Source organism: Candidatus Kryptoniota bacterium, from assembly GCA_036567965.1.
Lineage (GTDB): Bacteria > Bacteroidota > Ignavibacteria > Kryptoniales > JAKASW01 > JAKASW01.
This window is the reverse complement of the sequence record DATCTN010000019.1, coordinates 1-57671: the sequence shown is the minus strand read 5'-3', so window position 1 is coordinate 57671 and position 57671 is coordinate 1. Positions and strand designations below refer to the sequence as shown.

The following is a 57671-nucleotide window of genomic DNA, read 5'->3' as shown; positions in this document are numbered from 1 at the left end:
CCGCCGGTTTTCCGCTACCAGTGACAATCGATCCGCCATCGCTTCCAACAAGCTGCTTCACGAGCCAGTAGCTTCCGATGCCGGTGAAATGAAAGGCAACTGCAATCGTCAATCCGATCGCACCGTACCTCGCCGCCGCGTGACGAAGTTCCGAATGCTCCTGTTGAATGCCGATCGCAGTTGCCATGGCGTTACTGATTCTGTTTGAGTTTGAACGTAAACGGTATCACGACCCACACTGATACCGGTCCTTTGTTCATGATCGCGGGAGTAAACCGGTACTGCATTGCAGCGGATTTGGCCGGCTCGTTGAAAATCTCCGCGTCGCTCTTCAACACAACGGCCTGTTTGGGTTTACCGTCCTTGTCGACCCAGATCTTCACTATCACTCTTCCTTCGATCCCTGCTCTCTGTGCAAGCTCAGGATACTTCGGAAGGATTTGTTTTACGATCTGCGGTTCCTTCTCGACGGGGACGAAATCCGGGGGTGGCTCATCATCGCCGACTTTCAAGTCGCCCAGCGCCACGCCGACAGAGTCACCGTTGCCGCCAGTCTGCGTCACCGGTCCCGCTATCTTGCTCAGCTCCTGCTGAGTGGCGATAGTCTGTTCTGGCGAGACCTGGGCGTCCGGTACCGGTACCGGTATACCCACGTTCGGTTTTGCCATCGGAGCGGAAACGGCCACTTGTGGAAGTGATTGCTGGTTCATGATTGATGGCGGCGGCCCCAGTTCCTGGTATTTCAAGACTCTTACCATGGGGACGTTTTCGTTTTCGCGTCCAAGTTCCACAGCGGTCCAGTACGCGCCGATACCGAGACCGTGTAGTGTTAGCGCTATTGCCAATCCCCAGCCGGTGTACTTATGTGCCAGCTTCTTCAGAAGCGGTGCGCCATAACTAGTCGGTCCTAACGAGGCTTCCGCAGCTTTAATGTCAGCCATTATAGATCAACCTCCTTTTCATTTACGCGCCAACCTTGGCAAGTATCTTCTGGTCATCATCGGTCATTGGTGCCAAGCTGAAACGAGCGACGTTGTCCACGTTCAGCTCATCGATGATATTTATCATGTCCTGATACTTGGCCTTGCGGTCGACCTTGATTAAGGTGATCAGGCGCTGATTTGCTTTGTTGCCGTTCACGATCAGAGTTCGGAAGTCTTTCCATTCGACTCTCTTCGGAAGATCAGTGCCGATATTCCAGAAGATTCCGCCTGTCGGCGTAATTCTAAGCGTCATCAGGTTCGATGCGGGAACTTCGACACTCTTATCTCCCGGAGGAATGTTTATCTCCATCGCTTGCGGCCGGCTGAAACCTGTCGTGACCATATAGAAAGTCAACAGGACAAACATCAGATCCACCATCGGCGTCATATCGATGCGAATTGCAATCCTTCTTTTTTTCTTGTGTTTACCTTTTTTCCTGCCGCGAGGTTCAGCAGTTTGCACATCAGCCATTATGCACCTCCCTTACTCTGGAGCTGAGTCTGCAGATTGAACCTGGTCACCTGAGCTTTCTGGAGATCGTTCATTACATCCATGACCGGGCCGTAGTCTGCATCCTTGTCCGCCTTTATCACGGTTATCAATCTTATGTTCTGAGTTCGGGCATTAACCACCAGCTGAGCTAGATCCTTTTCCTGCACGCGCACTTCAGCGGCAAGCCATACAGGGATCAGCTTACCGTCCTTTCCCTCTACACCGTTAGGGTAAAGAGGTTCAAGAACATTTTTCCGAATCTGCTGTTGGTCGAAGCCCATCCAGATCTGACCATCCTTATCCACGGCAATTGTCATGACTCCGCTCTCGGGTAATTTTGGACCCTTATCCGACGTCGGCAGCGCTATTGTTACTGCTTCCGGCGGCTTGAAGGATGTCGCCGTCATGAAAAACAGCACCAACAATGTCGCAACGTCGACCATCGGCGTCATGTCAATTTTGATCCCGAGCCGTCTCTTTTTTATCCTCGGCATTTGCGTATACTCCTTAGTCGATTACTTGTCGAACTTGCGGGCGTTAAGAATCGCAATGATACTCGCTGTTGCTTCATCGATCATGTATGTGAAGCTATCTACTTTATTGACAAAGAAATTGTATGCGACGATTCCTGTTATGGCTGCAATCAGTCCACCCGCAGTATTAACGAGAGCCTCGGAAATACCGATCGAAAGCTGGATCGCATCGGGCGCACCAGCGTGCGCTAATGCGTTGAACGCCCGGATCATTCCGATAACCGTTCCCAGCAGACCCACCATCGTAGCAATGGAGGAAATTGTGGACAGAACGATGAGGTTCTTTTCAAGAAGCGGAGTTTCGAGCATAGTCGCTTCTTCGATCGCGCGCTGAACTTCCGCCATGTGTTTTTCCGCTTCGACGTGGCTGTCTTTCAGCACTTCCTGATACCTCTCGAGTCCGCTACGGATCACGTTTGCCATCGAGCCGTGCTGCTTGTTGCAGACATCTATTGCGGAGCTTATGTCGCCGTTGTTAAGATGATCTTCGACATCTTTGAGGAATTTTGTCAACGAACCTTTTCCCTGCGCTTTCCTCAGAGAGAAAATCCGCTCAAAGATGTATGTGAAAACCATTATCGTCAGCATGATCAGCAGTACCACGAGTGGACCGCCCCTCTGGATGTAATCGGGGAGCGTGAATGTGTAGATGACCCATGCAACAGCAAAGGCGACAATTATAAGGACTGTCGCGAATAAGCCTTGTTTCATTTGAATCAAGCCTCCTTTTTAAGGATTTCGTTATTTAATGTTTTCAAGAGAAAACTTATTTCTGCGGTTTCGAAAAGCTCGCGACCGCGTCGATTTGAGTGTCACGAACATCAAACACCATCGTGAGTTTAGTGACCACGAAAATGTTCTTTATGTTCTTGTTCAGATTAGCCAACTTTACCTCGCCGCCGTTCTTTGCATAATGTGTGTGTGCCCAGATCAGGGCGCCGATCGCGGTGCTGTTCAGATAATTTGTCTTGCCCAGATCTATCACGAGTTTCTTGTTCCCTTCGGCGGACAATTTTGCTATCTCCGTCCGGACCTCGTCGGTTTCATCTCCACCGATGAGTTCCCCCTTCGGTTCGACGACCGCGATCTCACCGTCGGCCAGCTTTGATACCTTTAATGCCATTTTGTCCTCTTATTAGTTTAAAGTTTCTTTGATGATGCTCGATATGTCAGAAATGCTGAAAGGCTTTTCCACAAACTTCGAAACAAAGGCTGAAAGTGTTTTGCTCTGCATTTCGCGATCCGATAAACCTACCGCGATCATTGGCATTCCAGGTCTGAGTCTGGCAACCGCTTCTACAAAATTTCCAAGCGCCTTTTCGGGCAGCTCCCCATCGACGATCAGGAGGTCGACGCGGGAGCCGACTACCTTTTCAAGTGCAGCGTCAAGATTGTGTTCACATTGAGCTACGAATCCGGTCTTCAACAAATACTGCTGAATTAGGCCCGCCACTCTTAAGTCTTGAGCCGCAATCAATATATTTCTAGGTTCTTGAGGCGCCTGCACATTCTGTTGATCGTCAAATAGAGTGCCATTTCCGACTTTGCCAGCAGTGCGGGAAAACCAGCATTTTGAACAGAATCCTGAACTTGATCAACACTCAGGCAGCAGAACTGGAATCGCTCCACGTGCAAATTGCAATGGAAAAACCAACTTTGCAAGCCCATTGAGTTATCAACGTGGAGACAATAGAGTTTCAAATCGGGTCGTATTCCGAACTCAAGCTAGGCACAACCCAACTGAATTTTCGTGAATGCTTTTGGCGCATGTATGAATGCGGTGCTGAATCAGAGAAAACGACGTCAGCTTCTCCAGCCATCCGATATATGATCCGGCGGCGTATGCGCAGATGTTTGACTTTCTGTTCCAGCGCAATTAGATTTCATTTAGGGATGAAGGGAGAAAGGCATGATCAGGCATCAGGAGGTTGACCTGCTGTTGAACTACGCTGTAAGGGACGGCGTAGCCATCTCTTTTTTCCTGAATACCGACTGGAGCGAACGGAGCAGAGGTCAATGGGAGATCGAAGCAAAGGACTTGATCAAGACAGCGAGGAAGGAGATCAGTGACCTTCAGCTGAACCGAAGGTTCGTTGAGGCTGCTGAAGATGATCTCCGAAGGATCCAGAGTCTCCTTCTGGTTGAAAATCTCGCCAAGAAACACAAGTCGCTCGCGGTGTTCGCCAATTCGGCCGACCATTTTTACCAGATATACCGCTTACCCGTGCCGATAAAATCCAGGCTGATAGTCGATTCCACTTTTTACGTCCGCCCGCTTCAGGCGCTTCTCGAGGAGAGATGCAGACTTGGAGTTGTTCTAATTGATTCGAGGAACGCGCGTCTCTTCGAAATTTATATGGACGAGGTGCTTGAGCACACTGATTTCACGACGAGGAAAAGAATCCAGAGGAAGCCTCTGCTCGAGACATTCATGAAACGAGAGAAGAGGCTAATGCAGAGAAAGGAAGAAGACACGCGGTTTCATGTCGCCAGTGTTGCCGACCTAGTCCGATCACATTTTTCCAGGAATCACTTCGACAAGCTAATTATAGGAGCTAAGAAACCACTCGGGGATCATCTCGCCCGCCTTCTGACGCGAAAGCTACAGGAGAACCTGATCGGCATATCAGAAATTGATATTCATGAAAGTGAAAACGAAGTTCTCTCGAAAACAAAATCAATCGAGGCTTCATTCGAGCTGGAAAGGGAAAAGAGGCTCGTTAGTAAGATTGAAGAGGAAATAGAGAAGGACGGTAGAGCGGTTAAGGGTTTACGCAATACCGTTGAGATGCTCCACGATTACAACCTGCAGACTCTCATAGTAGGCGATGATTTCTCGGAGCCCGGACTTGTTTGTCCGAAATGTGGGATGCCACACACGGACGGCAAAACGTGCGTATGTTGCGGAGAAGAGCTGACATTCGATAACGACATTGTGTACGATATCACGGAAGAAGCAGCGCATCAAGGGGCTGCGGTCAGGCACATTCACTCGCCTGAATTGATAAGCCCTCTTGGAAATATTGCAGCCATTATTAAATTTAGAAGAGGCGAGCTCATTTTTCCGCAGGAGGCTGTTGAGACGGAGGCCTAGTTGTCATCAGCCTTCAGAATTTGAACTAGTTTCAATCAGCATTTAGCGAAGCACCTCGATCATTTTTTCCTCAGCTTGATTTATAAGAGGAAAGATTATGAGGTTCTTTTGACTGAGTTTCCACTTATATTGTACGCAGAGGATCGGACTGTTCGGGCTCCAACAAGGAAACAATTAAACCATCATTCTCTAATAACTGAGATAGCAGAGTCAAGTTGATTCGAAGGGTTAGAACTAGAGACAGGTCGTTTCGGTATCTGGAACAAAATGTTCAGGCACCGGTGGAAGAGAACATTAAAAGAGATATCGTCAAGACCTACAAACTCGAGTTCGGCAAATCGCCAGACATAGTAGCGAGCGCTCCAGGTCGAATAAACCTCATCGGGGAACATACCGATTACAGCGGCGGGTATGTCCTGCCGGTTGCCATAGATCGGCGCACGTTTACCGCCGCCGGGAAGAGGACCGGTGAACTTTCAATTGCGTTTTCAAAGGAACTTGGAAAGAAGACCTCATTCGACATCGTAACAGGGAAATTTGAACGCGCTAATTTCTGGGTGAACTACATCAAGGGTGCCTGCTCTCTCCTGTCCGAAATGAAACAAATCGGTGGAACAAACTTCGCGATTTCGAGCAATGTCCCGCGCGGAAGCGGCCTCAGCTCCTCGGCCGCGTTTGTAGTCTCGATCATTGAAGCGGTCGCCGGATTATACAGTATACAGCTTAAGGACGTGGAGGTTCCGATACTCGCGCAAAAGATCGAGAACGACTTCATAGGCGTTCAGTCCGGCATAATGGACCCCTTTGTAGCCAAATTCGCGCGTGAGAGGAACGCCATCTTTATTGACACGAGGTCCCTCGAATACAAATATGTGCCGATTCCACAGGATTGCTCGATACTCGTTTGCACAACGGGAGTGAAGAGAGCGCTTGCCACGACTGAGTACAACAAACGCAAGCAACAGTCCCAAGATGCGGCTTCCATGCTTTCGAAGATATGCGGTAGAGAATTCCAGACTCTCCGGGACGTGACGTGCGACGACCTGAGGGGTGCGCAGTCCGAAATGGATCCACTCCTTTACGAGCGCGCCCTCCATGTCGTGACAGAAAACGAGCGGGTGCTTAAAGCAGTATCGGCATTGGAGCACGACGACCGCGAATTAGTCGGCAAGTTGATGCTCGAATCTCATATGAGTTTGAGGACAAATTATGAAGTCAGCTCACCTGAGCTCGACGCGTTTGTGGAAATCTCCGAGCAGCTCGACGGCGTGTATGGGGCCAGGATGACTGGGGCGGGCTTCGGTGGAAGCGCCATATGTTTGGTGAATGCCGAAAACGAAAAAGAGCTGGCGGATGAAATCGCACGAAAGTACAGGGAAAACGGCTACGAGAACGGCGGCGTCTTCATAGCGGGATCAGGCGGCGGCTCTCGTATTGAACGCTCCTGAAGAACTGACCTCAGGTCGAGAGATTACTTTTTCCCCGAGAATTTTAACGAAGCTGAATTAACGCAATACCGGAGTCCCGTCGGCTTCGGTCCATCTTCAAACAAATGTCCGAGATGTGCTCCACACTTTCTGCATTTAACTTCCGTTCTCTTCATTCCGAAACTCAAGTCACTGTCTTCCTCTACTACCTCCTCGGAGGCCGGCTGGAAGAAGCTCGGCCAGCCTGAACCTGAATTGAACTTAGTATCGGAATCAAACAACTCGGTGCCGCAGCATACGCACTTATACATCCCGCGCTCGTGAAAGTCCCAGTACTTCCCGGTGAAAGCACGCTCCGTCCCCTTCTCGCGAGTAACATGGTACTCCTCCGGCGTGAGTTCTTTCTTCCACCTTCCATCATCCTTCAGATTATCATTTTCCATAATTGATCTCCGGAATCTGTTAGCAATTACGTTCTGACATTATGAAAACAACGGCGAGCCGGAAATAATTCTCCCGCGAAATTGGTAATCCTCAGGATTTTATCCTATCAAGGACGGCTGTAAAATCGGCAGGTAGTTCCGAATCAAAATGCATCCTCGATTTGTTGGACGGATGGTAAAAGCCAAGGGTCTTTGCGTGGAGTGCCTGCCTGGTCATGATCTTCAAAAGGTGCGAGATCTCCTGTCTGTACCGAGGTGTTGGCTCGATGAAGTGAATGCGGCGACCAGAATATGTCGGATCGCCAAAAACCGGATGGCCTATGTGAGACAGGTGAACCCGGATTTGATGTGTTCTTCCGGTCCGTAATTTCAACCGGACGAGTGTCAGGAACTCGAATTCATGCAGAATCTCGTATTCGGTCGCGGCGAATTTTCCCTGGTCGACTATGGCGAATTTCTTCCGGTCACTCTTGCTCCTGCCGATGTCCGCCTCGATGACGCCATGCCTGGAGGAAAGCTTACCCCACACCAGCGCCCAGTACTCTCTATCGATAGTCCTGTCGAAAAACTGTCTCGCGAGTGAAGAATGAGTCGCGTCGTCTTTCGCCGCCACTATGAGACCGCTTGTGTCTTTGTCGAGACGGTGGACGATGCCCGGCCTGACGTAAGCGTCGTTCAAAGACGAAAGCGAGTTGCAGTGGTAAAGGAGTCCATTGGCGAGAGTACCGGTCCAGTTGCCGTGTCCCGGATGCGTGACCATTCCTGCGGGCTTGTTCACGACGATCAGATGGTCATCTTCATAAACGATATTCAGCGGAATGTTTTCCGGGACGACTTTGACGGGAGGTGCAGACGTTGGAATGTCGAGAATTATCCGGTCGCCCGGCGCGATCCTATAACTCGCCCGGACAGGTTCGCCGTTTACGAGGACCCTGTGCTCATCGATATACTTCTGAATCTTCGCCCTGCTCGATCCCTCGACCTGAGACGCGAGGAACTTATCTATCCGCTCTTTCTTTTTTTGTCCGGGTGCAACGAGAACCTCAACCCTTCGAAGCGCTTGTGGGTTCACTTCCCTGACCTACCGATCCCGAAGTTGCCGCAGAATTTGCTTGTCCAGCATCTTCAGCGGGAGCCACCTGGATTTCAGATTCGACGGCGGCCCGCCTGTGAAATATTAGGAGCATTACGACGCCGATTGTTACCGCGGCGTCGGCCAGATTAAAAACCGGGAACCGAGAAAAATTATAACCGAACAGACTCACATTAAAAAAATCGAAGTCAATGAAATCCACTACACGACCGTGGAATAGCGATGTGCCTTCGAAAAGCGGTCCATAAAATACCCGGTCGATCAGATTTCCTATCGCACCACCGAGTATCAGAGCAAGTGAGAACCTTACCACGCGGTTTTCCTGTCTCACTTTATATAGATAAAGGAGGATCGCAATGCTTGCCACGATTGAAAACACCGCGAAGAAAGATTTCCATCCGAAATCTATGCCGAATGCCATCCCTGGATTCTCGATGTAAGTCAATCTGAGGAAGTCTCCTATGACCTCTTTGCTTGCATAAAGCGGCATCCCGGGAAGATTGATTCCAAGAAATGGGATTTGCAGCCCTCTCACGATTAGTTTTGTTACCTGGTCTGCTGCTACCACGGAGAGTGTTACATATAGAACTTTCAATTCATTGTCCTCTCTTTAACTTGCACGAGATACAGAGCTGAGCGTGAGGAACCGCCTCGAGTCGTGCCTTGTCTATCAGCTTCCCGCAGTCCTGGCAGAATCCGTATACTCGCCTGTCGATCCGTTTGATTGCGTCATCGAGATACTCGAGGAATTTTCTCTGCCTTGCGGCAAGAAGATAATTCTTCTCCTTTTCCATTGTGTCCGTGCCCTGCTCCATATGGAGAGAATACGGTGAGTTTTCCTCGAAGTAATCCCCTCCGGAGTTGTCATTGAGAGTCTCGTTCATGAGCTCAATCTCCTCCAGGATTTGCTTCCGCTTCTCCAAAATAATTCCCCGGAAATGTTCGAGCTCGCTCTTATTGAATCCCTTCTTCGGAGGCAATTTCTTCTGGGCAACTTTTGCGACGGCCTTTGGAGGATGTGTTCCCCTTTTTTTCTCAGACGCAACCGCCTTCTTTATTCCCTTCGCTTTCGCAGCCTTAGTTGCCTTCACAACCTTTTTCTTAGCCATGTTCAGACTCCTTTCCCGGAGTCAATTCTCCGGTTGCTTGCCCTACTAACTGAAATTTTAAACTTATGATCTTCTATTTCAACATCCTGAGAGTACTCGCCTGCCCTGTAGCCGGTCGACAGTTCCAACGCGAGTGTTTCCGATCTTATATAATCGGACATTCCCGTCACAGCATTAAATAGTTCCGGAGGACAGTCGATACTGACAGAAATCCTGTCTGTCACCTCAAACCCGGCCTCTTTCCTCATATTTTGAATACGATTCACAAATTCCCTGGCGATTCCTTCCATGATCAGATCGCCGCTGAGTTCTGTATCGAGTGCGACAGTCAGATTGCCGTCCGATTCGACGAGCCAGCCTTTGAGCTCCTGGCTAAATATTTCAACATCGTCGCGGACGACGCGAAAAGCTTTATCCCGAAGGGATCCATTCGGACTCTCGGTCTTCAGATCAGCGAACCCTTCTTTCTCCAACGCCCTGATTTCATTTGTGGACATTGACTTAATCAATTCAGCAACACTCTTCACGTCTTTGCCGAATTTGGGGCCGATGGATTTAAAATTCGGTTTCGCCCCCTTGCTAACGAATTCCGAATCGTCATCGACATACAAAATGGATTTGACGTTGAGTTCGTCGAGTATAACGTTTTCAACCTGAGAAATAGTTTCACGCATATGAGGCGAGGACACCGGGATAATTATGCGTCGCAGCGGCTGGCGTACCCTGAGGCCTGACTTCGCGCGCATCGCGCGGGCGAGATAAACTATTTCTTCGGCGAGAGCCATTTTCTCTTCCAGTTTCGGATCGATCTCGTTCTTCTTCAAGTCAGGATAAGGAGAGAGATGAACCGACGGATGGGATTCGAGTTTGGTCACACCATTCAGGTTCCGGTAGAGTTCTTCGGAAAGGAAAGGGGCGAATGGCGACATAAGCTTTACAACAGTAATGAGGCATTCGTATAGGGTCTGGTAAGCGGACAGCTTATCCTTCGCCATTTCGCCCTTCCAAAATCTCCGCCTGCTTCTGCGGACGTACCAGTTCGAGAGTTGATCGATCGTGAAATCGCTGACTGCTCTCGCGGCGCGCGTCACGTCGTATGCATCCATCCATTTCGCGTAATCGGCGGACAATGAATTCAACACCGAGATGATCCACCGATCGATCTCGAGCCGTTCGTTCACCGGGATGCGCGGCTCGGAATAATCAAACCCATCGATGTTGGCATATAGAGTGAAGAACGCGTATGTGTTGAGGAGCGTGCTGAAGAACTTCCTCTGTACTTCAAGCAGTCCGCTCTCATCAAATAGTTTCGGTTTATAAGGCGGGCTCGAAGCTACAAGGTACCATCGGACGGCATCAGCGCCGAAGTCGGATACGACCTTGAAAGGATCAACCGCGTTCCCTTTTGACTTCGACATTTTCTGTCCGTCCTTGTCGAGCACGAGCTCATGACTGATGACATTTTTATACGCCGGGCTGTCGAAGAGAAAAGTGCCGATGGCATGCATCGAATAGAACCAGCCGCGCGTCTGATCGATCCCTTCGGAAATGAAATCCGCGGGGAATCGGCTCTCGAACCAGTCTCTCTTCTCAAACGGATAATGATACTGTGCGAAGGGCATCGAACCGGAATCGAACCAAACGTCGATGAGCTCAGGCGTTCTCTTCATTTCGCCGCCGCATTTTTCACATTTCAGGATGACAGCATCGACAAACGGTTTATGCAGATCGAGGTCTGCAGGAACATTCTTGCCTTTCTTCCTCAGCTCCTCGAAACTTCCGACGGACACCGTGTGGCCGCACTTTTGATCCTGGCAAACCCAAATATTCAGCGGGGTTCCCCAGAATCTGTCGCGAGAAAGTGCCCAGTCCTTGTTCTCTTCCAGCCAGTTCCCAAATCTCCCGGTTCCCACCTCCGGCGGAACCCAGTTGATCTGTTTGTTAAGTTCGACCATCCTCGGCGCGTATCTGGTGGTGGCGATGTACCATGATGCACGCGCGTAATACAGGAGGGGGGTCTTGCAGCGCCAGCAGTGCGGATAGCTGTGGACGATCGTTTCCTTTTTGTACAGCAGGCCCCGGTGTTTAAGATTTTCAATGATTTCCGGATCCGCCTCTTTCACGAACTTCCCCGCAAAATCCTTCACTTCCGGAGTCATGTTCCCGCTCTTGTCGACGAGCTGAAGAAAGGGTAAATCGTAGGCCCGGCCGGTTTGATAGTCGTCTTCGCCGAATGCCGGCGCGATGTGAACGATGCCTGTACCGTCTTCCATCGTCACGAAATCGCCGTGGGTCGCATAGAAGCCACGTTTTGTAACGGGGGCGTAATCGAAAAGTCGCTCGTAATCCCGGTTGAGGAGTTCGCTTCCTTTGAATTCCGAAACGATTGCGTATTCACCATCCAGGATGCCGAGTCTCGCTTTGGCGAGAATAAGATATTGTCCCTTGTTCTCGACCTTGACGTAGTCCTCGCTCTTGTTCACAGCGATCGCAACGTTCGACGGAAGCGTCCATGGAGTCGTCGTCCACACGAGAAAGAAAGTATTCTCCTCGCCTTTGACTTTCAATTTAATGAAGATGGTTGTGTCCCTGGTGTCTTCATATCCGAGCGCGACCTCGTGAGATGAAAGAGAAGTCTCGCATCTCGGGCAATACGGTTGGCTTTTATAACCTTTATAGATGAAACCCGCGTCGAAGAATCTCTTCAGCGCCCACCACACCGACTCAATGTAGTAATTCTCGCACGTGATATAGGCATCCTGAAGATCGACCCAGTATCCGATGCGCTCGGTCATCTCTTCCCACTCGTCCTTGTACTCGAAGACAGATTTCTTACAGAGGGCGTTGAACTTCTCGATCCCAAATTCGACGATCTCGTCTTTGTGTTTTATCCCCAGTTTTTTCTCGACTTCAATTTCAACAGGAAGGCCGTGTGTATCCCAGCCCGCTTTCCGGTGGACCTGGTAGCCCCGCATCGTCTTATACCTGCAAACCAGATCTTTCAGTGTCCTGGCGAGTACGTGGTGAATGCCAGGTTTCCCGTTTGCCGTGGGAGGACCTTCATAAAATGTAAAATTCGGTCTGCCCGATCTCTCGCTTACACTTTTTTCAAAAATTCTGTTCTCTTTCCAGAATTCAAGCACCTCATGGTCCAGGTCCGAATACTTAATCTTGTCGGTAATCTCCTTGAATTTGACGACACGATCTTTCTTGCTCAATTCAGTTTACCTTTTTGAAAAGTACGAAATAATGTACATGATAATAGATAAAATCAAACTTAAAACGATGCTCGTCACGATGGGAAAGTATAGCTGGAAGTTTTTCCGTTTTATAAGAATGTCACCCGGAAGCTTTCCTAAAAACGGAAAATTAATTCTCTCTGCGACGATAAGGAGGAGGCCGATAAGCAATATCGCCCCTCCGACGACGATGAGAGTCCTGCCGAAGCCCTGCAGACCGTTTCCGATTGGTTCCATTCAAAACTTTCCACTTAAAGTCTCTCGACGACTGTTTTCATGAGTTTCGTCAGCCGGGGTTCCGTTTCTTTAGCTACCCGGATGATCTCATTCACATCGGCCGGCGCGAGCGAATCAGGGAAACATTCGTCGGTGATTACTGAGAAGCCGCAGACCTTCATCCCCATGTGAACTGCGACGATCACTTCCGGTACTGTCGACATCCCGACCGCGTCAGCGCCGATCATCCGAAGGAACCGGTACTCGGCACGCGTCTCCAGACTCGGACCCGTCATTGAAGCAAAGACACCCCGTTCGACCCTGATCTTCAGATCGAGGGCAGCAACAATAGCAGTCTTGATCAGGCTTTTTGAATAAGGCTCGCTCATGTCAGGAAAGCGCGGGCCCATCTTATCGTCATTCGGACCAATCAGGGGATTCTGGCCGAGAAGGTTTATGTGGTCGACGATGATCATCAGATCGCCGCGGCGAAAATTCGGATTCAATCCTCCGGCGGCATTCGAGACGAGAAGCGTCCTCGCACCGAGAAATCTCATCACTCTTACCGGTAGCGTAATCTGTTCCATCGTGTAACCTTCGTAAAAATGGAACCGGCCCTGCATCGCGACAATATTTTTTCCTCCCAGCTTACCTAGAATCAACTTGCCGTGATGCGATTCCACTGTCGACAGCGGGAAGTGAGGTATGTCTCCGTAATCAATAATTGTCTGCTTCCGGATCTCAGCCGCTAAGCCGCCGAGCCCAGTGCCCAGAATGATTGCTACAGTCGGTTCGTGTTTTGATTTCGTTTTGATGAAATCGACCGACTCCTGAATTTTGGTACGCAGCTCACTCATGCTGGTCTGGTTCCTGCGGAGAAGCTTTGGGGGATTGTTCAATAGATTCGATAATCGATTTTATGTCGAGCACATCCGATGGAGGTTCTTGTTTGAGGAGCTCACTCTCGAGCGAGCTAAGCATGTCGAGCTGGGCGGTGAGGATTGTTCTGATGGTCTTGACAATCGTCTCGCGAAGGTTCTTCACATCCGCCAGCCGGGATTTTGCACGCGTCAATTCTGCGGACGCTTCGTTCAGGAGTTGCTGGGCTCTCACTTCCGCTTCGTGCTGGACAATCTTTCCTGTTTTGCGCAGAGCTTCGGTCGACTCGTTCGCCGCCTTCTCAGCCTGGGTTACGAGAGAGCGGAAGGAATCTTCGAGTTTCTTGTAATTCTGAAGTTCCTCTATAAGCGCCGACTTTTGTGCGCGAAGCTCCATGTTTTCTTTCAGAAGCTCCTCGAAATCTGTCGCGGCAGTCGTCAGGAATGCCTCAACTTCTTCAGGATCCAGTCCACGGACCTTTTTTGAGAATTCCTGTTTTCGAATTTGAAGAGGAGTAAGTCTCATTTCTGCGGCTAATTCGTTGTCTAAGGGACAAATATAAATGTTGTTGGAAGGAAAATCAAAGGATAGGAAAAGGTAACGGAAGGTGATCGTCACATTAAAAGTGACGGTCACATATGGTTTGAGAAAACGCCTCCGCGCATTTACACTTCCTGCAAGTATTTACGTACGAACCGGATAGCCATAGACCCTTCTCCGACAGCAGCAGAAATGCCTGGAGTTGCTCCAACTCGTACATCACCCGACGCGAAAATTCCCGGTACGCTTGTTTCCGGCATGAACGGATCTCTTTTTAGTTTCCAGAACTTATCAAACGACTTGTCCTTCAACAAATCGCCTCCGCAGATTATGAAACCTTTAGCGTCTTTCAGCACAAGACTGCCCAGCCATTCTGTGCTGGGCTTTGCGCCGATGTAAACAAACAGCGCTTTTGCCGGCACGGTCATCTCTTCACCAGTCGTAGCATTTTTGAGCGTGATGTTTTCCAGGAAGGTTGAGCCGGAACAACCGATTACATCTGTATCGGCAACTATTCTTATGTTGGATGTCAGTCTGATATTTTCCACAAGATAGTTCGCGGCCGTCTCTGAGAGTGCGGCACGCCTGATCACGATGTTCACTTCCTTTGCAAACCTGCTCAGGTACATAGCTGCCTGGCAAGCCGAATTCCCACCGCCCACGATGTATACCGTTTCACCGCGGCATGCGTGAGCTTCAACCGAGGCTGCACCATAATAGACACCTGCACCGGCGAAATTTTCCAGTCCCGGGATTTCGAGCTTTCTATAAGCCACACCGGTAGCGATCACGATCGTTTTACTATGGACTTCTGAGCCGTCAACCAGCTTTGTGATCTTGTATCCATCCTGCAAGGTAATATTCTTCACCTCTGTGGGAGTAAGAATCTCTGTTCCAAAACGAAGAGTTTGTGTGATTGCTCTCCTCGTGAGTTCGGCTCCCGAAAGACCGGTTGGGAAACCGAGGTAATTCTCAATGCGAGTACTGCTGCTCGCCTGTCCACCCGGGTTACTCTTTTCAATGAGAAGCGTTTTGAGTCCTTCGCAAGAACCATATACGGATGCGGCAAGCCCGGCTGGCCCTGCACCAATGATGAGTACGTCATACATATCTTTGGTTGCCTTTTGCTGGAGCCCCACTTTAGCAGCAAGATCAGGCAGTGAAGGATCAATCATGAAAGAACTATCTTTAAGTACCACCAACGGAAGGTTTGATCTGGTGACATTCGCACTTGCCAGGTACCTTTCAGCTTCCGGATCGTTTTCAATGTCCATCCAGATGTAGGGAACCAGATTTCCGGAAAGAAATTCCTTCAGACGATGAGTCTTAGGAGACCACTGGAAACCAACGATTCGTGTTGCGTCCGGGTCTGGTTTATAGAGCGCTTGCCATTCGTCAAGCAGGTCATTTGTAACCGGGAAGAGTTTTTCTTCCGGAGGATGCCAGGGCTTCAGTAAGTAATAATCCAGTTTCACATTGTTGATTGCCTTTATCGCTGCTTCAATGTCCGAATACGCGGTGAGGAGGATTTTTTTTGCGGCGGGGAAAATCTCGTTCGCCTTCTCTAGAAAAGTCACCCCGTCCATTTCAGGCATCCGTTGGTCACAAATAAATAACGCCACCGTATCATTTTTCAGCCTCAAATCTTTGATCAGTTCCAGAGCTTCGATTGCCGATTCCGTCGCCGCAATTCGGTATTCATCCCGGTATTCATTCCGGATGTCCCGCTGTATTGCATGCAGCACTTGTACATCGTCGTCAATAATAATGATATAAGGAAGTTTCATCCTTCCTCCTGATTTGGTTCCACTTTGTGTTCGATCGGGATGTGAACTGCAAACTCTGTTTTGCCCGGCTCAGACTTGACCTCTATTCTGCCGTTATGACGCTTCACGACCCTGCTTACTATATCCAGGCCGATTCCTGTTCCCTCACCGACTTTCTTTGTCGTGAAGAACGGATCAAAAATCCGGGAGATGATCTCCTTGGGGATTCCAGAACCGTTATCAGTAATTCTGACGGTGACTTCTTTGTTATCGTGTGTCGTCTCAATTGAGAGCTCGCCGTCATTCCCCATCGCGAAGATGGCATTGTCGATGAGGTTAGTCCAGACCTGGTTCAACTCACCGACGTAGGCGGGGACGGCTGGCATTCCTTCAGAGAACTTCTTCTTGACATAAATATTCTTCTTACGGAGTTTGAACCCCAGGAGTGTGAGCGTGTCATCGATGTCCTTGTGAATATTGGTCGGTTGCAGGTCACTCGTTCTGTCCATATTCACGTGGCTCTTTATTGATCCGACCAACTTAGAAATGCGATTGGAAGCTGCTTTGAGATCCTTGACAATTCTATACGAGCTCAGGAGATTCTCGAGCCACGGGATAACAAGGACGAACGCATCCCGGCCCAAGTCGTTTAGAATGTTCTGTAACTCAGATGCAGAAAATCCAGATTCCGAAAAAGTCTCCGCGGCTTCTCTATCTCTGAAACCGCTCTGCTCCAGCCAGTCGGCAAGCTCGTCTTCGTTTTCCATCAACTCGAGAGTAGTAAGTTTGTTCTTGTTGTCGAGCGAAGCTTCTCTTTTTTCGACAAGTGAGTGGATGGATTTAATTTGTCCCGGTTCGACTCCGCTGCCGAGCAATTCCCTCGTAAGCTCGTAATTGCGGTCCAATCTCTTTTCAAGCTCATCTGAAATCTGGCTGATAGCGGCGGCCGGGTTGTTGAGTTCATGTGCTATACCCGCGGCGAGGTTACCGAGGGCATTTACTTTTTCGTACTGAAGCTGAGTGGTGGCAAATACTCTGGCTCTCTCCGTCATGTAACCGATGAGACGCTGAATGAAATCAGGGTTAAGAGTCTCCAGGTCGTGAAAATATTTTTTATTCAGTTTGAGAACTTTTACGTCTCCTGACGCGTAGGAGTATCCAGGAGAAGTCTTCATTCTTGAGTACGGGAGTAAACCGCCCACGCCACCCGAGAGATTATTGTTTTCGAATGTGAAATAATAGACCTGACGCCCGTTTACATACATGTAAAAAACAACTTTGCCTTCCAGCGTTATCCACATGACATCGGCTTCGTCACCGTATTTTGCAATCAGGTCTCCATCCGCATATTCGCAATATTCCGTATGATCAAGGATCCAGCGCAGATGTTCGTCCGGCAGGTCTCTTAGCGCTATTACTTTTTTCAGATCGCCTACAGTTACGGATTCCATCTGTCAGACAGTGCTAGTGCGGAGGTTCAAGTTGGACCTTCAGGGACACGATTTGCCACAATCATAGCAGGACCCAGTTCACTTCAATAGCAGCATTTTCGATACTCTTACCTGTCCTTCGGCGGAGAGGCGGTAGAAATACACGCCACTCGCAAAACGCGATCCTTCAAATGTGACTTCATGTTTACCCTGATTTTGAAGACCATCGACAAGAGTAGCGACTTCTCTCCCTAACACATCGTACACCTTCAACGTCACGTGACTACCGACTGGAAGTCGGTAGCTTATCACCGTCGTGGGATTGAACGGGTTGGGATAATTCTGGTAAAGCGCAAACGAACTCGGCGCTGTCGATTTGCCTGTCACTTTCGTGGCGGGACTCTTTCCGAGGTAGAACGCGCCTTCGCCGTCCGTGAGGGCGTATGTCGAATCGCCGAACGATAGAAGTGAAGTAGCTATGACACTGTCCAGTCCGTCGTATGACCACGAAGTTCCGTTGTCAGTTGAGAAATAGACTCCGAGTCCCATATAGTTGGCATCTGCAAATCCTGCAAAGAGCACACCGGAGTTGTCAACTGAGAGTGCGGTGACGTATGCAGGCGTGGGTGAAGAAGGGAGAGACAGTGTTGACCAGGTTCCGCCCGATCGACGCATTATTCCCGAACCGGAGGGACCGCCGACAGCAAATACATCTCCATTTGTTCCGGGTACCATCTGTACGAACGAAGGCACGGACGAAGGAACACCGGACGTATCTGCCGCCCAAGTGCCCCCGCCAACGGGTCTTCTCATGACCTTCTTGCCGGAGAGGTTTCCACTGATATAAAGAAAGCCGTTACGGTCAGAAGTCATACACGCGACATAGTTGGTGCTCTGCGTGGGAAAACCTGTCGTGTCGATAGTCCACGAGCCGCTAACTGGTTTGGTCCACAAATCCGGGTTGGTGCCGAAGAATTGGTGACCTCCGCCGTAATGTTGCGCGCCGGTTTCATCAACATAAAACAAACCACCATTTACAGCTGAAAGACCGAGTGTGTCAGGGGACCAAGTGGATCCTGCATCCGTGCTCTTCACGATCGCGATGGCACCGTTGCCGGAATGAAGAAAGATTTCCGGATCGAGCGTGTATATGTTTCCGAGGCCGTCTTTGACAAGAGGAAGTTGACCTTCAAAGCCGTTCTGTGGATAAGTTTTGTCCCACACCGTGTCGGGAGGAGTATTTGAGAATATTCCAAGTGCGGAACTCATGAGGATTTTTCCGGAACCCGTTTTCACCATGCCGGAGAAGTTTTCAGCTTTGATTCCGTTGTTGTTCATCGCCCAGGTTGTTCCTTGATCGGTGCTCACGAACACTCCGAACGAAGTTCCTGCGACAAGGATGCTATCGCCGGACAGCGAATTGATTTGCATGTTTTGGAAACTGGCACTACTTACAATTCGAGTAATAGACGAATCGATTTCCACCCAGGAAGAAGTGCCCCCCATTGATTTGTAGATGTGTGCTCCAAAACTGAAAATCGATGTGCCCGCAGATATGTAGAGATTGTTGTAAGCGTCGTCTGCTATCAAAAGGACTTGATTTGAACCGACCCCGGAAGCGTCGCTGTTCCATGATGCTCCATTATCGGTGCTGATGTACAAGCCGCCGCCGTTTCCGCTGACGAGAATGCGATCTTTCCTGTCGATAAAGACGGAATAGAGATTTGTCGCTTGAGTGAAAAACGTAGCTCTATGCCAGACATTGGAATCCGGATTCTGAATGAAGAGACCGTTGTCAGTTGCGGCATAAACATATTGCAGAGTGTCGAGATTGATGTCTTGTATCTTAGCACCGTTGATGCCGCTCGTGTCAACCTGCCAGGTTTCTACACTGTCTCTTGAAACATATAGTATCGGAGAAGATGAAGACCATGGCGTACCGAGTGCATAAAGGGCGTCGCCCTTGAGTTTTTTCCATCCCGTAGAGTCTTCGGGCGTGGGGACTCTTCTCGAGGAATCGACTTTCATGAGGGGTTCGCCATTCTTATGATCCTTTGTCTGCGAAAGGAAAAGTTCTGCATCCGTCCCGTTGTCCAATAGAACATGTACTATGTCACTAAGTCCCCGGTACGAGAGCAAAATGTTAACGATGTGTGTTCCATATGGTGGTCTATATAACGGAGAGTAATATACACCGGCAGGGGGAGTGTAGACGCCCTGAAAGACCCCATTAGATGTTGAGAGATAGTTCCCATCCGAACCAGTAATTGGGTCGCTGTAGAGGTTTCCCCCAACAGGAGAAGATTGCCCGAATACGGTATTTAGGGAAAACAAAAAAATAACAGATGATCCCAGTAAACTGGTACAGGTGCTTCTTAAGTTGAACATCATAGATTCCCCTTCCGTTATTTGACCAACATTAGCTTCTTCGTCGAAATGAATTTCTTCCCATCATTACCTGTCGCTTCGAGTTTGTAGAAATAAACTCCGCTCGCATATCGCGACGCATTGAAAGTAATCGAATGCTCACCGGAAATTTGAAGTCCGTCCACTAGGGTGGCTACTTCTCTTCCAAGGACATCATATATCTTCAAAGTCACGCGACTGACGACTTGAAGTCGGTAGCTTATCGAGGTCGTCGGATTGAACGGGTTCGGATAGTTCTGGAATAACGCGAAAGAACTCGGCGCGTTTGACATTTGTTTCACGCCGAGTGCGCCGGTTCTTGCCAAGGTATACAAACCGTCATAGTACGTTACCGCGTAGATCGAATCTCCCGAAGGCACGAGTGCTATTACCGCAATGCTGTCAAGTCCGACACTGGTCCAGGATGAGCCACCGTCTGTCGTGAAATAGACTCCGTGCCACACGTAATTAAAATTAGCTCCCTGTGTGGCAAAGCCGGCAAATAGAGCGCCGGACTTGTCCTCCGCGGTTACGAACGCCGAGTTGCCGCCGAGACCGTTAGGCAAAGAAATGGAGGACCATGTAGTTCCAGTCTTCTTATAGATCCCGCTCCCCCAAGTGCCGGCGTATAGATTTCCGGCCTTGTCAGGAGTTATGCTGTAGATTATCGCACCGTTCAATCCTGCGGTGTCGAGAACCCATGTCCCTCCGGAAAGCGGACGACGGAGAAGTAAGCCTGTGTAGGTTACCGTGTTTGTAATCGCCGCGTACAGATTTCCCTCGCCGTCAACTCCGAAAACATTGGGATAATTCTGCGGTAGGATTCCCCATCCGGTCGTATCAGGCAGCCACGGAGAACCGGATGATTTCACGTAACAGTCCGCGGCGGAACCGGAGAACATATAATGCTGGACCCCGTTCTCATCGGCGAAATATTTGGGAACCTGCCCAGTGCCGATCGCTGTCAGACCGGCAGTGTCCGGAAACCAGGTCGTACCATCATCCGTGCTTTTCCAATTTGTCGGCAGACTTCCATAAACGGAATTATCCAGAAGAGGGCCTTGAGTGTAAAGATTCCCATTCAAGTCTGCATAAATCGCCGTGCCGGTCTCGTATCCATTTGAGGGAAAGACTTTCGTCCATACCGTATCATTTTTCTCTTCGTAATACAGGCCGAGGCTTGTCGAAACAAAATTGCGATCAGAAGATTGCGCGAACCCGAAAAGATTTTCCGCACTGATCCCTTCATTTGCTTCCGACCACGATGTACCGCGGTCTGTGCTCATGAAACAGCCGTAATTCGTCGCGAGATACAAATCGGAGTCGCCATTGATGCTATTGAATGGTGAGCTGTACGAATTAATCGGGTCAAGGATCTTTCCAGTTATCGGAGTATCAATTCTCACCCAAGATGTTGTTCCGCTATCGGACCTAAAAACTCCGGCTCCATCGATGGCGTAAATGTTCCTGAAGATATCATCGCCGAATTTGTTTACGTTATAATTTATCAATCCCGTGCCAAGCGAATTCCACGTGTTGCCGTCGTCGGTGCTGTAGTAGACTCCCGAGTAAGTAGACGCATAGATTCTGTCTATGCGGTCAACGAAGATTGCGTTTACACCGCCGCTAACGCCGCTCACCATCCTCCAACCAGTCGAGTCAGGCGCCTGCTTGAACAGGCCATTCGAAGTTGCGAGGAAAGCATTGAGGAGTGTATCGAGCGCGATGTCATTGAGGAACACGCTTCCTAATCCGGCAGTGTCGATGCTCCATAAATTGGTTGTCGAGTCCCTGTTCACGTAAACGCCGCCTGAGGTGATGGCGTAAATTGCGTCTCCTCCGATCTTGCGCGGAAGCCCAGCGTTGGGATCTAACTTGCCCTTCGAGATAAGTCTTCCGCCGGGGAGCACCATGGCATACACTGAGCCGTCGGTCAGCATGATCAACAGTTCATTCTTATACTGGTCGCCGGACTTGTGTCTTGCATCTTTTATTTCCTGCCCCTTCGGGGGAAAGTCGTAAGATTCCTGTGCCCATCTTGACAATTTCCAATTGCCGGAGCTGTCCTGATAGTATATTCGGACCCCTTTCGCTGTGGTGGTTACTCTCAAGAAAAAGCCGGGTTGGGACTGATAAGGCTGGTCGTGAATGATCGTTTCGTCTATGACCTGATCTCCCGCCGGTGTTTCATCCTGTGCAAGTGCGACATAGCTTGATGACAGCGGGAGAAGAAGAGCGAACGTTGCGACTAGAACTTTTTTCATGTTTTTCCTCTTCGGTTACGATGAGTATGCGGCGTTAGCAACTTGTGGTCTCACGTGTTGAGCGCCAGAGCGCGATGAGGATGCAGGCATAAACCTACCCCGCTCATCGCCCGGATATCCGGCATTCTTTGCGCAGAGTCACTTCTGAACGGCTCAATGTCATGATCAGCTGTGCTATTTTATGAGCATCAGTTTCTTCGTCGATATGAATTTCTTCCCGTCATTGCCCGTCGCTTCAAGCTTGTAGAAATAGACACCGCTTGCATAACGTGACGCATCGAAGGTAACTGAGTGTTTGCCGGAAGTTTGAATCCCATCTATGAGTTTGGCCACTTCCCGTCCCAGTACGTCATATATCCTCAAAGTCACGCGGCTGACGACTGGCAGCTGATAGCTGATTGCTGTTGACGGATTGAACGGGTTGGGATAATTCTGAGAGAGCGAAAAGGTGGCAGGCTGCAATGTCTGAGTCTTTACTGCAGTCACAGGTGTCTTACTTACATAATAAGCTCCTGACGTGCGGGTGAGTGCATAAGTGGAATCACCGAATGAGACTAACGAATTGACATTGATGCTGTCGAGCCCGACGCTTATCCATGTTGTGCCGTTGTCCGTCGTGTAGAATACTCCAAGTCCGTTGTCATTGAAATCGATGAACGAAGCAAATATGGCTCCAGTATTGTCGACGGATACGGAATTAATTGATGGAAAGAAAAGTTGTGAGGGGACAGGAACTTTTGTCCATGTCCCTGCCGACCGCCGCATCAAGATCCCGCCGTTGTAACCGACCACTTCACCGTTCGTGCCGGGGACCATATTATAGAAACTCGTGATTGCGCTTCCCAGACCGTTTGTGTCGACGGTCCATGTCCCGCCTCCGATAGGTCGACGGGCAACCTTTTCCCCGCCGAAATACCCGCTCGCATAGAGGTATCCATGATGATCGGAAGTCATCGACGAGAAGTAACTATAATTCAGATTCGGGAGGCCAGCCGTGTCCAGCGCCCACACCCCGGCGGAAGGCTTCGACCAGATTTGCGAATAATGGATCGAACCGTATAACGAGTTGCAGTAATGTTCCGCACCTGTTTCATCCACGTAGAAGACCGTGCCGCCCACGGCGGATAGGCCAGTGGTGTCAGGTACCCACGTGCTTCCATTGTCTGTGCTTTTAACAATCGGTATCGCTCCCAGCGGATTTTGTCCGAGGCCGGGGTCAAGCGTGAACAGATTTCCAGCGCCGTCCGTAAAAATTCTCAGCTGACCCTGAAAACCATTTTGCGGGTATGACTTCGTCCACGAGGTGGTGGGAGGAGTGTTCTTGAAAATTCCAAGATCGCTGCTTAGGAGTATCGTCCCTGATGCCGTCATTCCCATTCCGTAAATGTTTGAGGCGGGTATGCCTTCGTTGTCGACGGCCCAGGTGGATCCCTGGTCCGTGCTTATGAAAATTCCAAAGTTAGTGGCGGCCAAGAGTGCACTGTCACCCCACAAACTGTTTATGCCAAAGCCGCGAACGGAAATGCTCCGTATCGGTCCGTCTATATTCTGCCACGATCCGCTTCCGCCGCTTGATTTGTAAAGATGGAAAACCGATGTGAACGGATTATCAGTGACAGTGTAAAGGTTTCCGTACGCATCGTCGCTCATGAGGCTCGGCCATTCGCTTCCGATGCCTGATGTATCTTCTGACCATGTTGATCCGTTATCCGTGCTCAGCCATAATCCGCCGCCGTTTCCCGCCACGAGAAATCGATTCTTCCTGTCGATGAAAATCTGATATAGGCTCGACGATCCCGTGAACGACGTGACCTTACTCCATGTGTTTGAATTCGGAGACTGAGTAAAGAGTCCGTGGTCTGTCGCCGCGAATACGTTTTGTGTCCGATCCAAAGCGAAACCGTAAATCTGAGCGCCGCTCAATCCCGTGCTGTCCAATTCCCAGGTCTGTAGCGTATTATCCCTGTTCACAAACAATCCCTGGTTCGAGAGTGAATAAATCGCGTCTCCTTTTATGTCGTCCCAACCGACCGATCCGGACGTGCCGATTTCTCCGACATACACCGAGTCCTTTCCTCCTTCGGCAACACCGAATTTTATCAGGATCACTTTTCCGTTCGTAAACTGGATGATAATTCCTGTTGTGGCCGCCATGGTGTCTTGAGTCATGTATGTCACCTTCGGGGCAAAATGGGCGACAGTCCAACCGTTCGGAATATCAACCCAGCTTTGGCTGCTCCATCCCCTATACCCGATGTTGACCAAAAACCCGTTGCCGGTCTCTGTTATTGGATTATTTCCGAACGGATATTCTGGCGATGGATTGCTCGCGCCAGTCACAGTCGTTATGCTCGTGCCATTGAATCCGCCCGAAATGGGAACAATAAATGTGACCGCCTGTTGTCCCTGACCGAGCGCCGAGCCACCACTTATCGCCATCGTCGCCAGGGACAAGACGAGAATTCTGAGACACTTCACGCCGAATATTGTGCTAAACATTTCTTTCTCCTTGCTGTTCATCTCGTCGCCATGTCTATTTGTAGCGCGCGAGTCCCGCAGGTTCTCTTTACTTCATAAGAACCATTTTTTTAATTGAAGTGAAGTGCTGCCCGTCGGTGCCGGAAGCATCTATCTTGAAATAGTACACGCCGCTCGCGTATCGGCTCATGTCAATCTCGCGGGCGTATCTTCCTCCCTCCAGTTGACCCAGATCGTATTCGGAGACCTGTTGCCCGATAGAATTGAAGACGATCAATTTCACTGAAGAAGTTTCCTTCAAATCGAATCTGACGTTCGTAGACGGGTTGAACGGGTTAGGATAATTCTGGTACAGCGCGTATTCCTTGGGGACATCCACGATGACACTAATAGTGTTGAGGTTGTTTACGCTTCCGTCGGTTGACACGCTCAGGAGCTTATATTCATATTTCCCGCCCGACGCGACCTTCGTGTCGCTGTACTGGTACGACCGGCCGGTCGGACTTGTCCCGAGTCCTTTCAATCTATCGTTACTTGTGTATCCTGATATCAACTTGAAAGATGCCGCGCCCGGGTCGAGTCTCATTATATTGAAACCCGCGATGTCGACTTCCGACTGCGTTTTCCAGCTAATCACGACCTGTCCCTCTCCAGTCGAAGCTGAAAAGGAAGTCACCTCCACCGGCAGCGGCGACTCAGGTCTCGCATCCACCCATACAGTGTCCGGATTAGTCGGGCAGTTGCTTGAATAAAGCAAAAGTGCGACGACATGTGTCGTTCCGGATGCTGTCAGCTTTATGGAGTCTGAAACTGATCCGCCTGCGGGAATCGTGACGCTCGTCGGCGTGATTGAGAACTCGGGACTGGTCGAAGTCACGCTGGTAATATTCAAATCTGCAGATCCAATGTTTTCCAGTGTGACGGTGGTGTCTTTGTGCTGGCCGTCCAAGACGTATCCGAATGAAATAGTGTCAGGTACAATTTTCAGCTTCGGACCGACCACGATAGAACTGTCCAAATAGGCTAAGAGATTTGCCTGAGGAAAATAGTTGGCATTTAGAAATTGTCCACCAACCACGAGAGTGTGGTTCCCGAGTGCGAGCGAGTAGACCGTCGCGGTACCTATGTCTTCGTTCATGTGTGAATTGAACCCCTCGACAGATCCCGTGTTAGGGTTCAGGTACGCAAGCGCGGAACGATTCGGGCTGTATGAGCTGGACATCTGTCCACCGATAATCAGGTCCGTGTCAATCGCAGCGATTGCATAAACGCTCAGGGCGAGTGCGAAATTTGAATTGAACCCCGGGAAAAGCGCGCCCGAAGAGGTGTCGACCGCTGCAAGGCTCTTTACAGACGAGTTACCATCGACGCTGAACAACTGTCCTCCGAGATAGACTTTGTTTCCCAACGTTGCAAGCGCGTAACAGAAATTATCGGGTTCCGGATCCCACGAAGTGAGGAGATCATTCGTGGTGTCGAATGCAGCCGCGTACCCTCGAGCTGTTCCGTTAATGTTAGAAAAGAAGCCGCTGACAAAGACCTTCGTACCTGAGGACGCCATGGACCATACTCCGCCATTATCCAGAGTCGGATGCCACGGGTTGAGGATGCCGGTTGTTTTGTCAATTGCTCCGAGATAACTGCGACTGTTCAAGTCGAGTGAGAAGAAATCTCCTCCGACATACAGCCTGTTTCCCATAACGAGGAGAGATCTGACGATTCCTCCCGCTCTTCCCTGCCACGTCGGACTCTGGATCGGATTTCCACTCGTTGTATCAAACGCCGCTAAGTACGGTATGGAAAGATTACTCGCGCCGACATTTGTAAACTCACCGCCGGCGATCAACTTATCACTAGCGATGACGATCGCATGAACCTGTCCGCCGGTCGCGTTCGGGTTCCACGATGTCAGACGCCCGGTTGCGAAGTCGATACAGGCCAGCCCCTTCCGGGTGGTTGAACCTGCCGACTGCATGTATCCTCCGGCGAATATCGATCCAACGCTTGGAAGGATGGTCCATGGATAATTGTCCAACTTGGCATCCCATGTCGTAGCGTTCCCTGTCGACGTGTCTATCGCTGCCAGGTAGCTTATGCTTCTTCCGCCGATCGACGTGAATGGTCCGCCGACATACAGCTTTGATCCGCAGACGGCCAGTGAGGCGACATTGTTGTTGGGATTCGGACTCCAGGCCGAGGCGAGTCCGGTCCCGGTGTCGATGGCCGCGAGGTTTGTAACAGATCTTCCGCCGATTGATGTGAAGGAACCGCCCACGAAGACGTTGCTGCCTGAGACTGCAAGTACTGTCGCGTAATCCCCGCCGCCGCTCAGAGTCGCGCCGGGATTCCAATTCATCACCACATTTCCCGCCTGGTCAAATTTCACGAGGTCGAGTCGGTTTACGCTGTCGATCATGGAGAACAGCCCCGCCGCATAGAGGTAGCCGCCGGTGTAAATAAAGCTCGATATGTATCCCGAGAAAGACGGAACCGTATTGTAGAAAGACCAGTTCGTCGGATTTCCATTAACGGTATCGACCGAACCTATTGCCAGGTGAGTCTGGCTGTGCAAACTATAAAAGTAGCCCCCGATGTAAACGTATTGTCCCATTTCCTGCAATGCGGTCACTACATTATCAGCCTGCGGGTTCCACGGAAGCAATGATCCGTCTGATTTGTTGAACGCAGCCGCATAACCTCGTTGCTGACCCGCTACCGAATCAAACACTCCGCCGATGTAGACCCGGCTTCCGGTGACACATATCGCTTTGACGAAGCTGTTCGGTTCGGGATCCCACGGATCCAATGTGTGATCCGCACGGATGTGCGCGAGATATTTCCTCAGCACACCGTTGATGTACTTGAACTGTCCGCCGACATACCATCCACCTGATCCGTCCGGAGCGGACGTGAAGAGGTATGTGCCGAGCCCCTCCATAGGATCGAACTTCGGAAACGTCCGGTCAGGTAAGGCTGTGGCAGTGTCGAGCAAAGCTCCTGGCCCGGTGGAATATCCGATCTTTGTAAAGCTCCCGCCCATATAAATCTTTGTGCCGTTGACAATCACCGCGTTCACCTGTCCGTCAAGTGGTGAGTCTAGGGTATCAATTAGTGATTGGGAAAATGCCGCCGCTGCAGGAATGAGCAGAAGCAACAGTTGATTCCGTATGAGGTTCATAAATTTCATTAAGTTCCTTCCTGGCGATTTGAATTTTAATTTGGATAAAGAAAAATGCGGATCGCCGCGTTGACCCGCGTAAATCCGAAAATGGTGGAATTAAATGATCAGATCAGTCGGACGAATGAGAGACGGGTTTCGATTGCTGAGGGGCAAGAATATGTGGTGATGAATGTTCCGGTTGAATCGGGTGAGTAATAAGTTCGATGGGATGACGAAATGAAATTTGTAAAATCTACAAAATTTTCTCTCTTGACTCTCGTGAGAGTTACACTTCCGATGGCGAAATCGTAGAAGGGAGCGTCAGCGTCCCGGCGACTGGTGGGTCGTACTCCCAAAGGTCTTGCGGGGTGTTGAATGTCGCGTGCGAAATCTCTTCCGTGCCGCGCGCCGTCACAATTGGGGGCGGCTGCCAAGCGGCACAATTGAAATGACTGACAACTGAGAAGGAGAGCTAGCGCGAGGATAAAAAGACCGGCAATCCGGATCCGGCCATCATGGTAATCAACTTGCAATCTCTTCAGGTCCTCCTGTATGCTCCTTGTATGAATCAGAGAAATGAGTCTGCGATTCAACCAAAACTAAAAGCAGGAAAATCGGGTGACGTTCTGAATCCCGTATTAAATTTTCCGGGAACGGCAGAAATCAATCACAGCCGGCAAACGAGTTAACGCTCAACGATGGTAAGAAGCTGCCAACACTAGTTTTACTTAGGTGCTAACATTCTTTGGTGGAGGTGAGTTCCGTGGGAAATGGGGCAATGGCTTTATCAAATTCGGGCTGCCGCGCGGCAGGTTCCTAAAGGATGTAGAAGTGGGGCGAGCGGGGCCAAAAGGAGGATTTTAACGGTAATCCTGGATCAGGGAGATGTAATGCCCGGCCTGTACTTTTGATTGAGATCACATATAGGAGTCTTGCCGCGGGTCGTGGCAGGCTATCTCACGTCGAACGTCATCCACTTTCCCGCGATTGCTCCCTGGAGTATATCCTGGACCAGAAGATTCCAACCGACAAAGCCGGTGAAGATGTGGTTCGGTGATTCCTCGGCTGTGGGCGCGAGGGGCGCGCCCGTATCCGCATTGTAGCACTCGTGCATCGATCCGCATGTCCTGATGTCGGCAAGAACCATTTTTGCCAATTCCACGGCGACCAATTTCGGCTCTTCGGTAAACCTATAATTCATCAGCGCGATCATATCGAGATAGTTCGCATTGATCCAGATTGGCCCCTGCCAGTTGGAATACGGATCAATCATGATCTCATTATTATATTCCGGATCCTTTTTCGAGAGACACCTGAACCCATATGGTGCCAGCAACTCATCTTTATTTAACAAATACCTCCGAATCATTTCCCTGCCTTCATTCATCGGAAGGATCTTCTCGATCAAAGGTACGAAGTTAGAATAGCTCACTCGTTTTATTGGTTTGCCGCTGTCGCGCCTGACGTTGAAGAACGACGTGTCGCCCGGAAACCAGAGATACTTGATGATCGAGTTCCTCAGCGTCTCCGCTTTCCCTTCAAAGTAGCTAACGTCGGTTTTGTGGCCGAGCTTCTTCGCGATTCCTGCCATAGCCTCGTATTCTCGAAGTTGAAATGTGTTTATGTCGCAGCCCATTACCTGGTCACGGTCCTTCTCGTCATTTCCTACCGCCGGGTTATTATCCGCGCCGGACTGTACCCCGATGTCCCAGAAGAAGAGATTGTATTTCGGATCAAGCTCGGTCGCTTCTCTGTATGCGATCACTTTCTTCAGGTTGTCATAAATCGGGACCAACCACGAAAAATCTCCGGACCTCTTCGCGACAAGGTAAGCGCCCTGGGAGAGGAATGGTTTCATGGCGAACTTCCCGAAAATCGGTCTCGGACCTTTTGTGTTTATGCATCCCGATACGTAGCCGTTTGAATCGATCGAGTTGACGAAATTCAACACCCACCACCTGAGATATTTGGCATTTTCCTTTTTCTGATTCATGAGATGATTGCCGATAAAAAATCCGTCCCAGTCCCACATCTGCTTGTAGAATCCGGCGGGAATCAAGTAGTCATATTTAAGATATCCCTCCGCGGGCATGATGACTTGAGGTTGGAGTCTCGTATAGGCCGTATCGATTTCCCGGAGAACATCTTTCAGTTCCGCTTTGAGTTTCGAGTGATCGACCGTCTGAGCCGACGCAACAGTTAGCATCGAGAACAGAACAAGTATTGAAGTCCGTGTTAAAAGAGAATCTCTGATGGAAAACATTGATATCCTCTCCTGTATTGAACTGGTGGTTTGCAAGCTGAAGACAATTTTTGAATCACTGCTGTAAAAAACAAACGGAATAATTCAGAAACAGGAAGGGGAATTACCAGACACCAAAGATGGTGCCATCTAGCGAGTGAGACATCCTCGCAGAATGATTCGGGCTATTCGCGCCTTAGTTCTTCCCTCGTGCAAATTCAGATCTCAGGAGATCACCCGCACCGTGGACGATTTCCCGCTGACATGCTGGCGCCACGCGTCGACCCGGACGACTTTGGTCTCGTCTCGGCCAAGAGGCACGGATCAGATCAGATAAGGCAACTGCACCGATATAATTCTTCCAGTAGTCGCAATAATACAACGTGTCGCTAAATACTTTTATCCCCCCGCTGAACCGGGCGGGAGAAAGAAGATTTGGGAGAAAGGATTTCGTCCTCAGGTCGAAGCAGCTAATCTGATCTGCAGACGGGTCGTTGGAGTCTATGGAATAAACGATGCTGTCGCAGATCGTCATGAAGTAGACACTCCTCGAAAACGGCAACGAGTCGATCGGCGTTCCACCCAGTGTGTACTTGTTGAGTGTGAGCTCACCACTCTGCTGCCGGACCAGCACGAAGAGATAGTTGTTAAAAATCGATAGCCCGGCAATCTCCTGGGGATAAATCGAAATCGGCGTGTCGCTTACCAGTCCAGTGGACAAATTGTATCTATAAATGTGGTCGTGACCGATATCGCAATAGACAGCTGTCGAGTCTGCCGCAATGTGGTCTCCGCCACCGTAGTCAAGCAAATCGGCGAGGGTCTTATTATCCAGATCGAACACGTAAAGTCCTTCAGGTCCGTAAGGATGGAAAAACAATTTCGAGCCGTATCGTGCCGCATCCTGAAAAGTGAGATATGATGGAAGCTGGGAATTATCCAGAATGACACAGTCAGTTTTGCAGGGATAAGTTATCAAATCGACGGTCGTATCTACGTCGACGGGCGTTGAACCTCTGGTGTAGTAACGGATCGTCAGTGGCGCCTGAATTCTTGTTGAGTCCAGGGCTACCGTGAAATCGAAGCGAGCCCGATAAGTCAGGGTACTGGAATCATATTCACAGGGAACCGACGATAATTCTCTGAAACTGGTAGAGTCCTTCAAGCCCACGGAGATTCGAGTAACGATCGAACTTCTGACATATTCTCCGGACTCGTGGGTAATGCGTACCACATTGTATCCTGTTAGCTTAAGTATCACCGCGCGGTAATTGGACTCATTGAGATAGGAGCCTGTGGATGACGAAGGAGCTTCAGGATTTTGTTTACAGGAAGCAAGAAATGCAATCAGCATCGAAATTACGATGCTCGCCCTCAGAAAGATGAAGTTTCGAGTCATCTTCACGATAATGCCGCCCTTTGCCTTCTACGGTAATTATAATTCTTCCATCAACAAGAAAAAACATAACGAGCATTTGGCAGATACCACCCATGGAAGTCCTCAGCCAAGATAGACCTTCAACGACGAGCGAACGATCTCAGGAAAAATCGGAAGAGTTTCAAAAGTCAGAAGGTGCTTCCCGATATACCTCGGAGGATTGCAGGGTGCCGAAGGAGAATTTTCCCCCGACAATCACAGGTTGATTCCTTCAGTCCGTATCAATCCGGGACTAGATTGTCTCCGGCCTCTCAATTTTCAAAACATCTCCGTTTGTTTTCCCTCGGGCCTGCGGAACTTGTCAATAGAGAGTTCAGGTTGATCATCGGCAAATCCATGCTTCCTGGACGACGCGTGGAACAACTGGTGTATCGCTTTCGCGGTTTCGCCTTCACCTGACATCCGCTTTCCGAACTCGGGACTATTCAGCTTACCGTGGCGCACTTGCTTTATCCTTTCGAGAATTCTCTTTTCACGGTCAGGAAATTCCCGCCTTATCCAATCGACGAAAAGATCCTTCACCGCATACGGGAGTCTCACCATCTGCATGCTCGCGGTCGTCGCACCGCGGGCGGATGTTTCGCGCAGAATTGACGGGATCTCTTCATCGGTCAGGCCGGGAATGACCGGAGCAACGAGCACGCCGACCGGAACGGATACGTTCCTCAGCATCTCGATTGCCTCAAGCTTCTTCGCGGGCGATGAAGTGCGCGGCTCCATTTTCCGGGTCAATTCCTGGTTCAGACTCGTTATCGACATGGTGACGCTGACAAGGTTTAACTTCGCCAGCTCCGAGAGAATGTCCAGGTCGCGTGTTACCAGGAAGTTCTTGGTCACTATCCCGACGGGATTCCTGAACTCAAGAAAAACTTCCAGGCATTTGCGAGTGATCTTCAGTTTCCTCTCCACCGGCTGATAACAATCGGTGTTTCCCGAAAGGGCCACCACTTGCGGCTCCCAACTTTTCTTCAGGAACGTTTCTCTCAGCAAATCGGGAGCGTCCTGCTTGATCATTATCTTGGTCTCGAAATCAAGTCCGGAAGAGAACCCCAGGAATTCGTGGGACGGACGCGCGTAGCAATAGATACATCCGTGTTCACATCCGCGGTAGGGATTGAGGCTGTACGTAAACCCGATATCCGGGCTGTCGTTTTTTGCCAAAGCGCTTTTCGATGTGTCAGAAAAGAATTGAGTTTCAACCTTCCGCTCAAATTTGTCCTCGTCCGGGAAAAACCTGTTGTCATCATCGCTGGGAATGAGTTCAATTTCCTCGAACCTGTTCTTCGGGTTGAATCCGGAACTCCTTCCCGGCAATTTTAGATTGGTCATCTTGTCCTCATGGTAGCTAACCCTTTCGAAATCATCAATAGTTCCTGACTTTTTGTTTGATGGTCGTCCGAAGATTAAATTCAAACGAGACCCCTTGCCGGGGTCGGCACCGATTGAAAGCTTTCAGGTGTCGAGCAAAGACTCTGCAAATGAGAGGACAAAAATAAAATGCACCGACTAATGATAATTGTATTCATAGTTGCTGCTGCTGCCCAGATATCGTTGAGTCAACCGAAGCTGATAGCCGTGGGCTCAGGGGTGATAGATGCCGGGAGTGTGTATAATACGGGCAAATCGGTCGAAGTGTTTTTCCGGCTCAAGAATGACGGCGACAAACCCGTTCACATTTCCCAGGTGAGAACAAGTTGTGGATGCACGGCCGCACTCTTGTCCGACAGTGTTCTCGCGCCGGGGCAGAAGACAAGCATCAAAGTCGACTTCAACCCGACGGGATACATCGGTGACGTAACAAAGAATATCTACGTAGTCAGCGACGACCCGTCGAACCACATGTTGACACTTGAACTTCATGCCCACATATCATACGCATTGCAGGCGACTCCCAACTTCATATTATTCCCGAACGCCAAAGTCGGCGAGACAGACAGCGCCTTCGTCACGCTGACAAACACATCTTCCGGCAGCATGGAAATCCTCAGCGTCGAACCTGACAGAAATGAAATCACTTCAAGTTTCGACCGTAGGGTGGTCGTTCCGGGTGAAAATGTTGATTTGAAGTTGTTCGTTCGCGGGGAAAAGGCTGAAGCGCTTTCGGGGATCGTGCAGGTTAAGACAACGAGTGAACTTCAACCGGTCCTTGTCTTAAGATACTACGCGGTGATACGGTAATTCGGACGAAGTTTTTCGCGGGTGCTCGGGGCTCTATCTCCCGCCAGTGGTGAGGTACTGCTGCCAGTTGTCATCCCTGATTTCATTTCGAGCGGTCGAGTTCACGAGAACGAAATCGCCGAAGCCGTTGCGGTCCACAAAATCGAAAGTCACGCCTCCCTCCAGGGAATTGTAATACCAGATCTCGTAAGGCTTGGAGTCCATCTCGTTGGGATGTCTATCGACCTGGTCAGGTGGTCCGTACATTATATATACTCTGCCGCGGTCGGTGTGCCACCCTTCATGGCTCCCGGCGCCGAAGTGGTCATCAGCGTATGCGACGCGCTCGAGATACTGACGCCGCGAATCGTCCACAGGTGACACAGGATTTGTGTTTCGTTTGTTCCAGAACTCGAAAATGAATCTCCTCTTTGCTTCGGTCCCACTCAGCTTCTGATATTGATCTCGCTCGGTGCTTGTCGACAAATAGTATGCCTCTTCGAATTCCTTGTCGATCTGTTCTTCGCCCATCGAACTGAAGACACTTGACACAAGCGGCGAAGCGGCCGCACCGGAAGACTGTTCGAGCGGAGAACCGAGAGAAGGATTGTACACGAAAAGTCGTTTGGTAGATGTGGCCGAAGTGTTCGCACCCGAATCGCTTACGGTGAAGATGAGGGAATAGCTCCCCGTTTTCAAATTTGATGCGTTTATCGTCCCCACTTCAACACTCGACGATCCGAACTTCCGCCTGTTCTTGGTGGAAGATCTGTGCACTTCTCCGAAGCTGTCACGAAGCTGGTATGATACCGTAAAGATGCTGTCGCCGATCCCCTCCTCGATGTTATAGACCTCAACATAGTAAAAAATTATCGGCATGCCTGCACCGTACATGCAGATGGGATTCGGGATCACGTGATATGTATTCTTGTAAAAAATATCACTGGCGCCGGGTTCTGATGGCGAGATCGTGGAGCAAAGTTCAATGTCGCTCGTTGCGAGTTTATGAGACGGAAATTTGCCCGCTTCAATTTCCTGGGTCACACTGTCGACGATTGACAAGTCACTGACGTCCGTTACCTGCACCCGCATGAAATACCTTCCCGTGGGGATTATGGCCCCGGCCTGGCTTACAAGATCACGCGCCAGTGCAACCTGGGATGTGTCCCGGACAACGACCGGCACCCTCCATCCCTTTGTGAACCCGGAGCTGTCTCTCATTTGCGGCACAAAGTTGACGAAATAGACAAGAGTGTCGCGAAACGTCGAGTCACGTTCTTGAAAATGGAGTTCGCTCGCGTTGAAACTGTAATACAACTCGAGGTAATCCATGGTTGAATCATAGCGAAATACTGCGTAATCAAAATTAACGTGAACGGGTTGCGAATGGGCATTCGGCAAGAGAACTGCGATAACAAGGAACAATCCGGTGATGAAAAGTCTGGTTGTCTTCATGATTGGAGTTAATGAAATCTTTTGTCAGTCACTGCAAGCTCAGGGCAGCCGCGGTCAACCCGAGTCTCCAAAGACAAAAAGACTCGGTGAGGCATTCTATCTATGTCCTGATTATCGATCAACTTCTGCAACTTAATCTCATTGTGTCTAACGATTAAGCCATCCCGTTTTTCTTGATCACGTCTTTCGCGATTACCAGGCGCTGGATTTCATTTGTTCCTTCAAAGATCCTGTTGATTCGTGAGTCGCGATAGAATCTTTCTATAGGCATCTCACGTGAGTATCCCATCCCGCCGTGAATCTGAACCGCGCAGTCAGCAACGAAGTCGAGCGATTCGGAGCAGAACAATTTGACTATGGCAGACTGGCGTGAGATCGACTTCCCCGCTTCGTAGGCGGCGGCGGTCCGGTAGACTATAGATTCCATGCAATAGATTCTTGTTGCCATGTCTGCGAGCATCCACTGGATAGCTTCAAAGTTGGCGATCGCCGAATCAAACTGTTTCCTTTCTTTTGCGTACTTCGTGGACAATTCGAGCAGCTCCTTCGCTGCCCCTGTGCAGGCGGCGCCAAGTCCGAGTCGGCCGGCATCGAGCGTCTTCATCGCGACGAGGAATCCCCGACCGTCCTGACCGATTATGTTCTCAGGGGGAACATGGACATTTTCCAGGCTTATGGGAGCGGTTGCGCTTCCTCTTATCCCCATCTTCTTTTCAGGCGGGCCAGCCTGGTACCCTTTCCATTTGGTCTCGACAACAAAGCCGGTTATGCCGCGCTCGGTCCGCGCGAAAAGCGCGACCACATCCGCTATCGAACCGTTGGTGATCCACATTTTCTCGCCATTGAGAATCCATTCCTTGCCGTCGAATTCGGCCCGCGTGCGGAGATTGAACGAGTCAGATCCCGCAAGGACTTCGGTAAGCGCAAACGCGCCGATCATTTTACCTTCTGCAAGAGGAACGAGATATTTTTTCTTCAGCGCCTCGCTTCCTCCGATGAAGATCGCGTTCGAGCCGATGGATTCGTGAGCGCCGATGAAAGTCGCGGTCGACATGCACGCATGGGCGATTTCTTCCTGCATGAGACAGTAACCCACCTCTCCGAATCCGCTGCCGCCGTATTCGGGCGGGAACGCGACTCCCAGGAATCCGAGCTCACGAAGTCTATTGATAATATCGTCGGGTATTCGTTCTTCACGATCGATCTCCTGCGCCCGCGGTCGGAGCTCCGAGTTCACGAAATCACGGACGGTTTCCCTGAGCATTTTCTGTTCGTCGGTAAATTCAAAATCAGTCATTCAGCCTCCCAAGACAAATTGGTTACAGTCCCTGTCCAATTAAACAAAAACCCTTAGACGATCAGGATCCCCCTTTTTGGCCGACGTAGCTCACAATATCCTCGCCGCCGTCGACTCCGACAACGTTACCCGAAATCCAGTGGGCATTCTCATCGCAAAGCAACACGATCGCCTTGGCTACATCCTCAGGAGTAGTGAGTCTGCCGCCGGGATTTTTCGAACGGGCGACGTGCAGCATTTCGGTGTTCCCGGGTATCTTCCTGAGCGCCGGCGTGTCCGTAACACCTGCCATTATAGCGTTCGCAGTGATTCCCATCGGTCCCAGCTCCACGGCGAGCTGCCTGATGTGGGATTCGAGACATGCTTTCGCTGCGGATACCGCACCGTAGAAAGGAATCGCCGTGTGTCCGCCCGAGCTTGTCATCGCGAATATTCTTCCGCCCTTTTTGATGAGCCCGCGCATCATCATTCCCTGAGTCCAGTAAACAAGACTGTGTGCCATCACGTCGAGCGTCATTTCCATCTGAGCCTTGCTTACGATTTCCTCTTGGTTCTTGCCGATAAACTGCTTCAGCGTTCCGAATGCAAGCGAATGAAGCAATACTCTCACGGTCGAACTCGAATCCTTGGAGAACTGTTCCGCTATTTCGTCCAGGACCTCATCTTGCTTTATTGGGTCGGCTGCATTTATGTTAAAGAAAACGGCCTGACTTCCGGCATGCTTGATGTCCTTGATAATCTGCTGCACAGCAGGCATGGTTCCGGCACGGTCCAGGTGGACTCCAAAAATATTCATCCCATGCCTTGCAAGCTCAACGGCAGTTGCTCCGCCGAATCCGCTTGATGCTCCCAGAATGATCGCCCACTCCGTCGGCTTGAACCGAAATTCCTGTTTCATCCCTTCCTTCTCCTTAGCGATAAATCCATTTCGAAACATAAGATAGATGATCGAGACGGAAAGTCAAAGACAGCGATTGAGGCGCGACAGTGGCGCAACTTGCGCAAGCCGGCGGAATCAGATTTGTCGATCAACACAACCATCCCTCTCGTCTTTCGCACATTCAGGTAGATTCGTGGTTCCCAATCGGGCCTCAGTCGTGCAACACAGGTCGAATCAAGTAAATTGATTTTCAGGCGCATCACGGTTATATTTTTTCGCTTAAGTGAATGGCCGGAAGGAAATAGCTAGAAAGTTCCGGCTGTTTCTACGTTTATCAAGAGTTTTAAACTTTGTGCGAGAGGAAAATTTCCTAAAATGCCGATAATGACGAAAATGCGGGAGAACATGCCCGCGATCCTGATAGGACTTGCGATACTCTTCATCGCTATGATCATATTTGATTGGGGCATGGACCTGGCCGGGCGCCGCGGTAGTGGACAGTTTCAGGCGAACAACGTGGGTAAGGTCAATGGTCAGGAAATTACATACCAGGATTTCGACAAACTGTACCAGAGTGCACTCGATAATTATAAGAACAGCACCAAACAGGATCCCGACGACCAGACCACGGCACAAATCCGTGACCAGGTGTGGGACGGGCTGGTGAATCAGATTCTCATCAAGAAGGCGGCAGAGCAATTAAACATAACAGTCACCGACCAGGAGCTCGTCAATTGGGTAAGGAACGATCCTGAGTCGCTGCCGGATGTCATTAAGAAAAATTTCGAAGACTCCACCGGTCATCTGGACATGCGGATATTGCAGGCTGCTCTTTCAGATAACAGGCCGGAAGTAATTCAATTCTGGAAGAGTGTACAGGACTACCTGCGTGAACAAAGACTGCAGGAGAAACTTACGAGCAGATTGTTCGCCGCTGTTAGAATTCCCGAAAGCGAGCTGAGGACTCAGTTTGCCCAACAAACCGTAAAGTATGATGCCGGTTTTATACAATTTCCGCCGGCTCTCCTGATCCCTGACTCATCCATTCAAGTCAGCGAGTCAGAGATGAGGGATTATTATTCAGCGCACCAGGAGGATTACAGGACGCAGCCTACGCGTCGTCTCAAGTATGTCACGATTCCGGTTCAGGCCTCTTCAGGCGACTCGGCCGAGGTTGAGTCGGAGATGAAGCGAGTCGCGGCGCTTGCCAATTCCAAGACCGATTTCCTCGAGCTGGTGAAAGAGTATTCAGAGAATCCTTACGATGATAAATTTGTAAGCCACGGGCAGATAGACCCGGCCCTCGAGGAGAAGGCCTTTTCTGACAAGCCTGGCGCAATCGACGGTCCGATTCTTGCGACCGACGGATACCATCTCATCAAGGTGATCGACGAACAAACCGGAAAGAACGAGTACGTTCACGCCGCTCACATTCTATTACACTTGATCCCGGGACCGGACTCGATGGCGACTTACAAGCAAGCTCAGGGAATCATCAAGCAAGCGAGGAGCGGCGGAGATTTCGCAGAACTCGCGAAACAATATTCTCAAGATCCCGGATCTGCTCAAAAGGGTGGAGACATCGGCTGGTTCGGCAAAGGAATGATGGTCAAGCCTTTTGAAGACGCGGCCTTCAAAGGAAGTGTCGGCCAGATAGTTGGTCCGGTACGAACGCAGTTCGGACTTCACATCATCAAGGTCCTGGGAAAAGACTCGCGAGAGCTGAAGATAGCCGATCTAAAAATGAGCATCAAGGTTTCGCAGCAAACCAAGGACGCGTTGAAACAGCACGCCGAAGATTTCATCTACATCGTGAAACAGGATGGATTCGATAAGGCAGCGAACACGATGAACCTGCGAGTGAACCAGACCCCATCTTTTTCAAAGGGCACATTCGTCCCTGGAGTCGGGAGCAATGAAGACCTGGTCAAGTGGGCGTTCAGTGGAAGGCTTGGCGACGTCAGCGACGCGATGCCGCTGAGCCAGGGACTGAGCGTATTCATGATCAGCGATGTCAAAGATGCAGGCGTAACTCCGTTCGAGCAGGTGAGCGTCCAGATCAAGAATCAGGTTCGGCGTGAGAAGCAATTCAGCAAGACCCAGGATTACGCGAACCAACTAAGGCAAAAGTTGACGGCCGGCGATAGTCTGAACAGATTGCTGCAGTATGATTCGAGACTCCGTTACGCATCTACCGGTCAATTTGGGCCAACTGGTTTCGTTCCCGGTGTTGGGAGAGATTTCAGCTTCGTGGCGGAAGCGGAAAGATTAAAAGTCGGGGAGATCTCAAAGGCGATAAACGGTACCGGAGGAGTCTACCTCATTCAGCTTCTGAGCAAAGTGCCGTTCGATTCGGCCACGTACAGAATTCAGCGAGTGACCCTGATGCAGCAGCTGATGCAGCAGGAAAAATCCCGAATCGTGAACGACTGGCTGACTAACTTGAAAGAGACCGCTTCCATAGAAGATAACCGTGCGAAGCTTTTCAAGTGAGCTCATACTAATTTTATCGCTCGGTCCGATTTGCCTCGGGTCGGCATACGGTCAGATTCATTCCGATCTATACGAGGGCCCGGTACAAGTCGGGATCTTTGGGGATCTTGTCACTTCCGCACGTCTTTATCCTGCCTCCCGCGATGCTGATCCGACGATCAGTGAAACATATTACGGGCTTGGACTTTTTCTTTCAGAGGGACTGGACCTCAGAATGTCCCTGAACCGCTCCAACTCCATCGGAATCGTCCTTCAACCGCTTCATCTCAACAAGACAACTTCGACGATCTACGGGTATGACAAGGCGGGAAATTATTTAGGTGTGCCGGTAAACGATGGATTCACGATCTACGCAGTGGAGGTCAACGGCTATTTCAGGATCCCTGTTGTGGGTGATGCATGGAGCATATACCTCGGAGGCGGCCCCGCGGTTTATCTTGGGCGGAGAGTTCTGGCAGTGGGAAATGCCGAGGCCGTAACACCGTACGCCACAGCGGCCGGGATTCAGGTTCTAGCCGGTGTTTCATTTATGTTCGCTGACCACTTCGGCGTAAGAAGTGAACTTAAGTTCAGATCGCCGGAACTCAATACAGTTTCAACTTTCAATTCTTCATACACGGTCTACGACGGTGTCCGCGTGTCTTTACCTGGAACGCTATATTCCAAAGTGAATGTCGACGGGACAGATTTCACTCTGGGTGTTTTCTTTGAGCCTTGACTGATCGACACGGATCGTTCAAAACTGAGATCGTCCCGATTAACGTCGCGGGAAGACATTACTCCATCGAGCGTGTTGCGGAAATCGACTCGCTGCTCGACAAAATCACGCCGGAACAATTTCTTGAGGACGAGAGACTTCCGTACTGGGCTCAACTGTGGGCTTCCTCCATCGCACTCGCCGAATACATTCTCCGGAATAAAATCACTGCGGACTCATTCATCGAACTCGGATCTGGGCTGGGACTAGTTTCACTTGCAGCTGCAGAGAGTTTTCCTTCCGTAGCCTGCACAGACTATGAGTCTTCTGCTCTGGAATTTGCCGAGAGAAACGTAGCACGGAACTGCAGCAAGAGCGGAGGAGTCAGATACGAGTTGCTCGATTGGAGAATACCACCGGCGATTGGGATGTTCGACGTTGTGGCTGCAGCCGATGTATTATACGAGAAACGGAATATCGATCCGGTGTTACAGTTCCTTGTCACTCATACGAAGGAGTTCGCGTTGATCGCTGATCCGCACAGGACGACGGCGGACAGGTTCTTTGAAATGGCAGAGAAACACTTTGAGATCGAATTAGAAGAGATAGATGTGACTCTGGATGACGTTAAGACCGGGGTGAGGATCTGCAGGCTTACGCCGCGCCGACGATAGTCTGGTCGCGCGTTGCTCCCACTGAAATGAGACCGGCCGGGATCTCCAGGTAACTCTCGATGAATTCGATGTAAGAGCGGCAATTCTTCGGCAGGTCCTGCATTTTCTTCGCACCAGAAATTTTCGATTTCCAACCGGGTAATGATTTGTAGTCGGGTTCGATGTCTTCGATCGTGCAAAGATCGAGCGGGAATGACTTGAGCGGCTTTTTGTTGTAGTTGTACCCGACGCAGACTTTTATCTCGTCGAGGTCATCGAGTACGTCCAGTTTGGTGAGCGCGATGTTCTCGATGCCGTTCACCATTACGGAATATCTCAAGCTGAAGAGATCGAGCCATCCACACCTCCTCGGACGGCCTGTCGTAGCTCCGTACTCACCGCCCGTCTTCCTCAGCATTTCCCCGATCGCGTTGTCCTGCTCAGTCGGGAAAGGACCGTTCCCCACCCTTGTCGTATATGCTTTCGCGACGCCGATCACAGAATCTACAGCTGTAGGCGGTATCCCGAGGCCGGTACACGCGCCTCCGCTTGTGGGATTCGAAGAGGTCACATAAGGGTACGTTCCAAAATCGACGTCGAGCATCGCACCCTGCGCGCCTTCCGCTAGAACGCGCTTACCTGATTTCAGTTCCTGGTTGAGATACAACGCAGTGTCCTTTATGTATTGGTCAAGAAGCGTGTCGTAATGGAGGTACATGTCGACAATCTCTTCGACATTGAGTTCAGACGAGTGATAGATCATGCTGAGTATCTGGTTCTTGTCGTCGATATTTGCCCGGATTTTTTTCACGAGGGTGTCTCGGTGAAGCAGATCGACCAATTTAATCCCGGTTCTTGCGAACTTGTCGATGTAGGCCGGTCCAATTCCGCGTCCCGTGGTGCCGATCTTCGATGCACCTTGCTCCTTGAGTGAATCGATGAGTTTATGATAAGGCATGATGAGGTGCGCGTTGTGAGAAATAAAAAGACGGCCGGTAACATCTATCCCGTGCGATTTGAGAAGCGACACTTCGTCAAGGAAAGCTTGTGGATCGAGGACAACGCCGTTTCCGATGACGCACACTACTTTCCGGTGGAGGATCCCGGACGGAATAAGATGGAGAACGTATGTCTTGCCGTCCACCACCACGGTATGTCCCGCGTTGGCGCCTCCCTGATATCTCGCGACGATATCGACATTTTCACTGAGGAGGTCAACGATTTTCCCCTTGCCTTCGTCGCCCCACTGGGCACCCACAATGACTTTAACGGACATTGCATTCTCCAAATTTGCCTTAAGAGATATTCCAGAGCCCTTGCACAAAAAAAGCCCGCGTGCCGGGGGCCGCGGGCGCACTCAGTTTCAGATAATCAAGCGAGGTTTTTCACCGCTTCGTCCACAGATTTGTATGGCTCAAAAATCTGCGTGAGTTTGGTGATGTTCAAAAGATCCAGCACCTTCAGACTCGCATTTGCAATCTTCAGGTCACCGCCGACTTGGCGCACAGCATTCAGGCTGGCGATCAGTATGCCGAGTCCGCTGCTGTTTATATGCTCCACAGATTTCATGTTCAGGACAAATTTCCTGGTCCCGCCCTCAATGAGCTTGTGAACCTCATCGTTCAGACTCATTGCATCCGGCCCGCCCAGGATGTTTCCTTCGATTTCCAGGAGGGCTATTCCGCCGCTAAGCTCTTTTCGCTGCAACTTCATATGGTCTCTCGATTTCCAGGACTGGTGACTGGGTCGATGGCACCCTTAGGTCGACCTTCCTTATGTAAACATTGTAATCCACGACGAGCGCGGAGGCGACGTAGATCGATGAGTAAGTACCGGTCACAACTCCGATCAACATTGAGAACGCGAACCCGCGCGTCACCTCTCCACCGAATATCAGGAGGACGAGGAGGACAGCGAAAGCAGTGCCGGAGGTGATGATAGTGCGGCTCAGCGTATCGTTGATGCTGCGGTTCATTACCCTGATCAAATTCTCAGTCTTATATAGCTTAAGATTCTCTCTAATCCTGTCGAAGATGACGACGGTATCGTTCATCGAATAGGCGACAAGTGTCAGGAATGCGGCGACCATGGTCTGATTAATCTCGAGATCGAGCCACGGCACGAGCCATCCGAAAATTGCCACCGCGCCCAGCGTGATAAGAACATCATGGAACAGCGCGACAACGGATCCCACAGCGTAGATGAACTGGAATCTGAGCGAGACATAGATGAGAATCGCAAGGAGGCTGTAAAATATCGCCATCGCAGCGTCCTGGCGCAGCTCCTGACCGATCTTCGGACCAATCTTGTTTTCCTGGAGAAGCTGGATCTTCGTGCCCGGAAGATCTTTGTTCAGCTGACCGATTATCTTGTCGCTTGTGACGACGCCCTGGTCTTCGGCTTTTATTCTTATCAGAAGCTGGTTCTCCGCACCGAATGTCTTTATTTCAGCATCGCCGTATCCGATCCTGTCGAGAGACACGCGCACGGTCCCCACGTTGGCAACCGGAGTGAACTGCAGCGTAAGCTCGGTCCCTCCTTTGAAATCGATGCCATAGTTCAGTCCACGGAATGCGATAGTGATAAGTCCGAGGAGAATGAGCGTGGCAGATACTACGTACCAGATGTGGCGCCTGCCGATGAAGTCTACACTTGTCCTTGGGAAGAAACGCATTTTCAGTCTTTCAAATTGTTAATCGTCAATTCCAAATACACATCAAAGAATTCAGAATCATCCGAAGTTTATGTGTGTCGCGCCTCTTTGCATCATGATGTCGAAGACGACGCGTGTAATAACTATTGCACTGAACAAGCTCGCCACGATTCCGATCATGAGTGTGAGAGCAAATCCTTGAACCGGCCCTGTTCCAAACTGATAGAGAATCGCGCCGGTCAGAAGCGAGACTATGTTAGAGTCGAAGATTGCCGTAAACGCCTTCGCGTAGCCCTGGTCGATTGCTGCCCTGAGCGTTTTGCCCGTAGCCGTTTCCTCGCGGATACGTTCATATATGAGAACGTTCGCATCGACGGCCACGGCGAATGTGAGAATCATACCTGCGATACCTGGTAGCGTCAAAGTCGCGTGGAAGGCCGCCAGTACTCCGAGGATGAACAGGATATTCAGGATCAGCGCGAAATCGGCCGCAACTCCACCCGTTCTGTAATAGAACAGCATGAAGAGCACGATGATTGTGAGACCGATCGCTCCTGACGTCACGCCGTTCTTGATCGAGTCTTCACCGAGAGACGGTCCGACACTTCTTTGCTCGACGATGTCCACAGGCGCGGGAAGCGCACCTGCCCTCAGGACGATTGCGAGAAGGTTCGCCTCGTCCATGTTTGCCATGCCTTCGATCTCGGAACTTCCGTTGGGAATTTTATTCCTGACGACGGGTGCGGAATAGACGGCGTTGTCGAGATCAATCGCAATTCTTTTTCCGATATTTGCTCCGGTGATGCGTCCCCAGTCGCGTGCGCCATCGGAACTCATGGTCATCTCTACGATCGGTGAGCTTGTTGAGGGAGAGATTGTGGCCCTGGCGTTGGTAACGACTCCGCCTGTAAGCTCGGGATCTTTCTTAACTACAAAGAGCTCGTAATACTTCACACCTTTGTTCATAATCATCGGCTTCGCGCTGAAGAGGAGCTGGAAGTCGCTGGGCACCACGCGCTGCACGTCCTCACGCTTCATGATGCGGTCCAGCTTATCTCTGTCGTTCTCGGAAACATACCAATCGCCGGACTGCCGAACAGACTGGACAATCGCGAAGAAAGGATGTTTCCGTGCGAATTGCTCGGGAGAGCTGGTCGAATCAGTCGATGTGGAATCCGATCCGGCGGAAAGTGAATCCACTTTTCCCGCAAGTATGTTGTCCACGGACTGGAACACCTTAACCACGACGTCCTCGGGTTTCAGAAGCTTGAACTCAAGAAGAGCCGTGCCCTGGAGAAGCTGCCGGACCTCGTCCTCGTTGCTCACGCCCGGAAGCTCAACGATAAACCTGGTGCTCCCCTGCTTTTGTATTGACGGCTCCGAGACACCGTATTGATCGACGCGGTTTCTGACGATTTCCATCGCCCGGTCGACTGCAGTCTTAGTCTGGTCTGAAAGGTAAGACATCACCCTGCTGTTGTCGTCGCGAATGTCACCGTAGTACCTACTCAACCTGATCCCTCTCTGGTCGAACTGCTGTCGCATCAGATCAAGAGGGGACACGTCGGACTGTTTCGCCTGAGCTGCAACCTGCTGCATTATTTGGTCGAAGGTCTGGTCCTTGTCCTTCGCCATGTCGCTCAGCATTTTCAAGACGTTCACTTCCAGCACGATGTGCATTCCGCCCTGCAGGTCGAGACCAAGCTTGACGCGTTTCAATTTTGCGTCGACAATGCTCGTGGCGTTCTCGTCGTAGTATCTGATACTGTCACCGATGAAAGTCTGTTGCAGACTATCTATATATGTCTGCTTGAGGCTGTCAGGCATCGACGGGAGTGGATGGGAATTCAGATAATCTTCGAATTTCTGTTGTCCCGCAAGTTGAGTAAGTCTTTTCTGGTATGTCGCGCTCTGATAAGTCGGGTAGAGATAATAGAGCGCAAGGGCAATAGCGGCTATGATAAGAAAAATCTTAAAGCGATTCTTGCGCAAAAAAATCCTCCGGAGTTTGAATGTAGAATGAAATCGTGTTTAATATATCAACGCACATGCTGAAAATCAATGAAAGGTGAGGCGGCGGTGCTGGCTCAATTTGACGGCTGCGTCGAAACCTTGCGAAGGTTGCCAGGTAGAAGCTTGGCTACCTTCGCAAGGTAGCTCCGTGTGAATGCATCATTCCTTCACCGGGACGAGGAGAAGAGGAATTTTGCTCGACTTGCTCACCTTCGGAGTGATGCTTCCGTTCCAAAATGCTCCGGCGCCCTTCTTTCCGTGAGTCGCGAGTATGACAAGATCCGCCTTGACTCGTTTCACTCCTTCATTTATTGCGGCAGAAGGTTCCCGTCTCGATGTAAGCGTCGAAACTCTGGTGCCGTCAGACTCGATCTTGCCCTTGAGTTGTTTCAAATACTCTTCGGCATCCGGTACAATCATGTCCATCATTCTTGAAGTCGTGCCCGGCAGCAGCCTGTTTGCCGGCGTTACTTCGCCGGACATGGTGCCGAACTGCGGGATCGCAATTAGAAGATGTACAGTTGCTCCGCATTGTCCCGCCAACACAGCCGCGTAGCTCAACGACTGCTCGTGGTCAGGATTGCCATCAAGAGGAACAAGGAAGTTTTCGAACGAATAAATCTGCGGCGTGAACTTGCGCGGAGGCTTGACTAACATGACAGGCGTGCTCCCAAACGAAATCACCTGCTGCGCGATTGAGCCGAAGAGAATCCCTCTCAGGCCTGTACTTCCATGAGTGCACATGATTACAAGGTCCTGATTCAACTCTTCCGCGTGATCTGAGATACTTTGTGAAACATCACGCACTCCAGCCTCATGGAGATGGCAGCGCACATCGATTCCCGACAGGAGATCTGATGTCGATAAAGATTTCAAATACTTCTCGGCCTGATCCGCGCGCGTCAAGTGGATGTCGCCGTGAATCGTTTCTGGCGCATCTTTTTCGATGACGTGAATCAGCGTGACAGTTGCAGTGATCTTCCTTGCGAGCTGCGCAACCAGCTGGAGGACAGATTCTGCAAGCGAAGAACCGTCAAGGGGCACGAGGAGGTTTTTGATCGGCGATCTAACCAATGAACACCTTATAGATTAAGAACAAATTCAGCGCAACTATTAGTGCCGCGAACACGCATATGACGATCGAAGTCAACTTCCGGTTTACAAGCACTCCCATGATCCTGCTGCTGTTCGTAAAAATTATAAGCGGAAAAATTGCAAACGGCAATCCGAAACTCAGGACAACCTGGCTGACGACCAACGTCCTTGTCGGGTCGAGTCCAATTGCAATGACGACAATCGACGGGATAATTGTGACCGACCGCCTCAACCACACCGGTATGCGCTTATGAAGAAACCCCTGCATCATTATCTGTCCAGCACTTGTCCCGACTGTGGAAGAAGATAATCCGGAAGCGAGGAGTGAGACAGCAAATATCCAGCCGGCGGCCTTGCCGAGAAGCGGCTGAAGTGTGACATGAGCTTCCTGAAGGGTCGCTACGTTTGTGAGCCCGTGCTTGTGAAAAGTCGCAGCGGCCATGACCAGCATAGCCATGTTGACGAGACTCGCGATCCCCATTGCTATGGTAACGTCCAGGATTTCAAATCGGAAGAGCTTGCGGAGCTTACCCGGATCTTTCACAATGATCCTCTGCTGGGTCAGCGCGGAATGAAGGAAGATCGCGTGAGGCATAACTGTCGCTCCGAGGATGCCTGTCGCGAGGAGCACGCTCTCGCTTCCGTTGAACTGGGGGACGACACTGTGATAGAGTATCGTTCCAAATTCGGGCCTATCGAGAATCGTTTCGAGGAGATAGCTCACGGCGATAACGCTTACCATGGCGGTGATCGCTATCTCGAGCGGTCTGAACCCGTATCTCTCAAGACCGAGGATGAGGAATGTGCAGAGCGCGGTAAGCAATCCCCCGATAATGAGGGGAAATCCGAACAGAAGATTAAACCCCACCGCTGCCCCGAGGAATTCCGCGAGATCGGTTGCCATGGCGACAATCTCCATGAGTGCCCACATCATATAAACAACCGGCCGGCTGAATTCATTTCGGCAGTGTTCCGCAAGATTGTTTCCCGATGCGATGCCGAGCTTTGCCGATAGCGATTGGATGACCATTGCCATGATGTTGCTCAGAAGGATCACCCACAACAGAGTATAGCCGAATTCCGAGCCGCCCTGTATATTTGTCGCGAAATTTCCCGGATCGACATAAGCGACGCTTGCTATAAACGCGGGCCCGAGGAAAGGGATCAGTTTTTTGAAAAATCCAGCTCGCGATTCACCTGAAAGTGCGGCGTCTGCCGAGACTCTGGTCCGTACATCAGTCCGCGTAATCGACGAGACGATTGAGTTCTTCAACGCCGACATTATTGATCTTGGTTCAATTTCATTTGGTATTCCACTCAATTGAATTTAAGGTCAGGTGAGAACAATTCCACCGGGTGCGGGTGAATTCTGTCTTTCCAAATTGAACCCGAGATAGTTTGTCGAAGCAGACAGATTTCGGCACAAAAACCTCCATTTGATACATTGTTCCATCATCGATAAATTCTAATGAAGCCAAGGAGATTACAATATGACCGTTGCAATAATCGGGATTGCAACATTTATATCGACGCTGTTCGGAGGACTTTTCGCCCTCAAGTACAGGGACAAGCTCCATCTGATCCTTGGCTTCAGTGCGGGCGCTGTAATAGGCGTAGCATTTTTCGACCTTCTTCCGGAAGCGATCAGTCTGGAGATCAGCGGAACAAAGGCCGCAACGACTTCCATTATGATCGGGGTGGGATTCATTATGTATCTTGTCCTGGATCGCGCCGTGATACTGCTTTCGAAAGCTGACGAGGAGCATGGGGTACTTCAGCATCGTGGCACACTTGGCGCGGCAAGCTTATCGATGCATTCGTTCCTGGATGGGACCGTGATAGGTTTCGCGTTCCAGGTATCAGCAGCCGTCGGTGCAATAGTGACAGCAGCTGTGTTGACTCACGATTTTTCAGACGGAATAAATACGGTAAGCCTGATTCTCAAGGATAACGGCAACAGGAAGAAAGCATCTCTCTGGCTCCTCACCGACGCCCTTGCGCCCGTACTGGGAATTCTCCTCACGCGATTTTTCACGCTTCCGGAAAACATGCTTGGGAACGTGCTTGCGATCTTCTGCGGATTTTTTATTTATATCGGCGCGAGTGAGCTCCTTCCCGAAAGCTACCACGCCCACCCGAAGGTTCTCACGACGGTAATGACTCTTCTGGGAATCTCTATCCTGTACGCGGTAATCCAAGTCGCGAAGGGCTGAACCCCTATTCACCGATGATTTTTATTACTACTCTTTTCCTTCTCTGGCCGTCAAACTCCGCGTAGAATACCTGTTCCCACGGACCGAGATCGAGTTTGCCTTTGGTGATCGGTAAAACCGCCTGGTGGTGAATTAGTGTTCTCTTCAGATGAGCGTCTGCATTGTCCTCACCTGTTCTGTGATGTCGATATTCCGGCTTGAATGGCGCAAGAACCTCGAGCAATTCCATCAGGTCCTGTTTGAGACCCCCCTCCTCGTCGTTCACCCAGATCCCGCTCGTAATATGCATGGCGCTTACGAGACAAAGCCCCTCCTGCACTCCGCTTGCCTTGACGTTCTTTTCGATATCACCAGTTATGTTGACAAGCTCTTTACGGTTCTTCGTGTTGAACCACAAATAATCGGTGTGTGATTTCATGTTTGTCCTTTCTACTGGATCCGTTATGGTGCCGACAATATCGCAAACCCGCGAGCCTTGAGCGTTAATGCCAGCTTATGATCCGTTAAGTGGATCCGGTTTCCGCTCAACGCGTCGATCATGACAGGCGAAGACGCATCTTCGATATCGACTTCGAAATTCTCCAGAGGCTGCTTTGAAAAATTGAAAACGCAAACCACTGTGCTGTTTCCGGTTCTTCTCTCGAATGCAAACACGTCCCGCGGATCGCTAGTCGCAAGAGAATGATATTCCCCCGAAAGTAGCGCGTCGTGTGTCCGACGGATCTCGAGTATTTCTTTATAGAACTCGCTGAAGCGGTTCTTCACTGTCCAGTCGATAGGAACCTGCTCGAATAACGAGAGACGTTCCGGATTTCCGACTTCGTCACCGTTGTAAACGAGCGGCACTCCCGGCAAAGTCGCGATCAAAGCAGCAGTCATACTGTCGCCGGCAGGTCCATACCTCTCTATTGAGGGAGCGTCGAACGCATTCTTGTCGTGGTTCGTGTTGAACCTGAGTCGAAGCGAACCCGAAGGAAATTCGCGGGCTTCCCTATCGAGCACGCTGTCGATTGCGGTCGCTCGCGTCGTTCCCTCGAAAATCTTTCCAAGAACATCGTATATATTCCATGCATAGGTGAGGTCGAATGCTTTCAGGTGCATTGCGGGCCGCGAACCCTCCGCGAGCATCATCACCGGTTTTATGCTGTCGAGCCCGGCGCGCGCTTCATTCCAGAAATCAAGGGGGACCATTTCTGCCACGTCGCATCTGAATCCGTCGATACCGACGTCGCGCACCCAGTATTTCATCATGTCGATCATGTACTGCCGCAGGGCAGGCTTTGAATAATCAAGTTGCGCCACGTCCGTCCAATCCGGATTGGGCGCGATAATATTTCCTGAACTGTCGTGTTTGTACCAGTCAGGATGTTCCCTGATGAGAGGGTTGTCCCAGGCGGTATGATTGATCACGAGGTCGATGATAATATGCAATCCGGATTCATGAACAGCTTTGACAAGAGACTCGAGATCGTCGAGTGTTCCATACTCCGGGTTGATTTTGTAATAATCCTGAATTGAATATGGACTTCCGAACGATCCCTTCCGATGGAGTTTCCCGATCGGGTTGATCGGCATTAACCAGATTACCGTCACGCCCATTTTCTTCAATTCTGGAATTGCCTTTATTACGGACTTGAAACTCTCATCTTTTGAAAATGACCGCGAGTACAACTCATATATGACAGCATCTTCAACCCACTTCGCGCTTTTCCTGGCGTGTTCAAGAGATATTTTTTGTCGGGTGACAGCGGGGAGGCTTGATTTTTGGACGAGAGAAATCGGCCCGTAAATCTTCTCCGTTCCGACAGTGCGATTAAGTCTTACGGCGAGTCTGTTATTCCCAACGGCCGCATATTTTCCCACCTCGAACGAGACGTCTTCCGAATAGCCCGACGACTTTCCGATCTCTTTTCCGTTCAGGAAAAAGGTTGCATCATTATCAATTCCCGAAACATAGAGCAAGAGACTTTCCCCGAGATCCGAGAGAGTGAAATTATTTGTGAACCATCTCGTACCCGGTTCCTCATGACGGATCAAATGCCTCGTCCAATAGTCGGGCAGCTCATACTTCTGCCAACTTCCGTCATTACCCGACCCGGCCATCCAATTTTCTTTTATGCCCGAATTATTCGGATCAGGTTTGAATGTCCAGCCTTCGGTAAGGTTCAACCGGAATGTCTGTCCCAATTCCTTCTCCATCGCACCAGCAGCGGTGACATGTAAACAAAAAAATAGGGCCAGCGACGCGTAACAGCCAGCCCTCGACAATCGAATAAAATTCATTTGCTCAGCGATACTGTTTTAGAAACTCAAGTCTGTCTTTCAATTGGGACGCCGGCATCAGAAGCTTGTCGAGTCCATACACCGCGTCTTTCGGATTGGTGAATGTCAGTTCAAAATCCTTGCTCATAATTATCGCTTCTTCCGGACATACCTCTTCGCAGAAGCCGCAGAATATGCACCTTAGCATATTTATCTCGAACCGTTCAGGATATCTTTCCTTGTCGAGTTCAGTTTCAGCCGCTTGAACTTCTATCGCAAGGGACGGACAAACACGCGCACACAGTCCGCATGCTACGCATCTCTCGATACCGGTTTCATCTTCCATCACGAGGACCGGGCGTCCCCTGAAAACAGGCGGCGGAACCCAGCGCTCTTCCGGATATTGCCTCGTGAACTTCGGTCTGAAGAATGCTCTCATAGTGATCGACATTCCGTGGAGTATTTCGGGAAAGTAGAGTTTCTCCCAGAATGTCATCTTGGGTTTCAATTTATCTCTTCCATCCTTTTGATCGTTTCCGTTGTTATCCATCAACTGCCTCTTATTACTTAACCGCCAGCATGACCGCGCCCGTTCCAATCAGGTTCAGGAAAGCCAGCGGCAGCATGATCTTCCATCCGACGTTCATCAGCTGGTCGTACCTGAAGCGCGGCAGCGTCCAGCGCACCCACATGTAAATGAAAATAAAAATTCCGGTCTTCGCGATTATGGTTGCGACCTGGACGAGTGCAGCAACGTTCGGCGACATTGCCGGGTAGTTGACGTAAGGCAGGGACCATCCACCGAAATAGAGCGTTGCCATCAGGGCGCTCGAGACAATCATGTTTGTGTATTCGGAAAGGAAGAACAGGCCCCATCGCATGCCGCTGTACTCTGTGTGGTAGCCGCCGACGAGTTCCGGCTCCGCTTCAGGCAAATCGAACGGGAGGCGGTTCGTTTCAGCGAACGCAGCAGTAACGAAAACAAGAAATCCGACCGGCTGATAGAAGATATTCCAATGCCAGCCGACTTGCGCTTCGACTATCTTATCGAGTCGGAGAGTTCCGTCGATCATGAGCACGCCGATGATGCTGAGTCCGAGAGAAAGTTCGTAGCTTATCATTTGCGCAGACGATCGCAATCCTCCGAGCAAAGAATACTTGTTGTTCGACGCCCACCCGCTGAGAGTAACTCCGTAAACGCCTAGCGAGGACATCGCGAGGATATACAATATTCCGACATTCACATCCGCGATCATCAGTTTTATCTGCTGACCGGCAACCACGATGTAATTGCCTAATGGTATTACGGCCAGCGCCGCAAGCGCGACCGTTATCGAGATCACCGGTGCGAGTGCGTGGATGAACTTGTTCGCTTTCGCCGGCACGATCAGCTCTTTGAGAACGAGTTTCAGAATATCCGCAAACGGCTGGAATAATCCTTTAGGACCTACCCGATTGGGGCCGATCCTGTCCTGCATATACGCGCTCACTTTCCTTTCGAGCAGGACGAGATAAGCAACGGCTCCAAGTACTACCAATAAGAGAACAATAATCTTTATCAGAGCAACTACCACAGTCATCATTGTACGAACGCTTCTTCTTTGGACTTCTTCAGGAGCGCACCGCGGTCGCCGAGCTTTTGGTAAGACATTCCTTTGAAGGCAGGGATTGTCTGCGCGATCTCGTCGAAGACCTTCTGTGCGGATTGGTATCTCATCTTTCCGCCGAGAAGGCTGCCGATCGCGGACACGATCTCCCACGAGGACCTGACATTTCGGCGTGCGCCCATGTTCCACTTGTCGAACGGGCTGCCGAATTTGTCCAACCTGCTCATATTATACCGTCCAGGCACTCGTTCCTGCTCGAGCGTGGATACCGCGGGCTTGAAGAGCTGAACGCGTCCGAGGAAATTCACGAACGTGCCGTGCTTTTCCGCGAACGTCGCGCTCGGGAAGACGACATCGGCAAGCCGCGTGGTTTTGTTGAGAGTCCAGTGGTTCACAATGAGCAGATCCAGCCGAGCGAGCAAATCTTCGATCTCCTTCGACACCGCTATGTCATCGTCCATGATATATAGAGCCTTGATCTTCCCTGAAGAAATCAGTTCGAATATTTTCCTGGAGTCGATACCTTTTCCCGAGACTACACCGGCTTCACGAGCGCCGAACGTATTTGGCGTCTTATCCGCACGGATCAACATCGTATCGTCTGTGCCATCTTCATGTCTGATAAAATCGATATTCTGAGTGTTTAGAACCTGTCTGGCAAACTTCTGGAGGACATAATTATCCTCCACCGATGCATAGGCGGAGCCGAAAACCGCGATCTCATCTTTGGGAAAAGGCTTGATGAGTTCGGCGGCATGCGCGATCGCCTCGTCCCATCCGACTTCCTGCAGGGTTCCGTCCTTTCGCACGAGAGGAGAATTGATCCGCTCAACGGAATTGACGTCTCTGAAGGAAGTAAGCCTGCCGCTGTCGCACATCCAGTAATTGTTCACATCGGGATTGAAGCGCGGCGTGAGGCGAAGTATTTCATTGTTCCTTACCCAGATGTTTATATTGCAGCCGCGTGCGCAGCCGGGACAGATCCCTTCTGTGGACGAAGTCTCCCACACTCTCGCCTTGAACCTGTAGTCGCGATTCGTAAGCGCACCTACGGGACAGAGGTCGATAACATTCATCGAATAGGGATTGTCGAGATCTTTGCCGGGGAAAGTATCGATATACACTCTGTCTCCCCGCTCGACAAATGTCAGCGTCGGCTCTTTCGCAATTTCATCCATGAACCTGATACAGCGCGAGCAGAGTATACATCGCTCGGCATCGTAGACCACGTTCGGTCCAAGAGGTACCCGTTTTGGTTTCTTATTCTTGGATTCGGTGAATTTGCTTTGACCCGGTCCGTGACTGTAAGTGTAATCCTGGAGATTGCATTCACCTGCCTCGTCGCAGATCGGGCAATCGAGGGGATGATTGATGAGAATGAATTCGAGAATCGCCTTTCTCGCCTCGACCGCCTTTTCGGAATTCACGTGTACCACCATGCCGTCTGCCACCTGTGTCGCGCACGCGATCGCGAGCTTGGGCATCTTCTCGATTTCTACGAGACACATTCTGCAGTTACCTGCAACAGACAGTCCCGGATGCCAGCAAAAATGCGGCACCTCGATGCCTGCCTGAGCCGCGGCACGAATTACGGTCGTGCCGTTCTCTACCTCGACAGTTTTGCCTTCTATCGTTACTTTAGCCATTTATTTTGACCCATCTATTTACAAAAACAAACTAAAAAAATATTTCATGTGCCGCAACTTAACGGCGATGACTCGTTTTGAATCATTCCTGTCACCCCGAACACTGGATAGGAGCACTCCAGTGCAGGCTGGTCCGTCGGAGACGATTCCGCCAGGGTCGGATTTCGGGGTCTGGAAATAGATGCTGAACTGCCGCTCCTTCATTATAGATTCTTAAATGAGGCGGCATCCCGCACCTGCGCGCCGATCCGTCCGCCGAAACGAAATGTAGGCGGAAGCGCTCTGGTGCGTAGGCGCAGGGCGGGACAATCCCGAACAGAAACACTTCGGGACAGGGTTCAGCATGACGAAGCATGTCGAAATGAGTCACTACCAACTTAACGGGATTCGCGAGTCACCTCAGGATTTCTTCGACAGGCGTATAATCGAAATCGAACGCTTCGGCGACGTGTTTGTAGGTAATTTTTCCGTGCGCCATGTTCAGGCCGAGCTTGATTTCGTTATTCTGCCTGACCGCTTTCTCCCAGCCGCTTCCCGCAATCTCAATTGAATAAGGGAGTGTTGCATTCGTGAGAGCGATCGTGGAAGTGAACGGCACCGCGCCCGGCATGTTCGCGACACAATAATGAACCACACCATCGACCACGTAAGTCGGGTTTTCATGAGTAGTCGGGTGACACGTCTCGATGCATCCGCCCTGGTCGACGGACACGTCGATGATAACCGAACCCTCCTTCATATCCTTGAGCATTTCCTTCGTCACGAGTTTCGGTGCTTTCGCACCCGGTATCAGCACGGCACCGATGACGACATCAGCCCGCGATACGGACTTTCGTATGTTGTAAGGATTTGATGCGAGCGTTTGGACATTCCTAGGCATGACATCGTCCAGGTACCGCAGCTTGGACAAGTTGCTGTCGAGTAAAGTGACTCTTGCTCCGAACCCGGCAGCGATCCTCGCTGCGTTCTGTCCGACTACACCGCCGCCGAGGACAATCACGTCGGCCGGCTCTACTCCCGGCACTCCGCCGAGCAGGACACCTCTGCCGCCCATCGGCTTTTCGATATACTTCGCGCCCTCTTGCGGAGCCATTCTTCCAGCCACCTCGCTCATCGGTATGAGGAGCGGAAGCGAATAGTCTGACTTCTGCACGGTCTCGTAGGCGATGCAGATCCCGTTCGATTTCATCATCGCTTCAGTCAGTTCCTTGCTGGCGGCAAAATGGAAATACGTAAAGACAATCTGTCCTTTTCTGATGAGTTTATACTCGGATTTTATCGGCTCTTTCACCTTCATAATCATGTCTGCAGATTCATAGACTTCAGCCGCGGTCGATATGATCTTCGCGCCCGCTCTCTTATACATTTCGTCCGGGAATCCGCTGGCAAGGCCCGCGTTCTTTTCGACAATTATCTTGTTTCCATGCGCCGCGAGCAACTCGACACCTGCCGGAAGCAACGCGACCCGGTTCTCATTTGATTTAATTTCCTTCAGCAATCCGACTATCATTTAGTTTTCTCCTTTTTATGAGGAAGGATCTTAACGCTGGTGATTTTGTCGGCCGCGAGGTATTTCCTTGCGGCGACCGCGATTTCTGCGCCCGTAGTTTTCCCTATCGATTCAAGAGACTCGGACACATCGGACCTTCCCTTATAGTAAAGTGCGTCTCTGGCAAAAAGTGAGGCTCTATCCCACAGATTCTCGAGGGCGAAAACGATTCCTGCTTTCATCTGCGCCCTGGATCGCTTTACCTCTTCGTCTGTGGGACCGTTAATGACAAACCCGGAAATTGTTTTGAGAATTCTGTCTTCGGCCCGCGACACATCTCCCGTCGAAGTGCACGCGTAGATTCCTGCCATTCCGGAGTCCGCGTACGCCGATCCATACGAGTAAATAGAGTACGCAAGCCCTTCTTTTTCTCTAACGCTCTTGTACAATCTGGAGCTTGAACCGTCTCCAAGAATGATGCCGGCCATAGAGGCGGAAAACCGATCAGGATCGTTGAGCCCGGGACCGCGCGCGCCCAGAAGTATATGCGCCTGCCTGCCATATCCGCGGTGTACTGTATAATCAGTCGAGCCGTTGTCGACAGGTTTTTTCCTGATGAAAATTCTCGACGACCTGGGTAGCGATGAAAAATATCTGGTTATCATTTCGATGAGAGTATGCCGGTTGAAATTTCCGGCGATACTTATCACAAGCCTGTCGGCGGTAAATTTTCTGGAATGGAATTCGTGAAGGTCGTCGATGTCGTAAGAGCGAAGTCCTGTCGGTTTCCCGATAATCGGCAGCGAAAGCGGATTGCCCGCGAAAATCTTCTCCTCGATAAAATCCATTCCCCAATCTTCCGGATCGTCCAACGCTTCCTGCAGCTCCGACAAGACCACTTTCCGTTCGTTCCGAAGGTCTTCTTTTTCAAATCTCGGATACAACACGAGGTCAGAGAGAACTCTTATACTCTCTTCGAGATCTTCTTTGAAAACTTTCGCGTAGTAGCACGAAAACTCCTTCGTGGTAAAAGCGTTTATATAGCCGCCGCGATTCTCAATGGCTCCGACAATTTCGTTTGCCGTGAAGTTTTTCGTACCCTTGAAGACCATGTGCTCGATCAGATGTGTCAGCCCGTTCTCGTTTGTCTTCTCGTCACGTGATCCTAGGTTGACCCACACGCCGAGCGCAACGCTTTCGACCGTTGAGATCTCTTCACCGACGACAGTGATTCCGCTGGATAATTTCCGGCAGAAAGGTTCGGTGAAATGATCCTGTTGGGCGTTGGCGTTTGCAGATGAGGTGCGTTTGCGAGTGCGGCCCATTTTCTTCGGGTGATTATTCTGCATTCAAGTCGAAAAATATATTAACCGGACGTGAAAAGTTAAAGGTAAAAAGGTAAAACTGATCGCACGTTTTGCCCGAAACCATGTTCGTTCAATTTTTCGATTGGTTCTTGCATACTGCCTTAATTTCAACCTCAAATGTGCCCTTTGCGAAAATGGAGTCCCGTCGGGTAGGAGGAGCTTCTTCTCGACTCTACGTCTGCTTGAAGCGATTTTTTGTCAGGGGCAGGACTTGGAAAGCTATTCAAAAAATCGCATATAGCTGAGCACGGGACGATCCCGACGTTAGTCGGGACCATTTTCGCGGGCACCCTTTTTGCGCCTCCGATTATTTTACATGCGGCGCATCCGCAGAAGGCGGACTTTCGGTTCACTTTTCCCGTTCAGAAACAACCATACGATGAACGGGATCCCAAAGAGCGGGACTTTTGGGTGAGTCCCGAAGGGATCCCTTCGGGACAAAAGAAAGTGAACAATAAAGA

The 57671-nt window shown here is 50.5% G+C and carries 48 protein-coding genes (1 of these 48 running past the window's edge); 8 read left to right on the top strand and 40 right to left on the bottom strand.

Annotated features, from left to right (window positions below; genetic code table 11):
• The 7 genes in view from VIS48_08005 to VIS48_07975 are tightly spaced (at most 55 nt apart) and all read right to left on the bottom strand, a layout consistent with a single transcriptional unit that may run on beyond the window.
• Positions 1-187, bottom strand: the 5' portion of a protein-coding gene (locus VIS48_08005) for an energy transducer TonB (GenBank protein ID HEY9166087.1). The gene continues 548 nt to the left of window position 1, outside the view; the window shows 187 of its 735 coding nt (coding positions 1-187); its start codon is at positions 185-187; its stop codon lies off the left edge, out of view.
• Between the two features lie 4 nt (positions 188-191).
• On the bottom strand, positions 192-941 hold the full coding sequence (locus VIS48_08000; GenBank protein HEY9166086.1) for a TonB family protein: 750 nt from the start codon (positions 939-941) through the stop codon (positions 192-194).
• 22 nt (positions 942-963) lie between these two features.
• Entirely contained in the window at positions 964-1455 is a 492-nt protein-coding gene (locus tag VIS48_07995) for a biopolymer transporter ExbD (protein ID HEY9166085.1), read from the bottom strand.
• Positions 1455-1970 carry a biopolymer transporter ExbD gene (locus VIS48_07990; protein ID HEY9166084.1) on the bottom strand — a complete coding sequence of 172 codons (516 nt, stop codon included), beginning with the start codon at positions 1968-1970 and terminating at the stop codon, positions 1455-1457. Before VIS48_07990 ends, VIS48_07995 begins: the two co-directional genes overlap by 1 nt.
• A 21-nt stretch (positions 1971-1991) precedes the next feature.
• The gene (locus tag VIS48_07985) at positions 1992-2720 is read right to left on the bottom strand and encodes a MotA/TolQ/ExbB proton channel family protein (GenBank protein ID HEY9166083.1); all 729 of its coding nucleotides are present in this window, start codon (positions 2718-2720) and stop codon (positions 1992-1994) included.
• A gap of 55 nt (positions 2721-2775) precedes the next feature.
• Positions 2776-3132 carry an STAS domain-containing protein gene (locus VIS48_07980; protein HEY9166082.1) on the bottom strand — a complete coding sequence of 119 codons (357 nt, stop codon included), beginning with the start codon at positions 3130-3132 and terminating at the stop codon, positions 2776-2778.
• A gap of 12 nt (positions 3133-3144) precedes the next feature.
• On the bottom strand, positions 3145-3516 hold the full coding sequence (locus VIS48_07975) for a response regulator (GenBank protein ID HEY9166081.1): 372 nt from the start codon (positions 3514-3516) through the stop codon (positions 3145-3147).
• Positions 3517-3918: 402 nt separating this feature from the next.
• On the opposite strand from VIS48_07975, the gene VIS48_07970 reads away from it, so the two are divergent.
• Together VIS48_07970 and galK are read left to right on the top strand one after the other, a co-directional pair.
• Positions 3919-5103 (top strand): hypothetical protein, encoded by a 1185-nt coding sequence (locus tag VIS48_07970; GenBank protein ID HEY9166080.1) that lies wholly within the window; start codon positions 3919-3921, stop codon positions 5101-5103.
• A 215-nt stretch (positions 5104-5318) separates the two neighbouring features.
• The gene (gene galK, locus VIS48_07965; protein HEY9166079.1) at positions 5319-6551 is read left to right on the top strand and encodes a galactokinase; all 1233 of its coding nucleotides are present in this window, start codon (positions 5319-5321) and stop codon (positions 6549-6551) included.
• A 23-nt stretch (positions 6552-6574) separates the two neighbouring features.
• Here galK and msrB read toward each other — a convergent pair whose 3' ends face one another.
• The 17 genes from msrB to VIS48_07880 form a co-directional block, all read right to left on the bottom strand.
• Positions 6575-6973, bottom strand: coding sequence for a peptide-methionine (R)-S-oxide reductase MsrB (gene msrB / locus VIS48_07960; protein HEY9166078.1), 399 nt, complete (start codon positions 6971-6973; stop codon positions 6575-6577).
• A 91-nt stretch (positions 6974-7064) separates the two neighbouring features.
• On the bottom strand, positions 7065-8045 hold the full coding sequence (locus VIS48_07955) for an RluA family pseudouridine synthase (GenBank protein HEY9166077.1): 981 nt from the start codon (positions 8043-8045) through the stop codon (positions 7065-7067).
• Complete coding sequence (lspA, locus tag VIS48_07950) at positions 8017-8661, bottom strand: signal peptidase II (GenBank protein HEY9166076.1); 645 nt, start codon at positions 8659-8661, stop codon at positions 8017-8019. Before lspA ends, VIS48_07955 begins: the two co-directional genes overlap by 29 nt.
• A 1-nt stretch (position 8662) precedes the next feature.
• Positions 8663-9175: a TraR/DksA family transcriptional regulator gene (locus VIS48_07945; GenBank protein HEY9166075.1), complete on the bottom strand. Its 513-nt coding sequence runs from the start codon at positions 9173-9175 to the stop codon at positions 8663-8665.
• Between the two features lie 2 nt (positions 9176-9177).
• On the bottom strand, positions 9178-12393 hold the full coding sequence (ileS, locus tag VIS48_07940; protein HEY9166074.1) for an isoleucine--tRNA ligase: 3216 nt from the start codon (positions 12391-12393) through the stop codon (positions 9178-9180).
• A 6-nt stretch (positions 12394-12399) separates the two neighbouring features.
• Positions 12400-12651: a DUF2905 domain-containing protein gene (locus VIS48_07935; protein HEY9166073.1), complete on the bottom strand. Its 252-nt coding sequence runs from the start codon at positions 12649-12651 to the stop codon at positions 12400-12402.
• 14 nt (positions 12652-12665) lie between these two features.
• On the bottom strand, positions 12666-13487 hold the full coding sequence (locus tag VIS48_07930) for a purine-nucleoside phosphorylase (GenBank protein HEY9166072.1): 822 nt from the start codon (positions 13485-13487) through the stop codon (positions 12666-12668).
• A complete protein-coding gene (locus tag VIS48_07925; GenBank protein HEY9166071.1) occupies positions 13480-14034 on the bottom strand; it encodes a DivIVA domain-containing protein in 555 nt (184 codons plus the stop codon). The genes VIS48_07930 and VIS48_07925 overlap by 8 nt, the downstream gene beginning before the upstream one ends.
• Before the next feature lie 140 nt (positions 14035-14174).
• The gene (locus VIS48_07920) at positions 14175-15836 is read right to left on the bottom strand and encodes an FAD-dependent oxidoreductase (GenBank protein HEY9166070.1); all 1662 of its coding nucleotides are present in this window, start codon (positions 15834-15836) and stop codon (positions 14175-14177) included.
• Positions 15833-17266: an ATP-binding protein gene (locus VIS48_07915; GenBank protein HEY9166069.1), complete on the bottom strand. Its 1434-nt coding sequence runs from the start codon at positions 17264-17266 to the stop codon at positions 15833-15835. The genes VIS48_07920 and VIS48_07915 overlap by 4 nt, the downstream gene beginning before the upstream one ends.
• 78 nt (positions 17267-17344) lie before the next feature.
• The gene (locus VIS48_07910; GenBank protein ID HEY9166068.1) at positions 17345-19273 is read right to left on the bottom strand and encodes a T9SS type A sorting domain-containing protein; all 1929 of its coding nucleotides are present in this window, start codon (positions 19271-19273) and stop codon (positions 17345-17347) included.
• Positions 19274-19650: 377 nt separating this feature from the next.
• Positions 19651-21915 (bottom strand): T9SS type A sorting domain-containing protein, encoded by a 2265-nt coding sequence (locus tag VIS48_07905; GenBank protein HEY9166067.1) that lies wholly within the window; start codon positions 21913-21915, stop codon positions 19651-19653.
• Between the two features lie 174 nt (positions 21916-22089).
• A complete protein-coding gene (locus tag VIS48_07900; GenBank protein ID HEY9166066.1) occupies positions 22090-24414 on the bottom strand; it encodes a T9SS type A sorting domain-containing protein in 2325 nt (774 codons plus the stop codon).
• 67 nt (positions 24415-24481) lie between these two features.
• The gene (locus VIS48_07895; GenBank protein ID HEY9166065.1) at positions 24482-27580 is read right to left on the bottom strand and encodes a T9SS type A sorting domain-containing protein; all 3099 of its coding nucleotides are present in this window, start codon (positions 27578-27580) and stop codon (positions 24482-24484) included.
• Between the two features lie 925 nt (positions 27581-28505).
• Positions 28506-29816: a trehalase family glycosidase gene (locus VIS48_07890; protein ID HEY9166064.1), complete on the bottom strand. Its 1311-nt coding sequence runs from the start codon at positions 29814-29816 to the stop codon at positions 28506-28508.
• A 175-nt stretch (positions 29817-29991) separates the two neighbouring features.
• A complete protein-coding gene (locus tag VIS48_07885) occupies positions 29992-31200 on the bottom strand; it encodes a hypothetical protein (GenBank protein HEY9166063.1) in 1209 nt (402 codons plus the stop codon).
• Between the two features lie 291 nt (positions 31201-31491).
• Positions 31492-32562 (bottom strand): PA0069 family radical SAM protein, encoded by a 1071-nt coding sequence (locus VIS48_07880; GenBank protein ID HEY9166062.1) that lies wholly within the window; start codon positions 32560-32562, stop codon positions 31492-31494.
• 168 nt (positions 32563-32730) lie between these two features.
• Here VIS48_07880 and VIS48_07875 point away from each other — a divergent pair, with 168 nt between their 5' ends.
• Entirely contained in the window at positions 32731-33411 is a 681-nt protein-coding gene (locus VIS48_07875; protein HEY9166061.1) for a DUF1573 domain-containing protein, read from the top strand.
• A gap of 33 nt (positions 33412-33444) precedes the next feature.
• On the opposite strand, the gene VIS48_07870 is transcribed toward VIS48_07875, so the two are convergent.
• From VIS48_07870 to VIS48_07860, 3 genes are all read right to left on the bottom strand, one after another.
• Positions 33445-34845 carry a GWxTD domain-containing protein gene (locus tag VIS48_07870; protein ID HEY9166060.1) on the bottom strand — a complete coding sequence of 467 codons (1401 nt, stop codon included), beginning with the start codon at positions 34843-34845 and terminating at the stop codon, positions 33445-33447.
• A gap of 154 nt (positions 34846-34999) precedes the next feature.
• Entirely contained in the window at positions 35000-36142 is a 1143-nt protein-coding gene (locus VIS48_07865) for an acyl-CoA dehydrogenase family protein (GenBank protein HEY9166059.1), read from the bottom strand.
• 61 nt (positions 36143-36203) lie between these two features.
• On the bottom strand, positions 36204-37040 hold the full coding sequence (locus VIS48_07860; GenBank protein HEY9166058.1) for an SDR family oxidoreductase: 837 nt from the start codon (positions 37038-37040) through the stop codon (positions 36204-36206).
• 357 nt (positions 37041-37397) lie between these two features.
• On the opposite strand from VIS48_07860, the gene VIS48_07855 reads away from it, so the two are divergent.
• From VIS48_07855 to VIS48_07845, 3 genes are read left to right on the top strand one after another with little or no spacing between them, the layout of a single operon-like run.
• Positions 37398-39515 (top strand): peptidylprolyl isomerase, encoded by a 2118-nt coding sequence (locus tag VIS48_07855; protein ID HEY9166057.1) that lies wholly within the window; start codon positions 37398-37400, stop codon positions 39513-39515.
• Positions 39496-40233 (top strand): hypothetical protein, encoded by a 738-nt coding sequence (locus tag VIS48_07850; protein HEY9166056.1) that lies wholly within the window; start codon positions 39496-39498, stop codon positions 40231-40233. Before VIS48_07855 ends, VIS48_07850 begins: the two co-directional genes overlap by 20 nt.
• Positions 40230-40886, top strand: a complete 657-nt coding sequence (locus VIS48_07845; GenBank protein ID HEY9166055.1) for a methyltransferase — start codon at positions 40230-40232, stop codon at positions 40884-40886. The genes VIS48_07850 and VIS48_07845 overlap by 4 nt, the downstream gene beginning before the upstream one ends.
• Here the strand turns inward: VIS48_07845 and VIS48_07840 are convergent.
• From VIS48_07840 to VIS48_07815, 6 genes are all read right to left on the bottom strand, one after another.
• Complete coding sequence (locus tag VIS48_07840) at positions 40867-42141, bottom strand: adenylosuccinate synthase (protein ID HEY9166054.1); 1275 nt, start codon at positions 42139-42141, stop codon at positions 40867-40869. The genes VIS48_07845 and VIS48_07840 overlap by 20 nt on opposite strands.
• Positions 42142-42236: 95 nt before the next feature.
• Positions 42237-42578 carry an STAS domain-containing protein gene (locus VIS48_07835; GenBank protein ID HEY9166053.1) on the bottom strand — a complete coding sequence of 114 codons (342 nt, stop codon included), beginning with the start codon at positions 42576-42578 and terminating at the stop codon, positions 42237-42239.
• The gene (secF, locus tag VIS48_07830; protein ID HEY9166052.1) at positions 42553-43539 is read right to left on the bottom strand and encodes a protein translocase subunit SecF; all 987 of its coding nucleotides are present in this window, start codon (positions 43537-43539) and stop codon (positions 42553-42555) included. The genes VIS48_07835 and secF overlap by 26 nt, the downstream gene beginning before the upstream one ends.
• A gap of 57 nt (positions 43540-43596) precedes the next feature.
• Complete coding sequence (gene secD, locus VIS48_07825; GenBank protein HEY9166051.1) at positions 43597-45510, bottom strand: protein translocase subunit SecD; 1914 nt, start codon at positions 45508-45510, stop codon at positions 43597-43599.
• A 180-nt stretch (positions 45511-45690) separates the two neighbouring features.
• A complete protein-coding gene (locus VIS48_07820; GenBank protein HEY9166050.1) occupies positions 45691-46605 on the bottom strand; it encodes a universal stress protein in 915 nt (304 codons plus the stop codon).
• The gene (locus VIS48_07815) at positions 46598-47908 is read right to left on the bottom strand and encodes an Nramp family divalent metal transporter (GenBank protein ID HEY9166049.1); all 1311 of its coding nucleotides are present in this window, start codon (positions 47906-47908) and stop codon (positions 46598-46600) included. The genes VIS48_07820 and VIS48_07815 overlap by 8 nt, the downstream gene beginning before the upstream one ends.
• Before the next feature lie 208 nt (positions 47909-48116).
• Between VIS48_07815 and VIS48_07810 the strand changes: the two genes are divergently transcribed.
• Positions 48117-48839 (top strand): ZIP family metal transporter, encoded by a 723-nt coding sequence (locus VIS48_07810; GenBank protein HEY9166048.1) that lies wholly within the window; start codon positions 48117-48119, stop codon positions 48837-48839.
• Between the two features lie 4 nt (positions 48840-48843).
• Here VIS48_07810 and VIS48_07805 read toward each other — a convergent pair whose 3' ends face one another.
• The 7 genes from VIS48_07805 to VIS48_07775 all read right to left on the bottom strand — a co-directional run bounded on the left by VIS48_07805 (position 48844) and on the right by VIS48_07775 (position 57192).
• Complete coding sequence (locus VIS48_07805) at positions 48844-49257, bottom strand: secondary thiamine-phosphate synthase enzyme YjbQ (protein ID HEY9166047.1); 414 nt, start codon at positions 49255-49257, stop codon at positions 48844-48846.
• 23 nt (positions 49258-49280) lie between these two features.
• Positions 49281-51026, bottom strand: coding sequence for an alpha-amylase family glycosyl hydrolase (locus tag VIS48_07800; GenBank protein ID HEY9166046.1), 1746 nt, complete (start codon positions 51024-51026; stop codon positions 49281-49283).
• Between the two features lie 100 nt (positions 51027-51126).
• Positions 51127-51651, bottom strand: coding sequence for an NADH-quinone oxidoreductase subunit I (locus VIS48_07795; protein ID HEY9166045.1), 525 nt, complete (start codon positions 51649-51651; stop codon positions 51127-51129).
• A 13-nt stretch (positions 51652-51664) separates the two neighbouring features.
• Positions 51665-52684, bottom strand: coding sequence for an NADH-quinone oxidoreductase subunit NuoH (gene nuoH / locus VIS48_07790; protein HEY9166044.1), 1020 nt, complete (start codon positions 52682-52684; stop codon positions 51665-51667).
• Positions 52681-54354, bottom strand: a complete 1674-nt coding sequence (locus tag VIS48_07785; protein HEY9166043.1) for a molybdopterin-dependent oxidoreductase — start codon at positions 54352-54354, stop codon at positions 52681-52683. Before VIS48_07785 ends, nuoH begins: the two co-directional genes overlap by 4 nt.
• A 394-nt stretch (positions 54355-54748) precedes the next feature.
• Entirely contained in the window at positions 54749-55864 is a 1116-nt protein-coding gene (gene ald, locus VIS48_07780) for an alanine dehydrogenase (protein ID HEY9166042.1), read from the bottom strand.
• Positions 55861-57192, bottom strand: coding sequence for a pitrilysin family protein (locus VIS48_07775; GenBank protein HEY9166041.1), 1332 nt, complete (start codon positions 57190-57192; stop codon positions 55861-55863). The genes ald and VIS48_07775 overlap by 4 nt, the downstream gene beginning before the upstream one ends.
• Positions 57193-57405: 213 nt before the next feature.
• Here VIS48_07775 and VIS48_07770 point away from each other — a divergent pair.
• A partial coding sequence (locus VIS48_07770; protein HEY9166040.1) for a hypothetical protein occupies positions 57406-57671 on the top strand: 266 nt, incomplete at its 3' end.

What these genes read in the sequence shown, in the direction of transcription:
- VIS48_08000 (HEY9166086.1), bottom strand. Translation starts at nt 941, where the DNA reads ATGGCTGACATTAAAGCTGCGGAAGCCTCGTTAGGACCGACTAGTTAT.
- VIS48_07995 (HEY9166085.1), bottom strand. Translation starts at nt 1,455, where the DNA reads ATGGCTGATGTGCAAACTGCTGAACCTCGCGGCAGGAAAAAAGGTAAA.
- VIS48_07990 (HEY9166084.1), bottom strand. Translation starts at nt 1,970, where the DNA reads ATGCCGAGGATAAAAAAGAGACGGCTCGGGATCAAAATTGACATGACG.
- VIS48_07985 (HEY9166083.1), bottom strand. Translation starts at nt 2,720, where the DNA reads ATGAAACAAGGCTTATTCGCGACAGTCCTTATAATTGTCGCCTTTGCT.
- VIS48_07980 (HEY9166082.1), bottom strand. Translation starts at nt 3,132, where the DNA reads ATGGCATTAAAGGTATCAAAGCTGGCCGACGGTGAGATCGCGGTCGTC.
- VIS48_07970 (HEY9166080.1), top strand. Translation starts at nt 3,919, where the DNA reads ATGATCAGGCATCAGGAGGTTGACCTGCTGTTGAACTACGCTGTAAGG.
- msrB (HEY9166078.1), bottom strand. Translation starts at nt 6,973, where the DNA reads ATGGAAAATGATAATCTGAAGGATGATGGAAGGTGGAAGAAAGAACTC.
- VIS48_07945 (HEY9166075.1), bottom strand. Translation starts at nt 9,175, where the DNA reads ATGGCTAAGAAAAAGGTTGTGAAGGCAACTAAGGCTGCGAAAGCGAAG.
- VIS48_07935 (HEY9166073.1), bottom strand. Translation starts at nt 12,651, where the DNA reads ATGGAACCAATCGGAAACGGTCTGCAGGGCTTCGGCAGGACTCTCATC.
- VIS48_07930 (HEY9166072.1), bottom strand. Translation starts at nt 13,487, where the DNA reads ATGAGTGAGCTGCGTACCAAAATTCAGGAGTCGGTCGATTTCATCAAA.
- VIS48_07925 (HEY9166071.1), bottom strand. Translation starts at nt 14,034, where the DNA reads ATGAGACTTACTCCTCTTCAAATTCGAAAACAGGAATTCTCAAAAAAG.
- VIS48_07920 (HEY9166070.1), bottom strand. Translation starts at nt 15,836, where the DNA reads ATGAAACTTCCTTATATCATTATTATTGACGACGATGTACAAGTGCTG.
- VIS48_07915 (HEY9166069.1), bottom strand. Translation starts at nt 17,266, where the DNA reads ATGGAATCCGTAACTGTAGGCGATCTGAAAAAAGTAATAGCGCTAAGA.
- VIS48_07910 (HEY9166068.1), bottom strand. Translation starts at nt 19,273, where the DNA reads ATGAAAGTCGATTCCTCGAGAAGAGTCCCCACGCCCGAAGACTCTACG.
- VIS48_07905 (HEY9166067.1), bottom strand. Translation starts at nt 21,915, where the DNA reads ATGAAAAAAGTTCTAGTCGCAACGTTCGCTCTTCTTCTCCCGCTGTCA.
- VIS48_07900 (HEY9166066.1), bottom strand. Translation starts at nt 24,414, where the DNA reads ATGTTTAGCACAATATTCGGCGTGAAGTGTCTCAGAATTCTCGTCTTG.
- VIS48_07895 (HEY9166065.1), bottom strand. Translation starts at nt 27,580, where the DNA reads ATGAAATTTATGAACCTCATACGGAATCAACTGTTGCTTCTGCTCATT.
- VIS48_07890 (HEY9166064.1), bottom strand. Translation starts at nt 29,816, where the DNA reads ATGTTTTCCATCAGAGATTCTCTTTTAACACGGACTTCAATACTTGTT.
- VIS48_07880 (HEY9166062.1), bottom strand. Translation starts at nt 32,562, where the DNA reads ATGACCAATCTAAAATTGCCGGGAAGGAGTTCCGGATTCAACCCGAAG.
- VIS48_07875 (HEY9166061.1), top strand. Translation starts at nt 32,731, where the DNA reads ATGCACCGACTAATGATAATTGTATTCATAGTTGCTGCTGCTGCCCAG.
- VIS48_07870 (HEY9166060.1), bottom strand. Translation starts at nt 34,845, where the DNA reads ATGAAGACAACCAGACTTTTCATCACCGGATTGTTCCTTGTTATCGCA.
- VIS48_07865 (HEY9166059.1), bottom strand. Translation starts at nt 36,142, where the DNA reads ATGACTGATTTTGAATTTACCGACGAACAGAAAATGCTCAGGGAAACC.
- VIS48_07860 (HEY9166058.1), bottom strand. Translation starts at nt 37,040, where the DNA reads ATGAAACAGGAATTTCGGTTCAAGCCGACGGAGTGGGCGATCATTCTG.
- VIS48_07855 (HEY9166057.1), top strand. Translation starts at nt 37,398, where the DNA reads ATGCCGATAATGACGAAAATGCGGGAGAACATGCCCGCGATCCTGATA.
- VIS48_07840 (HEY9166054.1), bottom strand. Translation starts at nt 42,141, where the DNA reads ATGTCCGTTAAAGTCATTGTGGGTGCCCAGTGGGGCGACGAAGGCAAG.
- VIS48_07835 (HEY9166053.1), bottom strand. Translation starts at nt 42,578, where the DNA reads ATGAAGTTGCAGCGAAAAGAGCTTAGCGGCGGAATAGCCCTCCTGGAA.
- secF (HEY9166052.1), bottom strand. Translation starts at nt 43,539, where the DNA reads ATGCGTTTCTTCCCAAGGACAAGTGTAGACTTCATCGGCAGGCGCCAC.
- VIS48_07815 (HEY9166049.1), bottom strand. Translation starts at nt 47,908, where the DNA reads ATGTCGGCGTTGAAGAACTCAATCGTCTCGTCGATTACGCGGACTGAT.
- VIS48_07810 (HEY9166048.1), top strand. Translation starts at nt 48,117, where the DNA reads ATGACCGTTGCAATAATCGGGATTGCAACATTTATATCGACGCTGTTC.
- VIS48_07805 (HEY9166047.1), bottom strand. Translation starts at nt 49,257, where the DNA reads ATGAAATCACACACCGATTATTTGTGGTTCAACACGAAGAACCGTAAA.
- VIS48_07795 (HEY9166045.1), bottom strand. Translation starts at nt 51,651, where the DNA reads ATGGATAACAACGGAAACGATCAAAAGGATGGAAGAGATAAATTGAAA.
- nuoH (HEY9166044.1), bottom strand. Translation starts at nt 52,684, where the DNA reads ATGATGACTGTGGTAGTTGCTCTGATAAAGATTATTGTTCTCTTATTG.
- VIS48_07785 (HEY9166043.1), bottom strand. Translation starts at nt 54,354, where the DNA reads ATGGCTAAAGTAACGATAGAAGGCAAAACTGTCGAGGTAGAGAACGGC.
- ald (HEY9166042.1), bottom strand. Translation starts at nt 55,864, where the DNA reads ATGATAGTCGGATTGCTGAAGGAAATTAAATCAAATGAGAACCGGGTC.
- VIS48_07775 (HEY9166041.1), bottom strand. Translation starts at nt 57,192, where the DNA reads ATGCAGAATAATCACCCGAAGAAAATGGGCCGCACTCGCAAACGCACC.